Consider the following 55,269-nt stretch of genomic DNA (forward strand, 5'->3'; position numbering starts at 1 on the left):
TCCTCAGCGGCTTTCCGCCATTACTGGCAAACCCCGCTGTGGCGGCACTGCGCGGCGCCATCGACGAGTTCGTCGAAAGCGTGGCCGCGCGCACCACGCGTGGCGCCTTCGCAGGCGGCGGCAACACGATCGGCAACTTCGGCCATGTGCAATCGGCCATCGCCGAGGCCGAAGCCGCGGTCGATGCCGCCCAGCTGATCCTTCAGCGCGACCTGCGTGTGGTGACTGACATGGCAGCGTGCGGCAGCAAGGCCACGACCGGGCAGCGCATCGAGTTTCGCCGCGGCCATGCCTACGCGGTCAAGCTGTGCGTGAACGCCATCAACGGCCTGTTCGACGCCGTCGGCGGCACCGGCATCAACCTGGACAACGGCGTGCAGCGCGCATGGCGCGACATCCATGCGGTGGCGCATCACATCAGCGTCAACTGGAATGCCGTCTCCACGATGGTGGGCCAGATGCGCCTGGGCCTGCCGCCGCGCGGCCAGTACTGAACGCAAAGGACTGCCCAGTGATCCGCTATCAAAAATTCGGCCGCGTCGAGATCAACGTCACCGACCTGGCGCGCTCGCGCCGCTACTACGAGGAAGTCGTGGGCCTGCAGTTTGTCGGCACCGGTGCCGACGGCGAAGTGCTGATGCGCTGCGACCAGGACCACCACAACTTCGTGCTCCATGCGGCGCAAAGCGCAGGCCTGCGTTGCGCCGGTTTCATGCTCGAGAACGTGGCGCAGTTCGAGCCACTGCTGGAGCGGTTGCGAGAGGCTGGCATCGAGCCACACGAGAGCTCGGCACAGGCCTGCCGCGAACGCATGCAAAAGCGCGCGATCCGCTTCTTCGAACCTGCCGTTGGCGCCACCATCGAGTTCTACGTTCCGGCGGACGATTCGGCGCGCCCGTTCAAGCCCACGGTCACCCGCATCCAGCGGCTCGGGCACGTCGTGTTCAACACGCCGCAGCCCGAAGCGGCGCTGCGCTTCTGGCGTGACGTGCTGAACTTCAAGGTCTCCGACTCGGTCGGCGACATGATCACTTTCCTGCGCTGCTGGCCCAACCCGTTCCACCATGGCATCGGTATCGCCAAGTTTCCCAGGCACAGTCTCCACCACGTCAATTTCATGGTGACCGAGATCGACGATGTCGGCCGCGCGCTGAGTCGACTGCGTCGCGCCGAGTCAGAGGTCGTCTTCGGCCCGGGCCGTCACCCGGCGTCCGAGAGCGTGTTCCTCTACTTCCTCGATCCGGACGGCCTGACCATGGAGTACAGCTTCGGCATGGAGGCCTTTCCCGAGACGTTTGCACGCGAACCCCGCCAGCTCCCGCTTGCCCCCAAGTGGCTGGACCAATGGGAGTCCACGCGTGATCCCCGCTGCTTCACAGGCGCGGGCCCGAATGCATCCCTTGAAACCCATGAGGTGAGCCATGAGCAACATTGAAACCGCGATCGTCGATCCGCGCGAACTGCGCAACGCATTGGGCCGCTTCGCCACTGGCGTGTGCGTGGTCACCACCGTCGGCCAGGACGGTCGTGCGGCGGGACTAACGGTGAACTCATTCAGCTCCGTGTCGCTGGACCCGCCGTTGGTGGCGTGGTGCCTGGGGCGCAAGGCGCCCAGCCTTGCCGCGTTCTCGGCATCGGCCTACTTTGCCGTGCACGTCCTGGCCGCGGACCAGCAGCACATCGCCATGCACTTCGCCCGGCCATCTGATAACAAGTTCGCCCTGCTCGAGGGCGAACTGCAGCAAGGCATCGGCAATGTGCCGGTGCTGGCCAATGCACTGGCGCGCTTCGAATGCCGGACCGCAAAGATGACCGACTGCGGCGACCACGTGATGTTCTTCGGCCAGGTCGAGCGCTTCAGCTACGCCAGCAGCGAACCGCTGGTGTTTCATGCCGGCCGGTTCGTCGAAGACCGCCGCCAGCCTGCAGCGTGATTCCGTCCTTCAAGAAAAAACAAGGAGACAAGGTGTCCATTCAACTTCGCAATCCCTGGTGGATCGTGCTTGGCTCGGTACTGGGCCTCATCGTCGGCAACGTGACCGTGCTGCAGTTCTCTGCTTCGGTGCTGATGAAGCCGATCATGGCCGAGTTCGGCTGGAACCGCAGTGTGCTGTCGGCGGCCGTCATGCTCGGTTCCTTCTGCGCCGCCGCCGCGACGCCGTTCGTCGGACGGTTGATCGACAAGCACGGCGTCAAGCCCATCACGCTGTTTGCCATCACGTTCTTCGCGCTGTCGACCGCCGCCATGTCGCTGGCGCCCGCAGTGGCGCCGGTGTTCATCGGCATGTTCTGCGTTCTCGGCGTGTTCAGCGGCGGGCAGGCGCCGCTGCCTTATGCAAAGTCGATCGCGGGCGCCTTCGACCGGCGGCGCGGCCTCGCGATGGGCATCGCGATGACTGGCGTCGGTCTCGGCACGGCGCTCATCCCCAAGCTCGCGCAGGTCTATCTCGACAACCTCGGCTGGCGCGGCGCCTACGTTGCGCTGGGCGCCACGGTGTTCCTGATTGCCTTTCCGGCGGTGGCGCTCTTTCTCAGCGAGCCGGCGGCGCGGCGCGGTGGCTCGACCCCGGGAGCGCTGCCCGGGTTGGAAGCTCGTCAGGTCGTGCGGACAAAGGAGTTCTGGATCTTGTCCTTCGTTTTTTTCTGCATTCCTGTCGTGGCGAACGGCATCATCGTGCACCTTGTTCCGCTGCTCACGGACCGTGGCATTCCGTCGCAGCAGGCGGTGGCGATCTTCTCCAGCATCGGGGCTTCGCTGATCGTGGGGCGGCTTGCGTGCGGCTACTTGCTGGATCGCTTCTTCGCGCCCCATGTGGCGATTGCCTTCATCGTGATTCCCGCGCTCGGTGTCCTCACGCTGCTTGCGAGTACGGACCCGATGCTGACCACCGTCGGCGCCGTCCTGGTGGGCATCGGCCTTGGTGCCGAGGTCGATCTGATCGGCTACCTGCAAAGCCGCTACTTCGGCCTGCGCGCTTTCGGTCAGGTCTATGGCTACCTGTTTGCCATCTTCACCGTTGGCACCGGACTCGGCCCATTCGTGATGGGTGCAACCTTCGATGCCACGGGCTCCTACCACCCGGCCTTGGTCGGCTTCGTCGTGACGCTGGTGTGCGCAGGCGCGGCGTTGCTGCGCATGCCGGGCAAATACCCCTTCCCGGTTCATCACACCGGCAACGGTGCTGCGTCGGCCAGCCCCAACGCGGCCTCGCGAATCCACCCCGCCTGAGTCACTTCTTCCTCCTTTCCCATTCCTGCTTCACCCATGAAACTCGTCACCTATCTCCACGACCACCAGACCTCTATCGGCAAGGTCGAAGGCGATCGCGTCATCGACCTGCCTGCCAATGATCCGTCGTTGCCCGCAACGATGCGAGAACTGCTTCAGGCGGGACCGGATGCCATGGCCAAGGCCAAGGCGATCCCGTTAAGCGCCGCCCACGCACTGCCGCTGGCCGACGTGAAGTTGCTGGCACCGGTTCCGAACTCTTCCAAGTTCCTGGCCATCGGCATGAACTACAGGAAGCACGTCGAAGAGGCGAGCAAGGTCGGGGTCAAGACGCCGCCCACCCAGGTCTGGTTCAACAAGCAAGTCTCCTGCGTCAATGGCCCCGACGGCGACGTGCATCTTCCCAGGGTGTCCGACAAGCTCGACTACGAAGTTGAACTGTGCGCGGTCATCGGCAAGCGCTGCCGGCATGTCAGCCGCGAGGACGCGCGTTCGGTGATCGCGGGCTACATGGTGTGTAACGACGTCTCGGTGCGCGACTGGCAGCTTGCCACGCCGACCATGACTGTCGGCAAGTCCTTCGACACCACCGGACCCACCGGGCCGTGGATCGTGACGAGCGATGAGATCGGTGACCTCGGTGCGTTCAGGTTGCGCATGTGGGTCAACGGTGATCTTCGCCAGGACGACTTCGCCAACCAGATGATCCATGACATCGATGCGCAGATCGCCTACCTGTCGGCGGCCTTCACCCTGGAGCCGGGCGACCTGCTCGCCACCGGCACGCCTTCGGGCGTCGGTGTGGCGATGGAGCCGCCCCGGTATCTGAAGGCCGGCGACGTCATGCGGGCCGAGATCGAAGGCATCGGGGCCATCGAAAATCGCGTGGTGCCCGAGCCAGTCTGACCTGGCGCCAGGCGCGCTCGGACGGCTGCGGCAGTGCGCGGCGATGAGTGGGGTTTTTCATGGTTTAAGCTATCAAAACGAAGTCGCGCCAGCCCGGCGCCGCCGCTTCGAGTTCCAAACTGCCATGCCGCGAAGCAAGCCTGAAACACCCCCTCCCGCCACGCCTGCCAAGCCCGTCGCCAAACGCGCGCGTGCGCCCGCATCAAGGTCTGCGAATCGAAACCTCCCTGCGCCAGCAGGCGGAGCGCTATTCGATGTCGAGCATTCCATCGGCTATCTCCTCAATCGAGCGGCCAATATCATCGCGGCGCGTTTCAGTGACGAACTGAAGACGCATGGCGTCAATCTGCAGACGTGGCGCGTGCTCGCTGCGCTGAGCTACCAGGACCAGCAGTCGCTGAGCGACCTGGCCAACCACACCGGCTCCGAGCTCTCGTACCTTTCGCGCTCTGTTGCCAGCGCCGAGACTCGCGGGCTGGTGGCGCGTGTCGTCTCTCCTGCCGACAAACGCGCGGTACTTCTCACACTGACGCCAGCCGGACGCGCCATGGTGAAGGAGTTGGCACCGCGCGGTGTGCGCATCGAGAAGACCTCGGTCACTGGCGTTCCGAGGGCTGACGTAGAGACCACCTTGCGCACCTTGCATGCGATCTATCACAACATGGTCGACGGCTCAGGCGATCTGACCGGCGTGAACCGCAAACTGACCATCGCACGACGGGTTCAGAAAAAACGTGCACTGGAGGAGAGCCAATAGGTTGCCTCGGAGCTACGTAGCCTGCCCATTACTTCGCGCGTGAACGCACGGCCTTTTTGACCACTGGCGCCTTGATCGGCGAGCCGCTGCCCGCGCCCAAGGGCTCGGTGTCGCCATTGCCGTGGACCTCGATGAAGCGCCGAAGGAGCCGCATCAGGTCAACCCGCTCCTGCGGCTCGAGCTTCGCGAGCAAGCCGGCATTCAGCTTCTCGACACCGCGCTGCAGGCTGCCGATGGCGCCCTGGCCTTCATCGGTCAGGTAGAGCAGGCGCTGCCGACGCAGCACCACCTGCAATTCGCGCCGCAGCAGTCCCTTGCGCTCCAGTCGCGTCGCGATCTCGGCGGTGGTCGCGTTGTCGAGGTCGAGCAGCCGGGCCAGCGTGACCTGGTCCAGGCCCGGGTGCTTGTCGACCACGCGCAGGATGCCGTATTGCAGCGGCGTGATGTCGGGACCGAGCGCGCTGTAGAAGGCCGAGATGCAGATCTGTTGCCCGCGCCGGAACAGGTGGCCGGGCGCGTCGCGCAACTCCTGCTGCAAGTGTTCGGACATCGCGACGTTCGCCGGCGGCGGACTGGTCTTCTTGACACTCTTGGCAGGGGGCATCTCGGTTCTGGGAAGTAAAAAGCCAGTCTAGCGGTCTCAGGGAAAACGCGGTCCTCGGACCGCTTGCAATTCCACTGATGCAATCTACCATTCTGTGTACTGAATGGCATCCCGCCAAACCCCTCGAAAGGGCCAGACATGGAACACCCCACCGCCGACTCACACCCCATGAATGCCGCGCGATTCCCCTCCAACCGCTGGTGGGTCGCGGGCTTCGCGTGGGAGCTCAAGGACAAGCCGCTCGCCCGCACCTTGCTCGGCCATCCGATGGTGCTGTTCCGCGGGCCGCAGGGTGTCGCGGCACTGGAAGACCGCTGCTGCCACAAGAACCTGCCCCTGTCATGCGGCAGCGTCGAAGGGCCGGGGCTGCGCTGCGGCTATCACGGGCTGCTGTTCGATGAACGCGGCGTCTGCGTCGAGATCCCCGGGCAGGCCTACATCCCCGAGCGCGCCCGTGTCGTGAGCTACCCCTTGCGCGAAGTGGACCAGATCCTCTGGGTGTGGATCGGCCAGGGCGAGCCGGCCGATGAGCCGCCACACTACCCGGTGCATGTCGACCCGCGCTTCAAGTTCGGCGGCGACAGCTTCCACTACAAGGCGCCCTACCAGCTCATCCACGACAACCTGCTGGACCTGAGCCATGTCGGCTATGTGCACCAGAAAACCATCGGCGGCAATCCGAAGCTGCACATGAGCGCGAAGTTCGACGTGACGTCAGACGCCGAGGTCGTGCGTGTCACGCGCCCCATGCCCGACAGCGTGCCGCCGCCCACCTACACGGCGGCCTGGCCCTTCGCGGGCCGGGTGGACCGCTGGCAGGAGGTCGAGTTCCACGTCTCGCACCTCGTGATCTGGACCGGCGCGATGGACGCGGGCAGCGGCGACCTGGCCGATGCCAACCGCGCCGGCTTCCACATCCACGGCTTCCACGGCGTCACGCCAGAGACCGCGACCACCTCGCACTACTTCTGGACCGTCGCCACCAATGAGCATCCGACGCGGCCCGGCGCGGCCGACGTGCTGGTGAAGCAGGTGGTCGACACCTTCCACGAGGACAAGGACATCATCGAGGCGCAGTGGGCCAACCAGGTGCGCTTCGCGGCCGACTGGCGGCAGGTCGCGATCCACGTCGACGGCGGCCCGAACCGCGCGCGGCGGATCATGACGGCACTGACCGCGCAGCAGTAGCCGTACGCTGAGGCCGAACGTTGTCGGCCACGATAAACACCTTCTGGAGATGACATGAGCGTCACCACGCGCCGACAACTTCTCGCGGCCTCGGCCGCATCGCTTTCCATCGCGGCGCTGCCACGTCTCGCGCTGGCACAGTCGACCAAGCTGTCGCGGCTGATCGTTCCCTTCCCGGCCGGCGGCGGCACCGATGCCGTCGCGCGCATGACCGCCGACAAGTTGCACTCCGACTTCCCTGCAGGCCTGGTCGTCGAGAACCGAGCCGGTGCCTCCGGCCGCATCGGTGTCGAATACGTGAAGGACGCGCAGCCTGACGGCAGCACGATGCTCTTCACGACCGACTTCGTGATGACCATCTTTCCGTACAGCTTCCGCAAACTCAACTACAACCCGCTGCAGGACTTCGCCCCGGTGGCGCTTTGTTCGAAGACGGGCTACGCACTGGCCGTCGGCCCGGGCATGCCGGCGGAGGTCACCAACCTGCAGCAGCTCGTCGCATGGTGCAAGGCGAACCCTTCACGCGCTTCGTTCGCATCGACCTCGGCCGGCGCCGCATCGCACTTCGCGGGCCTGATGCTCTCGCGCGCCATCGGCGTGGACTTGCTCCACGTGGCCTACAAGGGCGGTGCGCCGGCCCTGCAGGACTTGATGGGTGGCCAGATCCCGATGAGCATCAACCCGATCGGCGAGGTGCTGCCGCAGATGGCCAGCGGCAAGGTGCGCGTGATCGCGACCACGGGCGCGCAGCGCAGCCGCTTCCTGCCCAACGCACCCACGCTGGTCGAGTTGGGCCTGCAGGACATGGTGGTCGAGTCATGGCTTGGCTTGTTCATGCCGGCGAAGACACCGGCCGATGTCGTGACCCGCACCGCCGCGGCCTTCAACGCCGCGCTGCAGCGCAAGGACCTGCACGACGGCTATGCCGGCATCGCGATGGAAACGGTGCAGGGCACGCCGGCCAGCTTCGCCGCGGTCATCAAGGCCGACATGGAACGCTGGGAGCCCATCATCAAGGCCTCCGGTTTCACCGCGGAAGAGTGACCGCGCGTCGCGCGGGGGACTCCCCGAGCGCGCAATGGTTGCGATGTGAGGGCAGGTACGGAGTTACAAGCGGCGCGCTTGCGCCTACGCTCGGTGCACTGCTCCTGAACACACAAGACAACCAACGAAGTCGATCTCCCGATGAAGCTCAACTCCCTCCGTGATTTCATGGCCGTGGCCGAACGCGGCAGCCTGCGCGCCGCCGCGCGCCAGCTCGGCGTGACGCAACCGGCCATCACGCGCAGCATCCAGGAACTCGAGAAGGAACTGGGCGTGGTGCTGTTCGAGCGCCGCGCCAAGGGCGTCTCGCTCACGCGCATGGGCGAGGTGTTCCTGCGCCGCTCCAAGGCGGTGCGCTGCGAACTCGACCGCGCCCGCGACGAGCTCGATCAGTTGCGCGGGCAGATGAACGGCCATATCTGCGTGTGCCTCTCCGGCGTGGCACACATGGCCATGCTGCCGAGTGCGATGGCCGCCTTCCGCCAGCGCTTTCCGGACGTGCAGCTCGACATCATCGACGGCCTGCTGCCGAGCGTGGAAGCCGAGCTGAAGGACGGCATCGTCGACTGCTACATCGGACCGACGCTGGAGGAAGTGTCGAGCGAACTCAGCGCCGAGAAGCTGCTCGACAGCTACCGCGTGATCGTCGGCCGGCACGGGCATCCGTTGGCCAATGCGCGCTCGCTGCGGGAACTGGTCGATGCCGAATGGGTCACCACCTCGGTCACCTATCGCGCGGAAGAAGAACTCGCGCCGCTGTTCGCAAGCCACGGCCTGCCGCCACCACGCCTCATCGTGCAGGCACGCTCGGCCCTGACCTTCCTCTTCACCGTGGCCTACTCCGACCTGCTCATGCTGCTGCCGATCCAGTGGACGCAGACGCCGCTCTTCAGCAACGCACTGCAGCCGATCCACGTCGCCGAGCGCCTGCCCTCCCCGCCCATCTGCATCGTGCAGCGCAACAGCATGCCGCTGACGCCCGCGGCCGAATACTTCTGCGACATGATCCGCCGCGCCAGCCGCCACGTGGACACCACCATCTGCAATCCGTTCCCGGGCCAGGTCGCATCGACGCCGCGCAGGGCGGTAGCCGCGTCGCTCAACTGAGCTGAATCAAAAAACGGGCGCAGATCCATCGCAAGAAGATCTGGCCCGCGAAGACCACGGCGCATCCCCAGCGATGCGCAATGGCCGTGTTCTGGCGCACCTTCCCGCGCGCCACCTTGGATGCTTTTAAAAGGAGTGGCTCATACCCGCTTCGTAGCCCCTGGCCGAGCGCGGCGCGTAGCCGGCGAAGGCCGCGAAGGCGCCGCTCGGCTGTGGCGGCACGCCCATCACGGTGGGGTTGTTCTTGCCGTTGTGGATGCTGGTGAAGGCCGTGGTGGCATACAGCAGCGTGCGGCGTGAGAAGTTGTAGGTCAGGCCCAACGAGAACTTGGAGATCGCCGCATCGGGATTGACCAGCGACGGCACCGCCGCGTTGTCCGGCTTGTACTTCACATAGCCGTAGCTGCTCTTGATGCGCACCGGGCCGACCGGCACCGTCACGCCGACCATCGCGCCGTCGTAGTCGGCCGAGGTGGATGCGGCCGCGCCGGGCAACGTGAACTTCGAGTCGTTGGTGGCACGCGAGAGTTCGCCCGCGAGCTTCATGAAGCCGAAGTCGTAGGTGGCCGCCAGGTTGGCGGTCTTGACCTGGGTGTCGGTCAGAGGCGTCGCAGCGGGTGGCAGCGCATCGATCGCCGTGCTGACGCCGTAGCTTGCCGAGACGTCGAGCCCGCCGTTGGCATAGCCGACGCGCATGCCGAAGAACTGCCCGCGCTTGCTCGGGCTGTCGAACTGGGACGAGCTTTTCACGTTCTCGTGGAAGCTTCCCATCGCCTGAGCGAAGAAGCCGCCCAGCGTGTTAGGCGTGAAGTAGCCGATCGTGTTGTTGACGAAGATGTAGTTCGCCGGGCCGCCGGTCGGACCGGCCAGCAGGCCGCCGCCGGGCAGCGCGGTGAAGACCGCCAGGCGCGCGTTCACCATGCCGATCAGGTTGGCGCCGACACCGGTGTTGAGGAAGGGGTCGGTCACCGTGTCCGCCACGAAGGTCGGCGACACGTCGCGTCCCAGCCGGATCTCGCCGAAGCCGCCGCTGAGGCTCACCGTCGACCGGCGCGAAGACAGCGGCTGCGTGCCGTCATCGACGTTCAGCGATTGCTCCAGCCAGAAGCTCGCCGCCAGCCCGCCGCCCAGGTCTTCAGTGCCGCGAAAGCCCCACCGGCTGGGCACGTAATTGCCGCTGGTCAGCGCGGTCTGGCTGAGCGTGACGGACGCGGGCCGGGCCGCATTGATCACGCCGACGTTGTCGCTCTTCATGCTGTAGTAGCTGACGCCCGCATCGACGATGCCGAACACGGTGAGCGAGGATTGGGCCGAGGCGGCGCCTGCGAGTGCGAGGAGTGCCAGCGATACCGAGGTTTTTTTCATGGATGGTTTCTTGTCTCTGTTTCTTGTGATTCGTCGCGATCGAGGAAGGCAGGCATTCAGCCCGGGCCGACCTCGAAGTCGATGTGGCTGAACTGCCCCTCGAAGAGCGCGATCGCCTCCAGCACCTTTGGCCGGAACGCGGCACGCTCGGGCGAGGCCAGCATCGCGTCGATGTCGGCACGGCTCGCGAAGTCGACGACGATCTGGCAGCAGATGCCGGGCGGGTTGTCCTCGCGCTTGCGCGGCCACCAGGCCTTCACGCCGCGCACGCCGGGCAAGGTGCGCAGGCCGGGCACCACCGACTCGTTCATCAGCGACTCGAACTTTTCTTCCATGCCGGGCTTGGCATTGCCAACCCAGAAGGCGGAGCGTACCCACATGCCGCTTACTCCACCGCGGCCGGCTGCTTAGCCGGCACGAAAGGCGTCATGCGCAAGGCGACGCGCTTGCGCCAGTTGCCGTAGGGCTCGTAGCCTTCACTGGTCTCGCAGAGGGACTTCGTCAGCGCGACGATTTCCTCGTTGGTCTTGCTGAAGTCCAGGGGGATCAGGAAGGGCTGCGTGATGTACCAGTCGGAGTCGACGAAGAACTCGAGGTTGTTGCCCTCGGGGTCGTGCGCATAGATGCTCCAGGCGATGCCATGGTTGGCCGGGAACAGGTTGCCGCCGCCCTCGGCCTCGAGGCGCCTCTGGATGTCGCGCAGGTCATCGAGCGAACCGACCTTGAACGAGATCTGGTTGATGCTCGGGCCGAATTGCGGGTTGGCCGTGTTGGCGGGCAGTTCCTGCGGGCGACCGGTGGCCAGCACGATCTGGTGATGGTCTTCCGGGCTGCGCGAGAGGAACACCAGTTCCATGCCGCCGGCATTGCCGCGGTCGGTCACGGTGAAGCCGAGCACGTTCGTGTAGAACGCCTCCATCGGCGCGATGCGCTTCACGCTCAGGCCCATGTGGCTGAACATCAGGTTGGGGGCGGGCTTCGCCGTGGTCGTCATGGTGATCTCCTGCTTCTTGAAAGGATTGCCCGGTGCACTTTTGCATCGAGTTCGGGCGGATGCTATGGCTGCCCCTTCGTGCGGACGAGATTGAAATATTTCGTCGTTGATCAGGTTCTGGCATCGCAGGCGATGCCAGACGATCGTCGGCCCACGCGAGGCTTGCCCCACGCAGGACCGGTCGCTACTCAGCCGCGCACTGCAGCGCAAAGGCCAGCTGCTGCAACTGCAGCGCGCGCCCGATGTGGTGGAAGTCCATGCAATGCCCGGTGCCGTGCACCATAGCCGCGTCGACGCGGGACGACTTCGACAGCGCCTGCGCGAAGCTGTCGACCTCGCCTTGCCCGCAGATCCACAGACGATCGACCTCGGCCTGCCGGTAGTGCACCGGCACCGTGATGCTGCCCAGCGTGGCCGGTGCATTGGCGCTCCAGGTGCTGACGATGTCGACGAGTTCCGCCTTCGGCGCGCCGGCGCCGGCAAAGCCGGTCGAGGTGCCGGGCATGGCCGGGTCGTAGCTGCCTTCGGGGCCGAACATGAACTGGGCCTTGCCTTCGTCGGGCAACGCGATGATGGGAATGTCGGGCAGGCTTTCCCACATCGGCTTGTGCTCGGGCGGCGTGTGCATGCAGACGCCGGAGATGGCCAGGCCGATCAGCGGCAGGCCGTCGGGCTCGCTGGCGATCATTTCCGCCATCGTGCAGGCGATCGCGCCGCCGATGGAGTGGCCGATCAGCACGATGCCGCGCGTGCCGGCGCCGTAGCGTTGCCACGCATCCCTCAATGCCGCTGTGAGCGCCCTGGCCTGACCGCGCACTGTCCCTTCCGCGGGCGGCAGGATCGGGCTGTCGACATAGCCGGGACGGTCGGGCGCGATGATCGGGATGCCATTGGCTGCCGCCTGGTCGAACAGAGAAGCGCCGGGCACGTCGAAGTAGGCCGAGGTGTAGGTGCCGCCGTGAATGGCGATGACCAGCGGCGTGTTCGAAGGTAGCGTGCCGGCGGGGATGTTGTGGCGGCCCGAGAGGCCGCCGAACAGCGAGGCGGTGTGTTGTGTTGCGCTCAAGTCTTTGTCTCCTCGTTGTTGTGTGTCGATCCGCTCACGGAAGCGCTTCGGCCTGCAGCTTGTGCAGCGCAGCCGGCGAGTACCAGCCACCCGCGCGCACCACGCCCGCGATCCTGTGCAGGTTCGCCACGTCCGCGACCGGGTTCGCATCGAGCAGCACGAGGTCGGCATTCTTGCCAGCCTCCACCGTGCCCATCGTGCTTTCGCGGCCGAGATACTTCGCGCCGTTGATCGTCGCGATCTGCAGCACCTGCAGCGGCGAGAGGCCGGCCTGCGCGAACAGGTCGAAGTCCTGGTGCAGCGAGAAGCCCGGCACCACCCAGATCGAGCCGCCCGTGTCGGAGCCCGCGAGCATCGGCACGCCGGCGTCTTGCAGAAGCTTGGTGAACCGGAGTTGCAGCGTGAAGAAGCGCTTGAAGATCTCGCGGTTGCCGGCGGAGACGCGCTGCGGGAACTGCGCGCCCAGCTCGCTCCACATCTGGCGCACGGGCGGGGGCATGAAGCGGTTGTTCGGGTCGGCCTTGTAGGCCGGGTCGTCCGCGATCTCCATCGTGCGCAGGCGGATCAACGTCGGCACCTGCCACGAGTTGTCCTTGATGAGTTCGCCTGCCAACTCCTTGCACTTGCCTTCGTCGTAGCTGTCGAGCACGCGCTGCATGCTCTCGAACTGCGGCGGCTTGGTCATCATCATCGGGTTGGCGATGATGCGCACAAGCATGGCTTGCATGGCCGGCGTGGTGGGGCCGACCTGCGGCGGCTCGCCGTGCGTGTGCTGGACAAAATCGCGGATCGGCGCCTCGTCGCGCGAGCAGCCGAGCAACATCACTTCGAGCGGGCCGAGGTGCTCGATGGAACGCATCGTCTTTGCGCCCTCGCGCACATTGATGTCCATGTTCATGTGACCCGAGTACGGCAGCCCCTGCGCCTTGGCTTCCGCGCCCGCGGCGTAGAAGTTCTTCGCGGAGAGGCCGACGGTCTTGATGAAGTCTGCCCCTTGCTGCTTCTGTTTGCGCACCTCCGCGACTGCGGCATCGGGTGTGGGCGTGAGCGAATCGGTCAGGATGGTGCCGGGGAGCGCCAGCAGCTCCGGCGCCTGCGGATAGGCAAGCTTGCCGTCGCGGCGCGCCTGCAGCAGCTCGGGCGAGCTCGACATCTGGCGGTAACCGGTGACGCCGTTGGACAGCATGAGCTTGAGCGCAGGCCGCGGGTCCGGTGCGTTGAGCGGATGGGCATGCATGTCGAGGTAGCCGGGCACGATGAACTTGCCGCGCGCGTCCACCGCATGGGCCTCGCCGCGCGCGACGATGGCGGATGCACGGGCGATCCTGGCGATCTTTCCGTTCTCGATGACCACGCTCATCTCGGGCGACAGGCTGCCGTCCTTCACGTTGACCACGGTCACGCCCTCGATGACAAGGCCCTTGTCGACCACGGTCTTCAGCGCTGTCGCGGCGGTGGCTTGCAGGCCGAGGGTGGCCATGAGCAGCGCCAGCAAGGCGTGAGGCAGGCGGGCGCCCGACCGGATGTCATGATGTTTCTCGCAATGCAATGCGGGTCTCCTGATGGTTTTGCCGCGCGATACTACGGAGCCGGCTGCCAGCCGGACAGATAGGAAAAGCGCGCTGGCGATGCCTATCCGCTATCGGCTCGTGTCAGCCCGGGAGGCAGGCGGACCAGCCGGTCATGACCTGACGCGCCTATTCCGTTGCCCGCGTCACCGCTCCCCGCATCAACGTACAAAAGTACTCCCCCACCGGCGTCAACGGCAACGCCACCCTGCGCACGATGCAGATCGGCAGCGCGCTCAGTTCCTCCTTCACCTCGATCCGCTGCAAGCTGTCGCTGAACAGCGGCGCGCGCGCCCACTGCACCGGCAGCATCGCGAGCATGTCCGACTGCACGATCGAAAAGAAGAAGGTGAAGGCCGAGTGGCCGCGCACCACCAGGCGGGGCAGCGGCAATCCGTGGCGCAGGAAGACGGGGCACAGTTCGTCCTCGGCGCGGTAGGTGGCCGAGGTGGTCACCCACTCGGTGCCGACGAGTTCGGCCAGCGACATCGCATCCGACAGCGGATGCCCGATGCGCCCGAATATGGCGCGATGGTTGTCGAACAGCTTCTCGACCTCGAGCCGCGGCGACAGGTCCAGCGGCGCGGGTCCGATGTAAAGGTCCATCGCGCCGTCGAGCAGTTCCGCCTCCACGCTCGGCACGACGCCGTCGATGATCTCCAGCCGCACGTCGGGATAGCGTTCGTGGAACGGGCGCAGCGCGCCGGGCAGCAGCGCCATGTGCGCGACGCTGCTGAGACACATGCGGATCTGGCCGTGCATCGCGCCACGCGCCTGGGCAATTTCGTCCTGCGCCCGCCGCAGTTCGCTTCGCACGGCACGCGTGCGTCGCAAGAACAGTTCACCCATCGACGTGAGCGAGACACCCTTGGCACGGCGCTCGAACAGCGTCACGCCAAGCTCCTTCTCCAGCTCCTGGATGCTGCGGCTCATCGCCGGCTGTGCGACACCCAGTTGACGCGCCGCCGCGCGCAGGCTGCCGCGCTCGGCGACGGCCTGGAAATCGCGCAGGGCGTTGAGCTTCATCTAAGCCTTGCTTCTCGCTTCCGCATCTTCCATGAACTGGGCCAGCACCTGGTTGAACTCGTCCGACACCAGTTGCGGAAAGTGGTGCGGCGACGCGATGTTCAACCGTCGGCCGTTGCCGATCTCCGCCACGGTGTCGCACACCGCGTCGAAGGCCGGGCTCCATCCGCCGGAGATCACCAGCAACGGAATGCCGGCGCGCTTCACCGCTTCGAGCTCGCTCTGCAGCGCATCCTTCGATGGCAGCCGCAGCTTGCGGATGGCCACGCCCATGCGCTTCAATTCGGCAGGGTCCGCGCCGCCGCGCAGTTCGGGCGGGATGTTGACGAGCTTGATGAAGCGCAGGATGCGCGTGGTTGGCGAGAAGCTCAGGAACAGGGCCTTGACCATGCCGAAGACGAAGCGCTTCACCACAGGCTTGTGGATCGCCAGCGCGGCCATGGCGGGCTCGATGATGGTGAGCGAACGGACGGCGCCAGGTCGCTTCGCGGCGGCGGCGAGCGCCACGCATCCGCCGAAGGAATGACCCACCAGGTGCGCGCCGTCGCCCAGCAGGTCGGCCACCAGGGCGCCATCCAGATCGGCATCGTCGGGACGACCCGGATCGGGGGTGCGGCCGTGGCCGGGGCGGTCAGGCACGATGAGCTGCCAGCCACGACCCGCCAGGCTTTGCTGCGTGGAGAAGTGCGTCGAGCCACCCACGACGCTGCCTTGCGCGCTGCCATGCACCAGCACGACCTTCGGACCGGCGTCACCCCATCGCGTGATGTGCATTGCGTCCTTCCCGCTCATGACAGCTTGCCTTGATTGCCAATGGCAGCGGTGACCAGGATCATCTTGATTTCCTTCTTTGATTTACTTTGCCTACATGCCGACGTATTCGCGCAGCAACTCGGGCTGTGCGCGCAGTTCTTCGGAGCGCCCTTGCCAGACGACGCGCCCCTTCTCGACGATGAAGTGCCGGTCGGCCAGCCGCAGCAGCGGGGCGATGTTCTTGTCGATGACGATGAGCGACAGGCCCTCGGCCTTGAGGCGGGCGAGGCAGTTCCAGATCTCGCTGCGCACCAGCGGCGCGAGGCCCTCGGTGGCTTCGTCGAGGATCAGCAGCGTGGGGTTGGTCATCAGCGCGCGGCCGATGGCCAGCATCTGCTGCTCGCCGCCGGAGAGGTTGCAGCCCAGGTTGCGCTCGCGCTCCTCGAGGCGCGGGAACATGTCGTAGACGCGCTGCAGGGTCCACGGGGGCTGGCGGCCGCGGCGGTTCTCCGCGGTGGCGACGAGGTTCTCGCGCACCGTGAGGTTCGGAAAGATGCGACGGCCTTCGGGCACCAGGCCGATGCCGGTGCGTGCGACGCGGTGCGCGGGCTGCCCGGTGATGTCTGCGCCGCCGATGTGCACGGAGCCCTTGCGCGGCGCGAGCATGCCCATCACCGTCTTCACAGTCGTCGACTTGCCCATGCCGTTGCGGCCGATCAGCGTCACGACCTCGCTGGAGCGCACGTCGAAGGACAGGCCGAACAGCGCCTGGCTGGCGCCGTAGTGGGTCTCGATGCCGTCGACTTCAAGCAATGCGCTCATGGCGAATCTCCCACGCCCGGCACTTCGTGTCGCGGCGCTGCGCTCATATCACCTCCAGGGGATCACCAAGGTACGCGAGCCGCACCTCGGCATCGTTGCGAATGTCCTCGGCCGTGCCGCACGCGATCGGCCGGCCGTAGACCATCACCGTGATGCGATCCGCCAGTGCGAACACCGCGTCCATGTCGTGCTCGACCAGCACGATGCTGTAGCGGCCCTTGAGCCTTTCCAGCAGCGCGACCATGTCCTGCGATTCCTGGTGGCTCATGCCAGCCATCGGTTCATCGAGTAGCATCACCTGCGGCTTCAGCGCCATCGTCATCGCGAGCTCAAGCTGCCGTCGCGCGCCATGCGCCATCTCCGACACGCGCGTCTTCGACTGGCTGCCCAGTCCCACTTGATGCAGCAGGAGCTGCGCAGGCCGCACCAGCGTCAGGTCTTTCGCCACCGCCTTCCAGAACGCGAAGCTGCCGCCGCTCGCGCCCTGCACCGCCAGCATCACGTTCTGCAGCGCGGTGAACTCCGGGAACACGGAAGTGATCTGGTAGCTGCGCGCGATGCCCATGCGCGCACGGCGCTGGACCGACTCGTGCGCCAGCTCCCTGCCATGCAGCTGGATGCTGCCCTCATCGGGCAGCAACTCGCCGGAGAGCTGGTTGATCAGCGTGGTCTTGCCCGCGCCGTTCGGGCCGATCACGGCGTGGATCTCGCCCGGGTTGACATCGAGGTCGAGGCGGTCGGTCGCGACCAATCCGCCGAAGCGCTTGACCAGCCCGCGCACACGCAGTACCGGCGTCACGGTGTTCATCATCATTCGCGCCCCTTGTCGCGCGCAGCGATGGCGCCGTAAATGCCGTCCTTGAGCTTCAGCGCGACCAGCACCGCCAGCACGCCGAGCACACCGAGCCAGTGGTTGCGCACCAGTTCATCGAGCGCGCCCCAACCACTGTGAAACGAGGCAAAGGCTTCCTCCAGCCACAGCCACAGCACGGCGCCTAGCAGCGGCCCGATCAGCGTGCCCAGCCCGCCCAGCACCACGATGACGACGAGGTCACCCGACACCGTCCACTGCATGTACGAGGGCGAGACGAAGCGCGTCATGTTGGCCAGCAGCACCCCGGCCAAGACGCACACCAGGGCGGAGAGCACGTAGGCCGCGAGCTTGACCTGCAGCGTCGGAAAGCCCAGCGCCAGCATGCGCCGCTCGTTCGACTTGCAGCCGCGCAGCACCATGCCGAAGCGCGCATGCACCAGCCGATGAAAGCAGAAAAGCACGGCCATCAGCAGCCCGAAGATCAGGTAGTACAGCACCACGTTGTCGTTCAGGTCGACAAAGCCGAAGTCGCTGCGCGCAGCGAGGCTGAAGCCATCGTCGCCGCCGTACTGCTTGAGGCTGATCGCGAGAAAGTAGTACATCTGGGCGAAGGCCAGCGTGATCATGATGAAGCCCACGCCCTTCGCCCGCAGGCAGACGAGGCCGATGACCGCTGCCAGCAACGCACCCGCGCCGAGCGCTACGCCCAGATGCACCCAGCCGTTGCCGATGCCATGGAACGAAAGCATGCCGACCGCGTAGGCTCCGATGCCGATGTAGAGCGCATGACCGAAGCTCACCATCGCGCCATAACCCATGACGAGGTTGAGGCCCGTCGCGGCCAGCGCGAAGATCATCATTCGCGAGACCAGCGTGACGTAGAAGCTTTGACCCATGAAGTGCGAGAGCACAGGCACCACCGCGAGCAACGCGATGAGCGCGCCCGCGATAGAGAGGCGCAGGCTTGTTCGGGGGACACCGTGGAACCGGCTTCGCCGGGCCACCGGTGTCGCCCCCGGCGAGGGGGTTGGCGGAGCGACACGCAGTGCGCGAAGCCTGGGGGAGAGCTTTGAGCTATCCATGCTTCACCGGGAACAGCCCCGCCGGTTTGACCGCAAGCACGATCGCCATCAGCAGGTAGATCAGCATCGACGCGATCGCCGGCCCGGCCGCCTGCGCCAGCGAGCGCTCCACGATCTCGCGCATCAGCCCCGGGAGAAACGCTCGCCCGATCGTGTCGACGATGCCCACGATCAGCGCGCCATAGAACGCGCCGCGAATCGACCCGATGCCACCCGTCACCAGCACCACCAGCGCCAGGATCAGGATCGGCTCACCCATGCCCGGCTGCACCGAGAGGATCGGCCCCGCCATGAGCCCCGCCAGGCCGGCCAGCCCGGCGCCCGCAGCGAACACCAGCGCATTGAGCTGCCCGATGTTCACACCCAGCGCCGCCACCATGCCCGCGTCCGACGCACCCGCGCGGATCAGCATGCCGATGCGCGTGGCGTGCACCACCCAGTACATGCCCGCGCCGACCACCAGCCCCACGCCGATGATCGCGAGCCGATACGCCGGGTACGAGAAGCCGGCCACATCGACCGTGCCTGCCAGGAACTCCGGCACCGGAATGAAGATCGGCGACGGCCCCCAGCCGAAGCGCGCGACCTCGTTGAGGAACAGGATCACGCCGAAGGTCGCCAGCACCTGGTAGAGATGGTCGCGCTCGTACAGCTTCGACACCACGATCCGCTCCAGCACCAGCCCCAGCACCAAGCTGCCCGCGACAGCAGCCACGGCCGCGAGCAGGAACGACCCGCTCCATCCATGCACGGTGGCCGCGATGTACGCCCCCATCATGAACAGCGAGCCATGTGCGAGGTTGATCACATGCATGATGCCCAGCACCAACGTCAGCCCGGCCGAGAGCAGGAACAGCAGCACGCCGAGCTGAAACCCGTTGAGCAACTGCGTGAACAGCAGCGAGGCCGTCATGCCGCTCGCCTCACTTCATCGCGCACTGCGCGTGGTATGAATCCTGGTAGTCCTTCAGCGGCGTCGCGATGGTCTTCAGGCTGATGCGGCCCTTTCCATCCTTCGCCACTTCGAGCGCGTACCAGTCGTTGATCGGGAAGTTGTTGTTGCCGAACTTCAGCTCGCCGCGCGTCGACTTCGGGATGCCGGCCTTCAACGCGGCCTGCAGCGCCGGCTTGTCGGCCACGTTGCCCTTGACCTTGCCGATCGCCGTGTCGAGCAGCAGTGCCGCGTCATAGCCCTGCGCCGCGAACAACGAGGGGATGCGGTTGTACTTCTTCTCGAAGGCGTCGACGAACTCGCGGTTCACCGGGTTGGGCAGGTCGGGGCCCCAATAGTGTGTGGTGACGAGACCCAGCGCGGCATCCTTCAGGGCCGGCAGCGTGGTCGCATCCAGCATCGCCGAGGACTGCAGCGGAATCGTCTTGTTCAACCCTGCCTGCTGGTACTGCCGCACGAAGTTGACGGCCAGCGCGCCGGGGAAGAAGGCATACACCGCATCGGGCTTGGCCGCGGCGATCTGCGCGATCTCGGCAGAGAAGTCCGGCTGCGACATGCCGGGCAACAGCTCGTCGAGCACCGTGCCCTTGAACTGCCGCTTGAAACCTTGCAGCGCGTCCTTGCCCGCCTGGTAGTTCGGCGCGATCAACACCATGCGCTTGAAGCCCTTGTCGTTGGCGTACTTGCCCGCGGCCTCGGCATGCAGGTCGTTCTGCCAGGAGACGATGAACTGGTAGGGCGAGCACTGCGCACCCGCCATCGCAGACGGGCCGGCATTGGTGCCGATCAGGAACACCTGCTTCTCGGTGATGGGCCGCTGTATCGCCATCATCACGTTGGAGCCGATCACGCCGACGATGATCGGCGTCTGCTCCTTCTCGATGAACTTCTGCGCGATCTGCAGGCCGACGTCGGGCTTGAACTGGTCGTCTTCCTTCAGCACCTGCACCGGCACGTTGCCGAGCTTGCCGCCGCGCTGCTCGATGCCGAGCATGAAGCCGTCGTAGTTGTCCTGGCCGATCGCGCCGATCGGGCCGGAGAAGGTGCCGAGGTAGCCGATCTTGATGGGTGCCTGCGCATGCGCGGGCATGAGCGTCGCGGCGCAGATAGCCATGACGGCGGCGACGACGGTGGTCTTGAAATTCAGCATGCGCTTGTCTCCGTTTTCTTGTGTTCGATTCAGTGCGTCAGGGCCTGCGCCGTGGCTTGGCCGGTCACCTGCCGCATCACGCCGGCGCCGTCCTGCGGCCATGTGTCGCCACGCCATGCGACGTGCTGGTCGGGGCGGATCAGGGTGAGGCGCGAGCGATAGAGGCCCGGCAGTCCTGGCTCGCTCGGTTGGATCACCTGCAACGGCACGCCAGCCGCCTGCGCCGCCTTGCGCGCGGCCGCGATCTCGTCCGGGTTGGCCTTGCCGCTGTCGAGCAGGGTGAAGCCCTGGCCGAAGTGGTCGTAGAGCGAGGTGCCGTCATGCAGCCACGCATGCGGCGCCAGATGGCCGGGCCGCGACGAAGGCACGTAGTTGAGGAAGTCCGGCGGCGGCGCCTCGGTGCCGTCGCCCGCGATCACCGGCGAGTTCTCGTAGCGGTAACCCAGCACCACGCCCAGCGTGTTGAACTCGCGCAGCTTGGCGGATGCCACGCGCGCACCGACGGCGGCACGCAACTTCTCGCCGCATGCGTTGTCGTCCTCCAGGCCGTCCTGCCAGAGCTGATGACCCAGCGTGCCGTGGTTGGCAACAGCTTCATTGATGACGTAGCGGTGCAAGGGCGCGCGTTCGGCCGCGTAGCTGTCGAGCAGCCTGGGGCCACCCCAGCCTTGCACCATCGCCGCCAGCTTCCAGCCGAGGTCCACCCCGTCCGCCACGCCCATGTTCATGCCGTAGCCACCCATCGGCGGATGCAGGTGGCAGGCATCGCCGGCGAGGAACACGCGACGGTCGCGGTAGGTGTCGGCCACCAGGCTGCTGGCCACCCATTCGTCGGAGCTCAGCACTTCATAGGGCAGGTCGATGCCGGTCGCCTTCCGGATCAGGTCGGGCGCGGCATTGACGTCGAAGTTCGCGTCCTTCGGCACCGCGGTGGGCATGAAGAACCACTTCTCGCCGCGGTCCATCGGGCCGATGATGCTGGGCACATCGGCATTCACCTGCCAGTACATGATCGCCGGGCCATGCCTGTGCGCCTGCGCGAGGCCCGGTGCATGGAACACCACGTTGTAGTTGCGCGAGAGGCCGTAGTTGCCTTCCATCTTCGCGCCGATGGCGTCGCGCACGAAACTGCGTGCGCCGTCCGCGCCCACCATGTAGTCGCTGCGCACAGTGAAGTCCTTGCCGGCCGCCGTGTCACGTATCCGTGAGATGACTCGCGAGCCGTCCTGCTCGAAGCCCTGCAGTTCGCAGTTGAAGCGGATCTCGACGCCCGGCAGCGTCTGCGCGTGCGCGCGCATCACTTCTTCCAAGGTGTACTGCGGGATCCATTGCGAATGCTCGGAATAGAGCGGGTTCTTGCCCGGTGCGCAGTAGAGCGCGTTCTCGAAGCGGGCCAGCTCGTGGCCCGCCAGCCGCGTCACGAACAGCACGTTGGACGGGTAGTCGATGCCCAGCGGCGATTGCGCCTTGAGCTTGTCGGCGATGCCCCAGCGGCGCATGTGCTCGCGGGTGCGCAGGTTCGTGGTCTTGGCGCGCGGCGCAAAGCCCACGCGCGGATTGCGCTCGACCAGCAGGCAAGGAATGGAACGGTGCCCCAGCTCGATGGCCAGAGCCAACCCGGTCGGCCCCGCGCCGACGATCAATACCCGCCTGTCGACTGCATCGCTCACGTTGTCCCCATCTCTCGGTTTTTGAGTGTGGGGCGATCGTAGGGACACCGGAGTGAGGCCAGAAGATACAAAAAGCCGGGGACTGATCAGCGGATGGCATCGCTGGCAGCATGGATCAAGATTCGGCGCCATGCACAAAAGGCCCGCAGGAGCGCAAGTGGCATACCACTTGAACAACATCGGTACTTTCCTGCCGCGCGTCACGCGCGTGCGCATGCGGGAAGGCATCGAGACCTACATGGCGCGCAAGCAGCCACTCATCATCATTGCCGGTGCCGACTACGGGCAAGGGTCGTCGCGCGACTGGGCTGCCAAGGGTGTTCGGCTCGCGGGCGTCGAGGGGAAAGCGTTCACATCACGCGCTTGCCGGCGGCTGCGCGCCGGTCGTCCTTGCAATGCAATGCGCGAAGAACGCAGCCGCTGGCGTGAGTGGCGTGTCGGCGCGCGTGAGCATCGCGAGTTCGAGGTCGAAGGGGTCGATCCTGCAGTCCTCGATCGCGACGATGTCGCGCGTCTCGGCATTGCCCAACAGCGGCTCCGGCATGAGGCTGACCGCGTCGGAATTGCGTTGCAGCGCGAAGGCCTGCAGCGCATCGCAGATCAGGTGGCGCTTCGGCGGCTCGACGCCGCTGCGGCCGAACATCTCCGTCATGCGCGATTGCCGGGCTTCGTCGAGCCGCCGTGTGTAGATCCACTCGCACTCGACGAGCGCCTGCGGCGTTGGCGCCGCCAGCGCCGGGTGGCCCCGGCGTACCACCACGCGCTGGCGAATGCGCCGAAGGTGCTCGATGCGAAACTCGTCGCCCTGCAGCTCGCCCGCGTCGGCTGCGACCAATGCCAGGTCGAGCGTTCCGTCGCGCAGGCGGGGCAGGACCCGCTGTATGAGGCCGTCGCTGAACTCGATGTCCACCTTCTGATAGCGCTGCCGGAACCACCTGAACGCGTCGCCCAGAGCCGTCAGCGTGACGATCGGATTCAGCGCAACCTGCAGCGTGCCGGCGTCGTCCCCGCCCGCTTGCCGCAGTTCCTCATAGGCCAGATCGACCTGCCGGGTGACCAGCCGCGCACGCGCGAGCAGGCGTTCGCCGGCCTCGGTCAGGTGAATCCCGCGCGAGCCCCGGATCAGCAGCGGCACACCGGCATCCTCCTCCAGCAGATGCATCGCCTTCGTGACCGCCGACTGCGACAGGTGCAGGCGGCGCGCGGCGGCGCGGATGCTGCCGTGCGTCACCACGGCGACCAGCGCCCTGAGCTGCTGCATGGTCATGGGTTCAGCGACCTCCAAAGGTGTTCACGAAGCCGATTTTGACTCTTCCGGAGGTCAGTCGTGGTGCATAGCATCCTCCGAATCACATCCCATTGCCCCAAGGAGTACACATGCTGACCCGACGCCATCTGATTGCCGCCAGCGGCACATTGCCTATTGCGATGTTTGCGCCCGCCTGGGCCGCCACCGCCTGGCCCGCCAAGCCGATCCGCATCGTCGTGCCTTCGCCGGCCGGTTCGCCGGTGGACGCAATTGCTCGCAAGCTCGGCGAGTTGTTGGGCAAGAGTCTGGGTACCCCGGTCGTTGTCGACAACAAGCCGGGCGCGATCGGAACCATCGGCGCGGGCGAGGTTGCACGCTCTGCGGCGGACGGCTACGCCTTCCTGTTCACCACCAGCGATCCACTGGTGGCGGCGAGCGTGATGGTCAAGAAGCTGCCCTACGATCCTCGCAGCGGCTTCCTGCCGATCAGCAAGGTAGCCAACAGTGCGCCCGCACTGGTCGCGCACCCGCGGGTCAAGGCCAACAGCGTTTCAGAACTCATCGCCGAGATGAAGGCACAGGGCAACAGCCCAAGCTACGGATCGTGGGGGCCGGGCACGATCCCTGTGCAGGTGATGGAATCGGTGGCCCGCCAAGCCGGCGTGCGCTTTGGCGAAGTTCCGTACCGCGGTTCGCCACCGGCCTTGCAGGACCTGCTCGGCGGGACGGTGGACCTGACCTTTGCGGCACCGTTCGTGGCCGCGCCGATGATCGCGGAAGGCAAGATGAAGGCGCTCGCCCTGGTCGGCGCAAAGCGTTCGGCCGTGCTCCCCAATGTGCAGACCTTTGCCGAGGCCGGCTTCAGCTCATACGTCTTCACCAACGAGATATGGGTCGGACTTCTGGCACCGGCCGGACTGGATGCAGCGATCCAGCAAAAGGTCGCCTTGGCAGTGCGCGCCGCCGTGCAAGGCGCCGACTTGAGCGGCTTCCTGGCCAACATCGGCTTCACTCCCGTGGGCAATGCGCCAGCGGAGTTCGAACGGGAGCTGCTCGCCGAGGCCGCAGCCATTCCTGCGTTGCTTCGGGACCTGGGCATCCAGCCGCTGTAGTTTCATTCACCAACCGAAAGACGAGCATGCCGACCATCCATCTTCCAGACACCAGCCTGTACTACGAGAAGCAAGGCGAGGGCCACCCCGTTTTCTTCATTCACGGCGGCGGAGGCAACTCCATGGCCTTCTACCAGCAGGTGCCCTTCTTCCGCGATCGCTATCAGGTGATCACGGTCGACCTGCGCGGATTCAAGCATTCGCGTTGCGCGCCCGAAGCGGTCCATCCGCGGCACTTCCCCGATGACATTCGCGCGATCATGGATGCCGAGGGCATAGCACGCGCAGCCTTCGTCTGCCAGTCGCTCGGCGCCTGGGCGGGCCTTCCCATTGCAGTGCGAACGCCCGAGCGCGTGTCGTGTCTGTTCATCAACGGCTCGCCGACGCCAGCCTATTCGACGCAGAACTGGAAGGTGATCCAGCGTGCCAACGGGATCTTCCTCGGGCCGGATTTCTCCCGCGGCGCCGGGGTCGGTTGGAACCGCGAGACGCTGAAGGCGCGGCCCGACCTGATCTTCCTGTATTCGCAGATCAAGGCGCTGAACCCTCCGTTCGATTCATCGACCATGATGGACGACAGCATCAAGCTTTACCCCGCCGATTTCGACAACTACAGCGTGCCGACCGTCGTCGCCGGCGGATCGCACGACGACTTTCTCAATTCCGAGAGTCACTTCCATGCCGCGAGCCTGATCCCAGGTGCAGAACCCTATACCTTCGAGGATTCGGGCCACTCGGCGTACTTCGAACATGCGACCGAATTCAACACGGTGGTCGACCGGTTCCTGCAGCTGCACGCGCCGTCACGCGCGGGCAACTGATGCGCGGCCGACCGGTTGGACGCGCGGCCGGCAAACCGATCATTGAAAATGATCGATCGCTAAGGAATGCTTATTTGTTCAAATCGATGAGAAGGCGCATGCTGTGCATTGCATCGAATCAACAACTTGCCTTCTTAACGCAGGGAAATCAAACATGTCATCCAAGGCACTCGGCGAAGCCAATCCCTCATTGCTGGCGCAATGCCCCGTTCATCCAGTTCCCGCCAATGCGGCGGACTTGCCCGTTCACATCACAGAGTGCGGAGTCAAGGGCCCGCCGGTATTGTTTGTCCATGGGGGCGTACAAGGGGGTATTGGCGGCGGTCCGGTCAACTGGAAAGGGCAGCTTCCACTGGCCGACATGGGCTGGAAGCTCAGGCTGATCGATCGCCCGGGGTTCGGCGAAAGCCCGTCCCGGGGACCCGATGACATGCACGCGGATGCGGCGTTGATTGCCGAACGGCTGGGCCAGAGCAGTCACCTGATCGGGCATTCCTTTGGTGGCGCCGAATCACTGCTGGCAGCGGCGCTGCGGCCGGAAGCGGTGCGTTCGCTCATCCTCGTAGAACCGGCATTGCAGATGATGTTGTCCACCGATCCGCAAAGCGCGGCGGACCCTGCGACGAAAGGAGCGGCCGAGATCATCATGAAGTACCTGCTGTCTGGAAAGACACCCGCAGACTACGCCATTGGATTCGTCGGCTCGCTGGGTTCAAGCGACGGCGCCGACAACGTGGCTGTGGCAGGACTCAAGGCAGATCCGGATCGCGCCACGGCCATGGGCTGCTCATTGCTGCGTGCCCACATGGCTTCGGCAACAGAGCAGCGCGCAGCCGCCGACAAGGTCGCCGCCGCCGGCATTCCGGTGCTGATCATTTCCGGCGGATACAGCGCGTCCCAGGGCGCCACCGGCGAGGCTCTCGCGCGTTTGACTGGCGGACGGCATACCGTCCTTCAGGAAGCTCCGAGCCATTTCCTGCAACAGGATTGTCCGGATGCCTTTAACAGGGTGGTCGACGCTTTCCTGCGCGACGCAGAAGCCAAGCACAGTCAGGCAGCCTGAATCGAACTGGCCCGACCATCCCTTCAAAAGGATGTCGGGCCATTCCCAGAAAGTGACTGACGACAGAAATCAAGCGGACAGCCACGCCTGGCCGTCGGCCTTCATGGACTGCTCGAGCTTGCTGCCTCGCGTGGCGAACACTCGCCCGAGCGGAAAGCCGCTCTTCTCCAGCACATAGGCCAGCGCCGCGTATTCGCGCGGGTAGCGCGCAACCATCGCGGGGTCTATGTCCCTTGGCCCTGCCGGAAAGGTGAAGCTGCCCATGTCGTACACGCTCTGGCGGCGCAACAGCTTCCACACGCCATCGCGTCTTTCGGCCATGTCGTAGAAGCGGTTGTGCACGGCGCAACCAAGCTGCAGCTTGACGTTCTCGCCGACGATCACGGCATTGGTCTCGACGATGGCCTTGCCGCCGTTGAGCGTGGCAACGGGCGTGCCGATGAGGTGCTTGGTCTGCAGGTCGGATGCGCCCATGCGGATCGAGCCGTCGACGAACTCGCCGAACGAGCCTTCGAACCAGGTCACTTCGATGGTGCCGTCAGGGTGGAAAAGTTCGCGCAGTGCATCCCAATCACCCAGATCACGATGGATCCAGCCGGTGATTAGGTCATTGAGCGCGAGTCGGTCTTCGAGGTAGGTGTTCATGATGCCGTGAAGCATCGCTCTTTCCGGCGATCAAATCCAATACGTTGTTCTCACTGATTGATCAATAGAATTGATTCATTCAAATCGAGCCGCTGTCAGGAATACGAGGATCCCATGACCCAATCTGGGTGAATTGGACAACATGCGCATGCATCGATTCACCTGAACCAGGAAGGCTTAAATCGTGGAACTGCGTCACCTCCGGTATTTCATGGCGGTCGCTGAAGAAGCCCATTTCGGCCGCGCCGCCGAGCGCCTGCACATCGTCCAGCCCGCGCTGAGCATGCAGATCCGGGCGCTGGAAGAAGAGTTGGGCGGGCCCTTGTTCATTCGCACCAGTCGCCGTGTGACGCTGACGGAGGCCGGCACCCTGTTCATGGCAGAGGCCCGGCGCACGCTGGACCAGGCCGAGCACGCCCGCGAGACTGTGCGACGCGCCCTGCGCGGCGAAACCGGGCGCGTGCGCGTCGGCTTTGCCGGCAACGCGGTCTTCAGCGGCAAGCTCATGAGCGACTTGCGGGAGTTTCGCAAAGTGCATCCCGGTGCCGAACTCGTCGTGCAGGAAATGGCGCCCGATCTGCAGGCCGATGCAATCCGTACAGGTCAGCTCGACATCGGCTATGCGCCCGTAGAAGGCCTGGCCTGCGACGGCGTCGAATCGGTGCGAATCGGCTCGTGGCCCTTCGTCGTGGCCATGCCTGCGGACCATTCCTTGGCAACGCGCAAGCGACTCACGCCAAAGTCCATCGCGACGCAGCCTCTCATCGTCTACGCCATGGGAAAGGCCGACGAAGACCTGCTGACTGCCCTCCAGGTCTTGATAGGCCGGCCGCCCGAGGTCGCCTATCGCGTCGGCAGCACGCTGACGGTGCTCGCGCTGGTGGCAGCCGGTCTCGGCATTGCCGTCGTGCCGGCGCCGGTGGCCGACGTGCCCGTACCTACGCTGGTCTATCGGCCGATCGATGCGTTGGGACAAGTGGCCGGGCTGTTGCTGCTGAGTCGCGTGGAAGAAACGACGGGCGCAGTCATCGCGTTCCGGGAATTGGCGCGACGCAAAGTGAAACCTTGAAGGGCTTCGCGATTCAGGCCATCAGTACAGATGATCAATTGATTGAAATCTAATATTAGTGTTGATCGTTGAATGGGAACATCCTTGCGGGCATCCATTCACCGAGAAGCACATCATGAAGATCATCTGCATTGAAGAGCACACCGTCGATGCCGACCTCGCCAGGGCCGGCATGGCCAACCTGAAAGCCGAAGCACCCTACATGGCCGATTGGGGCAGCCGCGTCGAAGACCGGCCCGAAAGCTTCAACGACCACCGCCCGCACTTGGTCGCACCGCCGGTGTCGCTGGAGCGGGCCGGCGACGTCGGGTCCAAACGCATCGCCGACATGGATGCGCACGGCATCGACATGCAGATCGTGTCTTACAGCAATTCGGTGCAGATGGTGCCGGCTGCGCAGGCCACCGACCTCGCCCGTGCCGCCAACGACCGACTGGCCAAGGCCGTTCAGGCCCATCCGACGCGATTCGGCGGCTTTGCCGCCTTGCCGTGGCAGCACCCGGAGGCCGCGGCGGCGGAGTTGGAGCGTGCGGTGAAGCAATTGGGCTTCAAGGGCACCCTGCTGGTGGGCCGCCCCGGCGAGACCTTCCTGGACGACCCGCGCTACGAGCCGGTGCTGGCCAAGCTGGACGAACTGCAGGTACCGGTCTACGTCCACCCCGGCGTGCCGTTGCCTCAGGTGCGGGAGCCCTACTACGGTGGGCTGGACAAGGAAGTCAGCGCGCGTCTCTCGATCTTCGGCTGGGGCTGGCACCACGACGCCGGCACCCAGGTCATCCGGATGATGCTGGCCGGCGTGTTCGACAAGTTTCCCAAGCTGCAGGTCATCAGCGGGCATTGGGGCGAGATGGTGCCTTTCTACCTGCACCGGATGGACGACACGCTGCCGCGCGAAGTGACCGGCCTGTCACGCACGATCTCTGACACCTACCGCCAGCACGTCTACGTGACGCCCAGTGGCATGCTGAACCTGCCGCACTTCGAGTTCGTCCACAAGGTGGTCGGTGCAGACCGGCTGATCTACGCGGTGGACTATCCCTACCTCACGAACACCGGTGCACGGGAGTTTCTGGAAGCTTTGCCCATCAGCCAGGACGACAAGGAAAAGTTCGCGCACAGGAATGCGGAAGCGTTGTTTCGCCTGTAAGGCTTGGAGACACGGGGGGCCGTTCCTGCCGAGTTGGGCGGTCTTCGATGCATGACTCCAAAGTATTGGGGGCTTTGCATCTTGAGGAGCGCTTCCCGTGCAGGTCAAGCCCGCAAACTCCGAAGTGGCGCTAACGGATCTGCAGGTCCCGCGGCGAACCGGCGAAGGTCGATCCATCCCCTCACCACCGCCGGACGCCAGATGCAAAGCCATCTTGTCGAACAGGAGTTTGACTCGCGTCAGCTTCAACCGGGCTGAGGGCACCATGATCTTCACCCACCGTTCCACCAACGGGAATTGCTCCAGCACAGGGACGAGTTGCCCGGCCTGCAGGGCGTCGGCAACACTCGGCCGCGCAAGCTGGACGATCCCTTGCCCGCCGCATGCGGCGGCGCACAGGTAGTCGGCGTCATTGGTGATGAGGACGGGCCGCACGTCCACTTCCACGCGCCCTTCCGCCGAGCTGAATCCCCAGATCGTCCGGCAATCGAAAACGCGAGGCACGGGTGATCGATCAGGTCGCGGGGATGCAGAGGCGCCTCGCGCCGGGCGAGATAGGAAGGGGCTGCGCAAAGGAGTCGGGGAAAGGCGCGGATGACCTGCTCGATGACGTCTGGAAAGGACATCTGGTGCATCCCGACCGCGATGTCGAAGCCCTCCGTCGCCGGATTGCCACCCCTGTCGGACGCGATGATCTCGAGCTGGACGAGCGGGTTCTCTGCGCGGTAGGCGGCGAACAGATCACCCAGGCCGCGCCTGACAAAAACCGCTGGGGCCTTGATCCTGATCGGACCCTCGATGCTGCCGGGGTTCAGGATCGCGCCGCTGACCATGTCGTTGTACGACCGGATCATCTGGCGCGCATGTGTGAGGTAGCTTTGCCCTGTGTCCGTCAGCGTCAACCGCCGGGTCGATCGTTCGAAGAGCGTCGTCTTCAGATCCCACTCGAGCGCGTCGACCCGCTTCATGATGACCGAAGGCGAGACGTACGAGTTGCGCGCGGCTTCGGAGAAATTGCCGGCGTCCGCAGTCGCGATGAAAGCCTTCAGCTTCGACAACAGATCCATCGTGGAATGTTCAGGATGAAGTCAGGGCCTCGGATTCGATGGCACGACGGATTTCGGCTTTCGACCACAGGCGATCGTGGTGCGCCTGGCAACTCGGACCCAATGATCCGATGCCGTTGACGACAGACCAGTGCTCGAGATAGAAGAGCGCGAAATCAGCGATGGTCATTTTGTCGAAGAGCCAGTCCTTGCCGTTGATCTGCCGTTCTGCCCGATCGAGCCCGGCCTGGAATATCCCGAGACCGAATGCCTTGACCGCTGCGTGATCGGACTCGCTCGGCGCAAATTTCTCGGGCCGGCGAACACGAGTGTAGCCCTGCATGTGCACGGTGAAGACGAGATGCTCGGTCATCTCCATCACGCGGATCTCGCCTTCGATGTCTGTCGGGATCAAGCCCCGTGCGGCATGGGTGCGGGCCAGATAGAGCGCGATCACAGGGAACTCGGTGAGCAGCGATCCGTCATCACGAATCAGTGCAGGCACCTTCCCTTTGGGATTGATCTGCTTGTACGCCTCGAACTCGGGCGTTCCGGAACGCGCCGCCTTCTCGATCTCGAACGGCTGGCCGAGCTCGGCGAGCAAGGCATGTATTCCGATAGAGCAGGCACCGGGCAAAAAATAAAGCTTCATTCAGCACTCCAATGTGAGGGGGAAGGTGGCGGCGACTTGCGTTGAGGCGGCACGGCGGTGTGCCGATTGGGTGACCCCGCGGCCTATCGCAAGCGCCTGCATTCTTGTCGTCTATACGATGAACGTTTCCAGCACGCCGATGCTGTCCACACCCGCCTCGACCCGGTCACCGGGCTTCAGGTACCAGGCGCGCGAATCCGGCTTGTGATGCAAGGCCACGCCTTCGGGCGTACCGGTGCTGATCATGTCCCCGGGGACGAGGCCGAAGCGCGACCAGAACGCGACCATCTGCTCGAAGCCGAAGATCAGGTCGCGGCAGTCCGAATGCTGGCGCAGCTCGCTGTTGACCTTCAGCCAAAGGACCAGGCCGTTGGGGTCGGGGACTTCATCCGCGGTGAGGATGTAAGGGCCGATGGGTCCGAAGCCTGGGAAATTCTTGCCCAGCATGATCATGCCGTTGTCCATCTCGCGGAGCTGCCATTCGCGTGCCGACAAGTCGTTGAAGATGGTGTAACCGAAGATGGCGCTGGCTGGGTCGACGTCGCTGTCCGCATCGATGGCCTTGCCCAGTACCAGCACGATCTCCACTTCGTAGTCTAAATCGAGAACGTCCTTCGGTCGCTTCACCTGGCTCTTGTGCGGGACCATCGTGCGCCCCAGTTTCACGAAGCCCGTGGGGAAGTCACTGTGCAGCTTGCTGGCGCTGGCAGCACTGCCCTTCATCGACTCCATCTTGTGGCGCCCGAAGTTGCGGCCGGCGCTGAACATGGACTTGGGCGGCACTGGGGTCAGCCACTGCACCTGGTCCGGGTCGTCCATCCAGAAGGGATCGTTGCGATGCGTGGCCCAGGTAAGCAACTCGCGCGTGGCATCCATCGCCGGCGCACGCCCACGATCAACTCCATCACCGAGGCTGGCGCGCTGGGTCCACCGCGGGCAGCAGCAGCTTTCGCGACATCGACCAGCAGTTCACTGCCCGATGACGACGTGACAACACCGAGCCGCTCGGTACCGGCAGCAGATTGGTAGCGTGCAATTCTCATGTGGTTCAGTCGGCGCTGGCACCGGTGCGCTTGACGATGGCCTCATAGGTCACTGTGTCGCGATCGATCAACTTCGCGAGCGCGGCAGGCGTCATCGGATCCGGCACGTAACCGAAGGTCGCGAATTTCTCGGCGACTTCAGCCTGTTTGAGCGCCTCGTTCAAGCTCTGGTTCAGCGTGGCGATCACGGCAGCCGGCGTGCCCTTGGGCGCCATCAACGCAACCCAACTGCGCGCCTGCACGCCCTTGGGACCACCCGCCTCCTCCAGCGTCGGGACACTTGGCAAACTGGCCGACCGGGTGTCATCCGCAATGGCGAGGAAGCGAACCTTGCCGCCCTTGAGCAGCGCGCCGGAACTGGCCAGGCTGCCCATGGTCCAGTCGACCTCGCCGTTCGACACCGCAATGTTGAGCTGCGAGATCTCCTTGTAAGGCACATGCGTCATCCGGGTTCCACTGGCCGCTTCGACTTCCGCCGCGCCCAGGTGCGGCGGGCCACCGACCGAGGTGGAGCCGTAGGTGATCTTGCCCGGCGCGGCGGCGGCTGCGGCCAGCAGATCCTTGACGGTGCGATAGGGGCTGTTGGCCCCCACCACGATAAAGAACGATGTGTGAAGCAAGCCACCCACCGGCACGAAGTCGTTCTTCGGGTCGTAGGGCAGCTTCTTGAACAAGGAGGGGTTGATGGCCAGATGGCCCACGTCGGCCAGGAAAAGGTCGTAGCCCGTCGGCGGCGCCTGCTTCGCCACGTTGGCAGCAAGGAAGCCACTGCCGCCTGGCCGGGGATCGATGACGACGCCCTGCTTCCAGTTGGCGCCGAGTTTTTCCGCAACGACCCTGATCGCCGCATCGGGTCCGCTGCCCGAGGAAAAAGGGGAAATGATACGCACCGGCTTCGTCGGGAAGGACTGCGCATCGGACTGTGCCGAGGCAAGCGGGGCGACCAGGCCGAGGCCAATGCCTGCGGCCAGAAAAGCGAAGGACCGTCGTTTCATTTCTTGTCTCCAGACTTATTTTGATATGCGGCGCGATGAGCCCGCGTCGCGGTGGGACCGCTCAATTCGATGTCACTGCATGGGCGGGGTGTTCGAGCCGAGCCAGAAGGTGCTTGAGCAATTGAACTTCGCTCGGGTCCAGGTTGCCCTGCACATCGGCCTCGCTCGACTTTCGTATCGCGATGAGCTTCATGACCGCAAGGCGGCCTTCGGTGGTCAACCTGACCCTCGCCTCACCGTCTGCCGAGTCGACCTTGTGAAGCAAGCCAAGCCCGATGAGCTTCTGGACGATCGCGGTTGAGATCGCCTGCCCGCGAACCTTCTCGCTGCGCGCCACGATCTCCGGCACGCACAGCCCGTCTTCCCGGCCAATGATGCTGAGGACGGCGTACTCCTCCGATGTCCATCCATGGTGCTCGAGTTCGTTGATCACGGCCTGCCGTGTCCGGAAGTAGGCGTTCGAGACCTGGTACAGCAGATCGTCCGCCGACAGGTTGCTGAGCTCGTCCACCGGTTGCGCCGATGCATTGCCTTGCTTGGGCAGCAACATGCCATAGCGCCCACCATGGAAGACCAGCGGCTTGCGCGCGGAATGGCTGAAATCAAGAATCTCGCCGACGAAGATGACGTGATCGCCGCCCTCGTACTGGTAGGCCACCTTGCAGGCGAAGCGGGCCATGCAGTCCGGCAAAAGCGGGATGCCGGCCGGCCCGCGTTCGATGGCAACGCCCTCGAAGCGGTCTGCGATCTTGCTCGCGAAGCGCGAGGAAAGCGCCTCCTGATCGGCAGACAGGATGTGCACGGCGAAATGCGTGCCGTTGCGGAAAGCGTCGAGATTGGCGGACGTTCGCGCGAGGCTCCACAGCACCATCGGTGGGTCGAGCGACACGGAGGAGAAGCTGTTGGCCGTCAAGCCGATGTCCGAGCCGGCCGGGCCCGACGTGGTGACGATCGTCACACCCGTTGCGAAGGAGCCGAAGGCGTTGCGCAAGGTGCGCGGATCTGGTGGGGTCAATACCGGGCTGTTCATCCTGAGTCTCCAATCTTGGGGGCGATGCCTGAGCAAGGGCGGGGCTACGGATGCAGCCCCGCTCAGGATCAAGCGCCAGCCTTGGCGGCGCGTGTTTTTGCCTTGTCCGCCAGGTAACGCTCGAGCGTTGCCAGAGGCGGCCGGCTCCCGTCCAGTTCCGCGACCGGCACGCCCGAGAAGTGAGTCGCTTCGGTGAACCAGCACTCCTGCGGCGGCAGGCCCCAGCGCAAGGTCAGGCCGGGCACTTTCACATCCCAGCGCACCGGCTCGACCTCGCTGTCGATCAGCAGGTAGTGATCGCAGAACAGTTCCACCCGGTGGCCATCGGGGTCGCGCAAGTAGACGAACAACACGCCCGCCGGACCATGTCGTCCGGGGCCGCGTTCCACCACGTCGCCCATGCCCATGTTGCCGGCGACGTCACAAGCACGCAGGATGCTGTGCGAATCCGACACCGTGTAGGCGAAGTGATGCAGGCGCGGGCCGGGATTCTCGAGAAACACGATGTCCTGCGTGCCGGGCTTGCGGAACATGAAGGTCAACCCGATCCGGCCTTGTGGGACGTTGCTGTGCGCAGTTGCGGCTACATCCAGTCGCGACAGGCAGTCAGCAATGCGCTGACGACAATGATCGCTTGATGGCTTGACGCTGCACCGCCGAGATGAAAGGGCCAGCGCCGTGACACTGCCGATACTGACGCTGGATGAACACGCGTTGGACCCGCGGCTTGGGTACGTGTTTCAGCGCACCTGGCTCCAGCCTTATGAATCGTTGGTCGGCATGCTCTGGAAATTCGCTCACATGAATCGATTGCCAGGACACCTCGTGATGTCGCAGTTGTGTAGCCATCCGATCGATCCCTATGAGGGTGCCGTGCCCGCAAGCATCGATGTCGCACGAGTCGCGCGGATGCTCGGCATCTCGCGGCGCATCGTGCGCGAGGGCATCTGTCACGCCACGAACGACACGAGCCCCTTCTTACGGTTTTGTCCAAGCTGCATCAGCGCTGCCTATCACAGCCGGCTATTCCAGCTCGAGCGCCATGCGCGGTGCCCGATCCACGGTGACGCGCTGCGCGATGTCTGTCGGCGCTGCGGTCGATCTTCCGCCTTCAGGCTCGACTCACAGTTGCTGGATGCACCTTTTCGCTGCAAGCACTGCCGCAGGTGCTATTCCTCACTCGGCTATGCGCCGCCAACAGTCTACAGGTGCCTTGCGCCAAAAGCGCGCGCGGCTGTGACACGCGCCGCTATCGGTTGAATACCCTTGCCGCGCAGTTGCCACGTGCGTCGCTGGCGAGGTGCCGGGTCAGCGATATCACACTTAGAGCTTATCCGTAAATTATGTTGACGTCGGCAGGTACCTTGCGGAAGGCGATGATGGCGGCAGCAAGGTGGTTGAGGGCGACGAAGCTGCGCTCGAGTTTCTCGTAGCGTACGAGCAGCTTGCGGAAGCGGTTGAACCAGCTATGGCAGACCTCGACGACCCAGCGTCGTGCCTTCTTGGTCGGATCGCGCCGCTTGATGTCGGCTTCGGTGCCTCGACCAACGACGTGAGGGATGTAGCCGTTGCGCTCGATGGTGCGAAGGTGCTCGGCTCCACGGTAGCCCGCGTCGGCGCACAGATGTTTGTGTCGCCGATATGGCGGATCCTTGCGCCTGACGACGATGGCTGCGAGCACGTCGTCAAGCCTCTTGCAGTCATGGACGTTGGCCCCTGTCACGACGAGCGACAACGGGACGCCACGGCCGTCCACCAACAGGTGGCGCTTGCTTCCTTTTTTTTTCCCCCGATCCGTCGGGTTGGGGCCCGCGGCTTCCTGTGCCAGTGGCGCCTTCATCATCGCGCCGTCGATGCTCTGCCAGCGCCAGGCAATGCCCTGCATCTGGTCGTATTCGGCCAAGCCCGCCTTCCAAAGAGCCTCGAAGAATCCCGCGGCCTCCCACTCAAGAAATCGCTTGTGGATGGCGCTTGCGCTGCCGAAGCGCTCCTTGGGCAGCGCCTTCCACTGGCAGCCCGTACGCAGCACGTAGACGATCGCCTCGAACACCAGTCGAGCCGGCTTTGGTGGTCGCCCGGCCCCTGGCTTGCGCATGTAGATTTTCTCTGCCGCCAAGCGCGCGGGAATCAGCGGCTCCACCCGCTGCCAGAACTCATCGCTTACCACCCACGACTCGATACGTTTCGCCAAGATCTTGATCCATCGCCGCGCCCAATGCGGCTCGGATCGACAGTTTATCTATTTACGGATAAGTTCTTAGGTTGCCGCATAGTCATGGAGTCCGGGCCTGCAGTGGCGGAGCGCGGATCGGCTGCCCGCGAGCCAACGTCAGCAAGATGATCATCGGAGCGCCGCAGTGCGTGCAGACGAAGGTCGGTTGAGCATGGCAGGGCTCGGTATCAAGGCTTGCGCTTTGCGCGCGCGAGTCAGCCTCTTGACCCAGCAGATCGCGGACGCGCGCCAGGCTGGCAGCGCGATTGCCGTTGGCCAGGAGCCCGTAGTGTCGGATGCGATGGAAGCCGCTCGGCAGCACGTGCAGCAGAAAGCGGCGCATGAACTCATCGGCATCGAGCGTCATCGTCTTGCGCCGGGTGCGGCCCTTGGCCCGATAGTCCTTCCAACGGAAGGTGACGCCTTGTTCGTCCATGGCAACAAGCCGGCTGTTGGAGATGGCGACGCGGTGCGTGTAGCGAGACAAGTAGGCCAGAACCGCTGCGGGACCCGCGAACGGTCGCTTGGCGTAGACGACCCATTCGCACTTGCGCAGCGGCGCGAGCCAGGCCGCAAAGGCGTTCGCGCCGGTCAACGCAGCAAACTCGCCAAAGAACCGCAGGCGGCCCGCACGGTGCAGCTGTGCGAGCGCTTCGAGGAAGCGCCTTCTGGGGTGATCGTCCTTTCCGTGTAATTTGATACGGTTTGCCCCGAGAGCCTTGTCTGGCGCGGGTTTCAGGCGCTGGCGCAGGATCCTGAACGCTGCGCCTCGGTGGCCGCCGGTCCCCATGTACAGTGCGCCGACAGCCTGAATTGGTCGGTCATGTCCACCTATGTCTATCGCTTCGTCGGTCTGGAAGCGCTGCCCGGTCGCCTGACGGACTTCGACCTCCAGCAGTTCTTCCAGCTTGGAACTCATGATGTCGAGGCGATCCGCCTGCGGTTCAGATCCGACCGGCGAGTCGCAGCCGCGCTACAACTCCTGTTCCTGCGCGCGTGCGGTCGCCCGATGGATCGCTTTTCGGTGTTGCCACGCAATCTGCTGCGGTACGTGTCCGAAACGCTGGCGCATTGCGCCGCCGCTCACCGTGAGCCACGCGGAGATCGACCGCGCCATCGCCATCCTCGACCGCGCACTGCGCGAGAGCCTGGACGAGATTGCCAGCCCGGCCCCCGTCGCGCTGGCGGCTTGACAGGCACGGTTTGCATCATCATGAACCACCGATCGATCTTCATCGGCGCGGCACTGGTGCTCGCCGTGGCGGGTGCCAGCGCGCAGGACAGCGGGGGCACGCTGGCCAAGGCCAGGGCGGCGGGCACCATCACCATGGGCGTGCGCGAAGCCTCGCCGCCCCTGTCGTATTCGCTGGGCGGCAGCTATGTCGGCTACCACGTCGAACTGTGCGAGCAGATGCTCGGCAAGCTGCTGCCCGGTTTGGCGATCCGGCAGATGGCCGTGACTTCGCAGAACCGGGTGCCGCTGCTGCAGAACGGCACCATCGACATCGAGTGCGGCTCCACCACCAACAGCGCGCGCCAGCAGCAGGCGGCGTTCGCCAACACCACCTACATCACCGAGGCGCGGTTCGCGGTGCGGGCAAGCAGCGGCGTCCAGTCGGCGGAGCAGCTCAAGGGCAAAACCATCGTGACCACCACCGGCACGACGCTGGTGCAGCGGCTGCGCAAGCTGGAGCAGGAAAACAAGGGTTTCGGCCTGAGCATCGTGTTGGCCAAGGATCATGCGGAAAGCTTTCTGCTGCTGGAAACCGGACGCGCCGACGCATTCGCCATGGACGACAACACGCTGGCCGGAAACATCGCCAATGCGCGCAACCCTGGCGATTTCAGGATCGTCGGCAAACCGCTGGGCATCGAGCCGATCGCGATCATGTTGCGCAAGGACGACGTGGCGTTCAAGAGCGCGGTGAATGCTTATCTGGGCGACGTGATGGCTTCGGGTGCGCTCGAGAAGCTCTATGCGAAGTGGTTCATGGCACCGATTCCGCCTCGCAACGCCATCATCAACATTCCATTGAGCGATTCTCTGAAAGCGGCGTTCCAGTCTCCGAACGACCGACCGGCCGAGGCCTACGAAGAGAAGCCCTGAGTACGGCAAGCCCGGCCTGCCGCACTGCGCTCAGCGACCCGTGCCCCAAGCGCGTGTCGAGGAGCCCGCTCTTCTCGGGAATTAAACCGAAGAAGCTTGCGTCGCTCAGAGCGTGCCCGGGCGGCATCGCCAACAGGTCCGAATACGCTTGAGTTGAACAGGCGTCGGCGCCCGATGCCTTGCGGTACGCTTGTGCCACGTGGATGCAGAGCCACTCATCGCGCCGGCAATGTTTTCGACGATGACGGTCTGATTGAGCTCCTCGCCAACCCGGGCGGCGAGCACGTGCGCGCCGATGTAAGAGGCCTGCCCCGGCGGGAAGCCGACGATGATCTGGATCGGCCGATCCGGATAGGCGTCACCCTTGGACGAAGGACTTCGTGGCCGGGGTTGCCGCACCGGCCGCCGCGATGAAGGTGCCGCACGGCGCGGTCGGATGGAAGCCGCGGTTGTGGAAGTCGGGCGCCCCCACGGTTGCGAGCCCGCAGCCGATCTCCAGCGCGGCGATGAAGGCCAGCAGCACCTCCGCGCCCAAGGCGCCGTTGCCGTAGATATGCGCGCGCCCTGCTTCATGTGACGCGGGAGAACACGCGGCCGATCGGTTAGGCTGCCGCCGAGAAACAGGCGCGGCGCGGAAGCCTGTCGAGACTGCTCGCGCGGGCGGGGGCAGCGCCACGCGGTCCAGCGCCGCAATGGCATCGCGGGGCCAGGTCTATCTTGTCGCAGCCAGGCTCTCGTGTAGGTGACTGATCGACGAGGTGCCAGATCAGAGAAGCAGTCTTTTCAGCGCCAATATTCGCAGGTGTTGCGAAGCCGTAAAAGATCGATTCCTAGCCGCTGTAGACCAATGCTCAACTTGCCGTCTTTGGCTGGCGCTTCGCGGAAGATCCCGAACGCTTAACGCTGGCCTTCAGCCCTGAAATGATCGGCCCTTCCACCGCGCCCGGAATCTCGAGCGGCATGAAGGCAATGCGATCAGCTTCCTGAGGCGTCAGGCCGAAGCCGACCAGCACGCTTTGCAGGATGAGTTCCGGGTGGTTCGCGCGCGTGGGTTCAGTCAGCATGGTCTCAATGCCGTAGAAGATGGAGCCGAGCACGATGTCACGTGCCACGCGCACGCTGTCGACCGTCAAGCGGTTCTGGCTTTTGGCAAGTTCAAGATCTCGCGTGAGATAGATGTCGATCATCTGGCCACGGGTGGCGATGCGCGTTCCAACCTGCGTGATGAAGCTGCCCCATACCGGATAGCGCAAGGCCATCTGCATGTAAAGGCGCGTGCCGGCCGCGAAGCGTTCAACCGGATCGTCAAGGTGAAGCACCAGCGGATCGACGATCTGGAGCACTTCGTCGCTCATCGCGGTAGCGAGCGCGAGCAGCAGCTCGTTGGTGGTCTTGAAATGGTTATAAAAGGTGCCGCGCGACACGCCCGCGGCCGCGATGAAGTCGTCAATCACGGCGACATCAGGCCCCTTCTCGCTAAACACCGCCAGTGCACTTTCGAGCAGGCGCAAACGCGTCTTCTCGCGGCGCTGCACACCCACCCTCACGCGGTGGTCTTCGACCTTCAGCTCACTCTCTACGTTTGCCATCGGCGTGGAGCGTACACGAGATGCCCGGCCGGAATGAGCGTGCCTGTCACCTAGGGAAATCCCTGTCATTTTGCCCTCCATGTCATATTGACGAAATCGTCATATCGGATAGAGTTCGTTCTAGACAAACAGTCTAAATCAACCCAGAAGGCAAACACCATGAAGCTGCTACGCCATGGCCCCGTTGGGGCAGAAAAACCTGGAGCGCTCGACTCAGACGGACAAGCGCGCGATCTTTCCCTCCTCGTCCCGGACTTCACGCCCGACTGGATGGCTCCCGCGAAGCTCGAAGCATTGAAGGCGATCGATTTGGCCCGGATGCCGCTGGTGCCCGCTGGTGCCCGGCTCGGCACCCCGGTGGCCGGTACGCGGCAGTTCGTCGCCATCGGTCTCAACTACCGCAAGCACGCCGCGGAATCGGGCCTCGAGATCCCCAAGGAGCCGGTCGTCTTTACCAAGGCGCTGACCTCACTGGCAGGCCCGAATGACGACGTGGAACTGCCCGAAGGCTCGGAAGCTGGAGATTGGGAGATCGAGCTTGGCTTCGTGATCGGCACCCAAGCGAAGAAGGTTTCGGTGGCCGACGCGCTTTCACACGTCGCGGGCTACTGCCTGGCCAACGACGTGTCAGAGCGGGACTGGCAGATCAAGCGCAACGGTCAATGGGGCAAAGGCAAGAGCTTCGACGGTTTCGGCCCGATCGGCCCGTGGCTCGTGACCAGCGACGAACTGCCCGACCCGCAAGGAATACCCCTCGAACTGGCAGTCAACGGCGAGATCCGGCAGCGCAGCAACACGGCCGACATGATCTTCCCGGTGGCCGAGATCGTCTCGTACCTCAGCCAGTTCATGACCCTTCTGCCTGGCGACGTGGTGATCACCGGCACACCGGAAGGCGTCGGGCTCGGCGTCAAGCCCAATCCCGTCTTCCTGCGCCGTGGCGACGTCATGACCCTCAGTGCCGGTCCGCTCGGCACACAGCGCCAGCAAGTGATCTGACCCGCCGCGGTCGGACGCAAATCCCAACGAGAGACAAGACCGTGCACCGCACGGTCGCGGGCGCAGCTTTGCCCGAATCCAAGGAGACCACGATGACTCAGAACCAGGGCAAGCACGAACCGCTGTTGGCTGTGCACTCCGTCGACGAATTCGTCTTCGGCGTGCCCGACCTTGAAGTGGCGCGGCACTTCTATTCAAGCTTTGGCTTGGACGCACGAGATGAGCGCGGCGCGCTCGCTCTTTATACCTTCGGCCATCCGCATCGTTGGGCGCGCATTGTGCGAGCCGACACCAAGCGCTTGCTTTGGCTCAGTCTCGGCATCTACGCAGATGATCTGGCTCGCTACGAGGAGCACCTGGCTGCACAGGGCGCTGAACGTATCGCGCCACCTTCCGGCGCAGGCACGGATGGGCTTTGGATCCAGGGGCCCGATGGGTTGGCAGTGCAATTGCGCGTCGCCGAGAAATCCTCTCCCTCGCAGCCGTCCCCGCGCGAATTTCCGCCCGAGAGCGCCAACGTCGGCCGCTCGCCGAGCCGCAGCAAAGCGCAGGCGGCGCGCCCGCTCTATCTATCGCACATCCTGCTGTTCAGCGCGGACGTGGATAGTGCTCGCCGGTTCTACGAGGACGTGATGGGTCTGCGACTTTCGGACAAGTCCGGATCCGTGATCGCCTTCATGCACAGCCCACACGGCAGCGACCACCATCTCATCGCCTTGGCGAAGTCCGAAGGCCTGGGGTTGCACCACAGCAGTGGTGCGTGCCTTCCATCGACGCCGTAGGTATCGGCACGCAGCAGATGGCCCAAGCTGGCTATGCGCGAGGCTGGGGCATCGGTCGACATGTGCTGGGCTCCAACTACTTCCGCTATGTGCGGGACCCGTGGGGCAGCTACGCCGAGTACTCCTACGACATCGACTTCGTTTCGCCCGACAACGCGTGGCCTTCGGCAGACCATCCGGGCGAGGACTCCCTTTATGTCTGGGGGCCCGCGTTGCCCGAGGACTTCATTTCCAACCACGAACTCGCGAACCGCTGACCCACGGATCCACCGACTTGCACTAACACCAGGAGCACACCACCATGAGCCAACATATTCCCCTCTACGACGTTGTCCAGATCGGCTACGGCCCGGTCAGCGAAATCATGGCCCTTGCGCTGGCGCGCCAAGGTCGCAGCGTGGCCGTGTTCGAACGCTGGAAGATTCGCTTCGCGCTGCCGCGTGCGGTCTGCATCGACCACGAGTTGTACCGCGTGCTGTCGGCCCTTGGCATGAGCAAGGATCTCCCGGCGGTCAGCCATAAGGGACCGATGTATCGCTGGTTCAACGCCGACTGGAAGGAACTCCTGGCCATCGATTGGGAGTCGGAGTCGATCTCCGGCGGGCCGGAAGTCAACTTCGTACATCAGCCCACGCTGGAGAAGATGTTCGAGGACGTCGTTCAAGCCTGCCCCAACGTCGAGCTCAACCTCGGCTGGGAAGCGATCGAAGCGACCCAGACACCAGACTACGTCGAGTTGGTGGTGCGCGACTTCGAGACCGACGAACGCCGCACCGTGCGCGCCAAATACCTGATCGGCGCGGATGGCGCCAACAGCCTGGTGCGCGAGGCGATCGGGTCGACCCAAGAGGACCGCGGGTTCGAGGCTGACTGGCTCGTGATCGACGTGCTGCCGAACGAGGGCGTGACGCTCGACATTCCGCCAGCGGCGCAGTGGTGCAACCCGACGCGTCCGACGACGATCGTGCCTGCCGGCGTCAAGGACGGCCGCTACTTCCGGCGCTGGGAGTTCATGCGCCTGCCGCACGAGACGCGCGAGGAACTCGAGCACGAGAATGTCGCATGGGATCTGCTTGCACCCTGGGTCAAGCCGGACCAGGCCACCATCGTGCGGCACAAGGTGTACACCTTCCGCTCGCTGCTCGCCAACACCTGGCGCAGGGGCCGGATGCTGATCGCCGGTGACGCGGCGCACGTGATGCCTCCCTTCATGGGGCAGGGCATGTGCGCCGGCTTGCGCGACGACTGGAACCTGGCGTGGAAGCTGAACCTGGTGCTTGACGGCAAGGCCGACGACAGCCTGCTCGACACCTACCAGCCGGAGCGGCGGCCGCATGTGAGCGACGTCATCGACCTGTCGATGTATCTGGGCAAGATCATCTGCATCCCGGATGCCACCAAGGCAGCTGAACGCGACCAGGCCTTCTTCAGCGGCGAGGCGCCGCCGCCGCCCGCCTTTCCCTGCCTGACGGACGGCATCCTGCGCCGCGGAGCCGATGGTGCCGTGCAAGCGCCGGCCGGGTTGCTCAGCCCGCACGGCAGGATGGTGGCCGGTGACCGCGAGGGGCGTTTCGACGACCTGGCCGGACTGGGCTTCGTGCTGGTATCGCGCAGCGCCGCCGTCGAGGCGTCGCTCGGTGAAAAACAGCGCGCCTTTCTCGACAAGCTCGGTGCAAAGCGCGTGCAGATCGCTGCGCGCGGGACAGAACCCGACGCGGGCGTGCTGGTCGACCTTGACGACAAGTTCATCCCGTACATGACGCAGCACGGCATCGACGTCATGCTCGTTCGGCCCGACTTCTACCTCTACGGCGCGACCGACAAGGTCGACGGCGTCAATGCACTGGTCGACGACCTTGCCGCTGACCTGCAGCGCAACGGGGTGCGGCTGGATCGCGCGTGGACTGCGTCGCCGACGCAAGTCGACGAGCGGCTGGCCAAGCACGCCTGAAAACTCCCATTACCGAAGGAAGCAAGCCATGACCACGCACATCGCCATCCAGCCGAGCCCGGCTGCGCACAGGGGCTCTAGCTACGAATGGAAGACCGTCACCCTGTTGTGCCTCGGATTCGGCCTGGTCGGCATCGACCGCTTCATGATCCTGCCGCTGTTCCCGGTGATCTCGAAGGAGCTGAACCTCGACTACCAGGACCTCGGCCAGATCACCGGCGTGCTGGCCATCGCCTGGGGCGTCGCTGCGCTCTTCATGGGCAACCTCTCTGACCGCCTCGGGCATCGCAAGGTGATCATTCCTGCGATCATCGTCTTCTCGCTGCTGGCAGGCCTCAGCGGACTTGCCACCGGCGTCGGGAGCCTGATGATCATTCGCGCGCTGATGGGCGTGGCGGAGGGCGCCTACACGCCGGCCAGCATCGTCGCCACCATCGACGCGTCCAAGCCGAGCCGTCAGGGCATGAACGTCGGGATCCAGCAGGCGGCCCTGCCGCTGTTCGGCCTGGGCATCGCACCGATCCTGGTCACGCAGTTGCTGAAGGTCGTGGAGTGGCACTGGATCTTCGCGATGGTGTCCATCCCAGGCTTGGTGATTGCCTATCTGCTTTACCGCGGACTTCGCAATCCCGATCCGAAATCAGCTGCGGCGCACACCGCGACGCACGACGCAGCGGCCCACCCGTGGAGCGACGTCTTCAAGTACCGCAACATCCCGCTCAACATGATCGGCATGTTGTGCTGGCTGACCAACCTGGTGGTGCTGAGCGCCTTGCTGCCCAGCTACCTGATCGACTATCTGCACCTGACGCTGGAGCAGATGGGTTACGTGCTGTCGGCCATCGGCTTCGGCGGCACGCTGGGCACGCCGGTGATGCCGGCAGTGTCGGACCGGATCGGACGCAAGCCCGTGATGATCATTTCAGTCTGCGGAGCGGCCATCGGCCTGTACTTCCTGATGCACGCCGGGGCCGAGCCCTTCGCGCTCTTCGCGAGCCTGGCCGCGACGCTCTTTTTCATCTTCAGCATGATCTGCCTGACCGTCGGTCCGATCAGCGCGGAGTCGGTCCCGGCCACGCTCATGTCGACGGCCTCTGGCATCGTGATCGGCACCGGCGAAATCTTCGGCGGCGGCATTGCACCGGTCATTGCGGGTTACGTGGCCCACCACTATGGCATCCAGTACATCATGCATCTGGCTGCGATCGCGCTCGTGGTCGGATTGGTGGTGACGCTGTTGCTCAAAGAGACCGCGCCCGCCCGGCGCGGCTGATACCGCCGCCACGCGCGACGACAAATTCTTGGGCGTATCCGGGCCGCGACTTCACCGTGCGTCTTGGGCGATTTCTAGCTTGTTTTTTCGCCGCGCCACGGCTCTCTCATTTCGTCTCAACCTACTTTGCGAGCATTGTCCATGACTGAACTTTCCACCTGCTTTTCCCACAACAAACCGAGCGACACATCCTTTGTCTGTGGAGGTCTGCGCGACTTCTTCACCTATCGAGATCTGGGCGTCGACGAAGCGACGGGTGGTCGCGTCGTGGCGCAGTTGGTGCGCGCCAATCAAGAGCCCGAGAAGGGCACTGGCTGGCATGTACACGAGGCACAGTTTCACATCGTCTACATGCTGAAGGGCTGGGCGCGCTTCATGTACGAGGATCGCAACACGCTGGTGGAGGCCGGGGATTGCGTGCATCAGGCACCGGGCATCCGACACTTCCTGTTCGACTATTCACCCGACATGGAATATCTCGAAGTCGTTGGGCCTGCCGCGTTCGGGAGCATCGAGGCAGATGGGCCGTGCGCGGTGCCAGCGCCAACGCCGTGGGGCTCGCGGGTCATAGCGTGAGCGCCGAACCACGAGATCCTGCGCGTCGCGCTGCGCTCGGCAAGGCAGTGTCGGTTGCGGTGGCCCTCGCTGCTGGAGGCGGCTCCGTCGCCGCCGCTGAACCGCCATCGGAAGTGGCGGCGAATGTCCCGCTCGTTGCCGCCAAGGGCAATGGTGCAAGCAACGCTGGCCTCCGGTGCACCTGCGGACTGATTGACGCGCACTCGCACTATCTGCCTCCGACGTATGCACAGGCGTTGGCTGACGAAGGGTTGGTGACGCTTGATGGAGGTTTTCCCGTGCCGCAGTGGTCAGAAGAAAAGGCACTCGCGCACATGGATCGACATGACATCGAGGCGTCGATGTTGTCGGTCTCCTCCCCGACGGTCGGATTCCTCAAGGATCCGCTGGCGCGACGGCGACTGGCACGGGAGGTCAACGAATTCGCGGCCACCTTGGTAAAGAGCAAACCCAACCGGTTTGGAGCCTTTGCAACCTTGCCGCTGCCGGACATCCAGGCCTCACTGGACGAAATTGGATACGCACTGGAGGTGCTTCACCTCGACGGCGTCGTCATGGAAACGAATGTCCATGGGATCTATTTGGGCGACGCGCGGCTAGATCCGATCTTTGCGGACCTCAACCGACGGCGCGCCACTTTGTTCCTGCATCCGACCTCGCCCCCATGCCTGGAAGCGGTGGGACTGGGAAGACCCGCGCCCATCCTGGAATTCCCGATGGACACCGCACGCACCGTCACCGACCTGATCTTTGCCGGCACACTGGCCCGCTATCCGGACATCCGCATGATCATTCCGCACGCGGGCGGCGCATTGTCCGCGGTGGCCGAGCGAATCGCGGCGTTCTCGTCGCTCCCATTCCTGAACCAGCGGCCAGCCGGCGGCGCAGCGGAGGTCAACCGTGTGCTCGCTTCGCTCTACTACGACCTGGCTGGATCGGCGAGCGATGCTGCTATTGAGCGGCTGCGCCGGCTGACATCGACGACCCACATCCTGTTCGGCAGCGATTTCCCGTTCACCCCGGCGGCAGGCATCGAAGCCAATGTCGAGAGCTTTCGCACGCTCACGGGCTTGACGATTTCCGAGCACGAGGCCATCGCAAAGGGCAACGCGATCCGGCTGTTTCCTCGATTCGCTATCAGCGGCGGAGCTGAGCGTCGAAGCTGATCACGCGTGGCAACGAGGTCGAGGACCGAAGTGTCGGCCTAAACCCACTTGCACGCCTCCCGCTCGAAGCTTCCTGACGAAGACCTTACCGAACGTGCGAACCGAAATGAGTTTGCAGGTTCTTGCGTACAACCTGCGGCGGGCGATCAAGATCCTTGGCGCTATGCGCTGACGCGCTGGAAATCGCTAACCGCTATCGCGACGACGATCGCATCGAGGTGGACAACAACGCAGCCGAGCGCGCCCTGCGCGGCATAGCTCTTGGAAGATCCAACTACCTCTTCATGGGCTCGTCACCAGGTGATCGGGCCGCACCAAGTCGGACGCACGCGAGTGGATGCTCAAGGTCAGCATCATCGGCGTCGGCCGGGGGGCACTGATACACCATTTCAAAACCAACGCGTAGTTGCTTGCTCGCCCTTTGTTGCTTCGCTAGGCCACACCACCAGTGCGTGCAGCTTTCGCTTGCTCATCACCGTACTTAGAAGTCGAAACAGACCCGGTGCGTCCCTTTTCCCTGCGGCATTCGCAAGCCCTCAGGTCGCGGTGGTCGCCGGAAGCAACCGGTCGTACTCGGACTTGACGACCGCATAGCACTCGCAGGTGCGCTTCTCCAACCCCGCGCGATCCAGCACCGAGATGTGACCTCGCGCATAGCGGATCAGACCCGCCTGCTGCAGCTTGAGCGCCCCCTCCGTCACGCCCTCGCGCCGGACGCCGAGCATATTGGCGATCAACTCCTGCGTCATCACGAGGTCGCTGCCCTGCAGGCGGTCGAGGCTCAGCAGGAGCCAGCGGCACAACTGTTGGTCCAGCGAATGGTGCCGGTTGCACGCGGCCGTCTGCGCCATCTGCGTGATCAATGCCTGGGTATAGCGCAGCAGCAGGTGCAGCACCGGGCCGGCCCGGTTGAACTCCTTTTTCATGAGATTTGCCTTCAATCGGAACCCATGGCCGGCGCTCTGGACCACGGCGCGACTGGGCGTAGATTCGCCGCCCATGAAGAGCGAGATACCGACGATGCCCTCGTTGCCCACCACCGCGATCTCGGCCGAGGCACCGCTTTCCATCACGTACAGCAACGATACGATCGAGGTGGTCGGAAAGTACACGTGGCTCAGCGCCCTGCCCGATTCGTAGAGCACCTGTCCCAATGGCATGTCGACCGATTCGAGTTCCGGGAACCACCGCTTCCGCTCGGCGTCGGGCAATGTGCACAGCAAGTGGTTATCCAGGGGGTCGGGGGACTTGGGCATAACGCAACTCCGCAATAAGACAGGCACCAAGATCCAGTCGGAGCCGCGTCCACCGCATTGCTCACGATGAAATCCAGTATAGGCATCGCGGAGCGACTGTGTGCGGTGTCGCACAGTGACTGCGGCCGGAGTGTTCCATATCAGGCGGGTGTGAGTGGACCTGACCAGTTCGGGCAGCTCGCCGGGGGACCGCGCGATGAGAATGCCAATGAGCACCCTCGCGCGCTCGCCAGCGACGTTGAGCGGTCGCGCAGACTAGATGCGGCGGAGCAGCGCACGGCCCTCCCGCACGCAACGGGCACCCCCGTGACATAGCCAGCGCGCCGGCAATGTTGCAAGCGAATTCGCGTGTGCGGCACCGTGTATGTTCGACACCGCACAGACTGGTCTTCCTCAAACAGTTACAGAAGAAGTCGTACGCCTTTGAAGAACAAATGGGCGGCATCCGATAAATGAACCGGCAAAAGCCAAGGACTGGAGCATGCGTAACTTTCTCGCCAACAATCGGGAGGAGGTGGTTTCACGCTGCAAGTCGAAGGTTGCGCTGAGGCCTCAGCGCTCCGCCACTGAAAAACAGTTGGCAAACGGCATTCCGTTGTTCCTCGACCAGCTGATCAAAACCCTTGAAGCGGAAGATGCTGACAAGCCCGCGGAAAGCATCAGGATCTCGGGGCCCTCAGGCGGAGATTCGATAGACTTGTCGGAAATGGGGGTGGGCGCCGCTGCCCATGGCAAGGAACTGCTGAAGCTAGGCTACACGGTGGATCAGGTCGTTCATGACTATGGCGACCTTTGCCAAGCGATCACGGATCTTGCCTTTGAACGCGACGCCCCCTTCGCCATCGGGGAATTCCGCACTCTGAATCGCTGCCTGGACAATGCCATTGCGGACGCTTGTCGGCGCCGGTTGAATTTTGACCCACCCTGCCGGTTGAACTTTGACCCGGGGACGGATGCCGGCATCGTGGATGCCGACTGTGGATAACTGTAGCTCGTTCCCCCTTTCTTGCCTTGCTTGTTGAAGCCGGTTGTTCGGTCTCAGAAGGCGCGGAGGGCGAAGCCCGTAGCGCCTTGTCCCTGCCTGCGGTCGATCAGGCGAGGTTCGCTGGTGGCGCTTTGGCTTCCTTGCGTTCTTGCTCCCGAGCGCGGATGCGCTTCTTCGAGTTGGCCGTGGCGTGAGTGATGCGGTAGCTCTCGTTTCCCGTCTCCACGATGTGGCAGTGGTGCGTGAGCCGGTCCAGCAGCGCGGTGGTCATCTTCGGATCCACGAACACGCTGGACCATTCGGCGAAGTCCAGGTTGGTCGTCACCACCACGCTCGTGTGCTCGTAGAGCTTGGAGAGCAAGTGGAACAGCAACGCTCCTCCAGCCTGGCTGAAGGGCAGGTATCCCATCTCGTCGAGCACCACCGCGTCCAGGCGCAGCATGCTCGCGGCAATGCGCCCGGCCTTGCCTTGGGCCTTCTCCTGCTCCAGCGCGTTTACCAGATCGACCGTCGAGTAGAAGCGCACGCGCTTGCCGTGCTGCGTGATGCCCGCCACGCCGATGGCGGTCGCAAGATGGCTTTTTCCGCTACCTGGCCCGCCGACCAGGACAACGTTGTGCGCCTCGTCGGTGAAGGCCATTTCCGCCAACTGCATCACCAGCTTGCGGTCCACCGGCGAGACCTCGAAGTCGAAGCCCGCCAAGTCCCGATGCACCGGGAACTTTGCTGCGTTCATCTGGTGGCTCACCGAGCGCGTGGCACGTTCGGTCGTCTCGGCACGCAGCATCTGCTCGACCAGCCAGCGCGATCGCTCCAGCTCGGCCTTGTTCTGCTCCAGCAGATCCGCCCAAGTCCCGGCCATGCCGTGCAGGCGCAGCGCCTTGAATTCGGCAATCACGTCACGCGTCATGGCCGGCCTCCTGGATGTCGCGCAGCCGGTCGTAGCGGGCGGTGTCGGCGCTCGGCGGCGTCAGCACCTGCAGCGACGTCACCACGTTGGCCGGCCGCGGCGCAGCGTTCAGACGCCCCAGCACGTTGATGACGTGCTCGACGCTCACCCGCCCGGACGGGGGCGCTCCGTCGAGCGCCAACTCCACGGCCACCAGCACCGCCTCCAGTCCCGCCGTCGGCACCAGGTCCAGCACCTTGGCCATGACGCGATCGCCACCGTTCTCGCGCAGCAACCCGCGGCGCAGCCGTTGCAATGCCGGCGGCAGGTCGGCGAACGGCGCCCCGTTGCGCAGCGCCCCCGGCTTCCTCTGCACCAGCGGTATGTAGTGCTGCCAGTCGTAGCGCGTCTTGCCTTTGTCGCTCAGGCGCTCGTGCTCGGCCACGACGGCATCGCCGGCCACCACCGTCACGCGCGTCGGATACAGATGGGTGCTGACCATCTGCCCGGCCAGCTCGCACGGCACCGAGTAGCGGTTGCGCGCCACCGACACCAGGCAGGTGCTGCTGACCCGCGCCACCTCCTCGACGTAGCCATCGCGGCCTGCTGCCGCCCGCGCGCGGCGAAGTCCATTGGCAAGGCCGCGCGATCGCGGCGCAGGGCGCGGACTTCACCGGGCAACTGGCCTACCTCGGCCACGCAGACGGACTGCGCGGCGAACTCACGCTGCGCGAGAACCTCGTCTTCTCGCTGCACATCGCCGGCCGCCGGCCCGACGCCGTTGCCAGCCGCATGGTGCTGGAACGGCTGCAACTGGCCGGGCGCGAGAACGACCTCGTGCGGCTGCTGTCGCAAGGCCAGCGCCGCCGCCTCGCGCTGGCGCGCGTGCTGTTGAGCCAGCGCCCCCTGTGGCTGCTGGACGAACCGCATGCCGGCCTGGATGCGGACGGCGAGCAGGTGCTCGAAGCCTGCCTGGCCGAGCATGCCCAAGGCGGTGGCCTGGCGGTGCTGGCGACGCACCGAGCGGGCGGCGGCGATGCCCTGGACATGGACGGACTTCACGATGGCTCCCGCCATGATTCCGATCATCGGCCGTGAGTTGCGCACGGCGGCGCGGCGGCCGATGGACGCGCTCGGCGCACTGCTGTTCTTCGTGGTGGTGGGCACGCTGTTCGCGCTGGCCATCGGGCCCGACCCGGCCCTGCTGCGTGCCATCGGCCCGGGCGTGGTCTGGGTGGCGGCGCTGCTCGCGCTGCCGGTCTCGCTGCACCGGCTCTTCCTGCCGGAACTGGAGGACGGCGTGCTGGAGCAACTGCTGCTGTCTCCCCGCTCCCTGCTCGGCCTAGTCTGGGCCAAGGTCGCGGCGCACTGGCTCGTGACCTGCCTGCCGCTGTTGCTGGTAGCGCCGCTGCTGGGCCTGCAGTTCGAACTGTCGACGCCGGCGATCGTGGTGCTGCTGGCCTCACTGCTGCTGGGCACGCCGACCTTGTCGTTGCTGGGTGCGCTCGGTGCCGCCCTGACCCTGGGCCTGCGCGGCAACGCCTTGCTGGCGCTGATCATGCTGCCGCTGTGCGTGCCGGTGCGGTCTTCGGCAGTGGCGCGGTCAGCGCCAGCCAGCAGGGCATGCCGGCCGGCCCGCACCTGTCGATCTTGGCGGCCTGGCTGCTGCTGGCGGCCTTGCTGTGTCCCTGGGCCGTGGCATCCGCGCTGCGCCTGGCGCTCGAATGAAGGGCCGAGCGATGGACGGCCTGCGCCCCCTCGAACCCACGTTGCGGCGCGAGGCGCACGGCGCGCCTCGCGGCCGCTGGCGGCGCTTGGCCTCGCCACCGGTCTTCCATCACTGGGCCGGGCGCGCCTTGCCGTGGTTCGCCGCGCTCGCGGCCCTGCTCGCGGTTGCCGGGCTGTTCGTCGGCTTCGTCGTGGCGCCCACCGACCACCAGCAGGGCGAGGTCTACCGCATCATCTTCATTCACGTGCCTGCGGCCTGGATGTCGATGTTCATCTACCTGGTCGCGGCCTTCCATGCGGCCCTGGGCCTGGTCTTCCACACCCGCCTGTCGCCGCTGATGGCGCGCGCCCTGGCACCGACCGGCGCATTGTTCACCATCATCGCTCTGTGGACCGGCATGGCCTGGGGCAAGCCGACCTGGGGGCACTTGGTGGGTCTGGGACGCGCGCCTGACCTCCGAGCTGATCCTGCTCTTCCTGTACCTGGGCTACCTGGGCCTGGTCTCGGCCATCGACGATCCGCGGCGCGCCGACCGGGCCGGGGCCATCCTGCTCTTGGCCGGCGTCGTCAACGTGCCGATCATCTACTTCTCGGTGCAATGGTGGAGCACGCTGCACCAAAGGGCCTCGATCAGTTTCACTGCCGCGCCGACGATGGCGCATACCATGGTGCTCGGCCTGCTGCTGATGGCGCTCGCCTGCTGGGCCTATTCGGTGGCGGTCGCGCTGGCGCGGGTGCGCTGCCTGATCGCCGAACGCGATGCACTGGCGAGGCGCGCATGACGCAAGCCGGCGCCCATCTCCTGTTCATCGTCGTGGCGTACGCCCTGCCTTTGCTGCTGCTGGCCTGCGAGGTCTGGCACGTGGCGCGGCGCGGCCGCGGGCAGACACCGCCACGGGAGGCAGAGGATGAAACCTAGGAACCGGCGCCTGGCCTTCGTCGCTGCCGGCCTGCTGGTGCTGGGCGCGGCGACCTGGCTGGTTCTCGATTCGCTGCAGTCCAACGTGGTGTTCTTCTTCACGCCGAGCCAGGTGGCGGCCCACGCCGCGCCGCGCAATGGCGCCTTCCGGCTCGGCGGGTTGGTGGAGGAAGGATCGCTGCAAAAGGCCGCGGATGGCCTGGCGCTGAGCTTTGTGGTGACTGACCGGGCACAGCGGGTGCCGGTGCGCTACCGCGGCCTGCTGCCCGACCTGTTCCGCGAGGGCAAGGGTGTCGTGGTGTCCGGCCGCCTGCAGGGCGACGGCAGTTTCGCTGCCACCCAGGTGCTCGCCAAGCATGACGAGAACTACATGCCGCCCGAAGCCGCGACGGCACTCAAGCAGGCGCGTCCGGCGGAAGCACGCGCCGCCACGGAGGCAGCGCAGTGATCCCCGAACTCGGTGTGTTCGCACTGGTGCTGGCGCTGCTGCTGGCGCTGGTCCAGGGCAGCCTGCCGCTGGCCGGCGCGCATTGGGGCGTGGCCGGCTGGATGGCGGTGGCGCGGCCGGCCGCGGTGGGCCAGTTCGCCATGGCCATGCTGGCCTTCGCGTGCCTGGCGACTTCGTTCCTGCAGAACGACTTCTCGGTGCTGTACGTCGCTTCCAACTCGTACACGGACCTGCCCGCCGCCTACCGCTTCTCCGCGGTGTGGGGCGGGCACGAAGGCTCCATGCTGCTGTGGCTGTGCATACTGGCGGCATGGACGCTGGCGGTGGCGCGCTTCAGCCGGCAACTGCCGCCGGCCTTCGTGGCACGCGTGCTAGCGGTGATGGGCTGGCTGAGCGTGGGCTTCCTGCTTTTCATCCTGTTCCTGTCGAACCCCTTCACGCGCCTGATGCCGCCAGCGCTGGAAGGACGCGACCTGAATCCGCTGCTTCAGGACCCGGGCATGGTGATCCATCCGCCGATGCTCTACATGGGCTACGTGGGCTTCTCGGTGGCCTTTGCCTTTGCCATCGCGGCCCTGCTCTCGGGTGAGCTGAATGCCGCCTGGGCGCGCTGGTCGCGCCCCTGGACGGCAGCCGCGTGGATGTTCCTGACCCTGGGCATCCTGCTGGGCAGCGCCTGGGCCTACTACGTCCTCGGCTGGGGCGGCTGGTGGTTCTGGGACCCGGTGGAGAACGCCTCCTTCATGCCCTGGCTGGCCGGCACCGCGCTGCTGCATTCGCTGGCCGTCACGGAGAAGCGCGGGGCCTTTCGCAGTTGGTCGGTGCTGCTGGCCATCCTGACGTTTTCGCTCAGCCTGCTGGGCACCTTCCTGGTCCGCTCGGGCGTGCTGACCTCGGTACATGCCTTTGCCGTCGATCCGGGCCGGGGCCTGTACATCCTGGCCTTCATGGTGGCGGTGGTGGGTGGCTCGCTGCTGCTCTTCGGCTGGCGCGCGCCGCGCATCGGCATGGGCGGCAGCTTCGCTCTGCTGTCGCGCGAATCGATGCTGCTGGCCAACAACGTGGTGCTGACGGCGGCCGCCATGTCGGTGCTGCTCGGCACCCTCTACCCACTGGCGCTGGACGTGCTGCGCGGCGAAAAGATCTCGGTCGGGCCGCCCTACTTCGAAGCGGTGTTCATACCGCTGATGGCACCGGCCATCTTCCTGATGGGCGTCGGGCCGGTAGCCCGCTGGAAGAACGCCCACGTGCCCGAACTGGCGCGGCGCCTGCGCTGGGCGCTGGCTGTCGCGGGGGCGGTTGCACTGCTGTGGCCGTTCGCGCTTCCGGCTGAGCAGCGCGCCTGGGCGCCGGTCTCCACCTTCGCCTTGCTACTGGCCGGCTGGGCACTGGGCAGCGCCGGCATTCATGCCTGGCAGCGCCTGCATGAAGGCGCGGGGGACTGGCGCACGCGCGCGCGTCGCCAGCCGCGTGGCTGGTGGGGCATGCTGCTGGCTCACGCCGGCATCGGCGTCTTCATTTTCAGAGTGACGCTGGCCGACGGATTCGAGAGCAAGCGCGAACTGAGCTTGCGGGTGGGCGAGACGGTGTCGCTGGCCGACTACGACTTCCGCTTCGCCGGCGTCGCGCCGGTGCGCGGCCCCAACTACGACGCACAGCGCGCCAGCGTAGTGGTGAGCCGGGCCGGCCACGAGTTGATGACGTTGCATCCGGAGAAGCGAAGCTACCGGGCGCAGCAGATGCCGCTGACGCAAGCGGCCATCGACGTCGGGCCGACGCGCGATCTATTCGTCGCGCTGGGCGATCCCGCCGGGAACGACGCCTGGACCATGCGCCTGCATGTGAAGCCGTACATGACCTGGATCTGGGCCGGCTGCCTGCTGATGGCGCTGGGCGCGCTGCTGGCGGCCACCGACCGCCGCTACCGGCTGGCGCGCGCCACGCGCGCTGCGCCCGGGCCGGTGGCTCTGCCATCGCTGCCGCGGGAGGGCATCTGATGCGCTTCAAGCTGCCGCTGGCGATCTTCCTGGTGTTGGCGCTTCTGCTGGCCGTGGGACTGAGCCGCGATCCCCGCCGCCTGCCCTCGGCACTGGTCGGCAAGCCGGCCCCGGCCATTGACCTGCCATTGCTGGAGGACCCGCAAGCACGCCTGCAGACCGACACGCTGCGCGGTCAGGTCTGGCTGCTCAACGTGTGGGCCTCCTGGTGCGCGCCCTGCCGCGAGGAACTGCCGGTGCTGCAGGAGGCAGCGCGCCGCGATGGCGTCGCCCTCTACGGCCTGAACTACAAGGACCAGGTCGATGCCGCACGCGCGATGCTGAGCCGCAATGGCAATCCCTATCGCGCCTCGGCGGTCGATGGCGATGGCCGCATCGGCATCGACTATGGGGTCTATGGCGTGCCCGAGACCTTCGTGATC

The 55,269-nt window shown here is 65.1% G+C and carries 55 protein-coding genes and 8 pseudogenes (2 of these 63 running past the window's edge); 34 read left to right on the forward strand and 29 right to left on the reverse strand.

Annotated features, from left to right (window positions below; genetic code table 11):
- The 6 genes in view from HCU76_RS23245 to HCU76_RS23270 are tightly spaced (at most 43 nt apart) and all read left to right on the forward strand, a layout consistent with a single transcriptional unit that may run on beyond the window.
- Window positions 1-494, forward strand: the 3' end of a protein-coding gene (locus tag HCU76_RS23245) for an acyl-CoA dehydrogenase family protein (RefSeq protein ID WP_213958761.1). It extends 751 nt beyond the left edge of the window; the window shows 494 of its 1,245 coding nt (coding positions 752-1,245); the start codon falls outside the window, past its left edge; its stop codon occupies window positions 492-494.
- Between the two features lie 17 nt (window positions 495-511).
- Entirely contained in the window at window positions 512-1,435 is a 924-nt protein-coding gene (locus HCU76_RS23250) for a VOC family protein (protein WP_213958760.1), read from the forward strand.
- Window positions 1,422-1,934: a flavin reductase family protein gene (locus tag HCU76_RS23255; protein ID WP_213958759.1), complete on the forward strand. Its 513-nt coding sequence runs from the start codon at window positions 1,422-1,424 to the stop codon at window positions 1,932-1,934. Before HCU76_RS23250 ends, HCU76_RS23255 begins: the two co-directional genes overlap by 14 nt.
- Before the next feature lie 32 nt (window positions 1,935-1,966).
- The gene (locus tag HCU76_RS23260; RefSeq protein ID WP_213958833.1) at window positions 1,967-3,229 is read left to right on the forward strand and encodes an MFS transporter; all 1,263 of its coding nucleotides are present in this window, start codon (window positions 1,967-1,969) and stop codon (window positions 3,227-3,229) included.
- A gap of 36 nt (window positions 3,230-3,265) precedes the next feature.
- Window positions 3,266-4,135 carry a fumarylacetoacetate hydrolase family protein gene (locus HCU76_RS23265; protein WP_213958758.1) on the forward strand — a complete coding sequence of 290 codons (870 nt, stop codon included), beginning with the start codon at window positions 3,266-3,268 and terminating at the stop codon, window positions 4,133-4,135.
- Between the two features lie 43 nt (window positions 4,136-4,178).
- A complete protein-coding gene (locus tag HCU76_RS23270) occupies window positions 4,179-4,892 on the forward strand; it encodes a MarR family winged helix-turn-helix transcriptional regulator (protein WP_213958757.1) in 714 nt (237 codons plus the stop codon).
- Window positions 4,893-4,920: 28 nt separating this feature from the next.
- Here the strand turns inward: HCU76_RS23270 and HCU76_RS23275 are convergent, their stop codons facing one another.
- Window positions 4,921-5,496 carry a MarR family winged helix-turn-helix transcriptional regulator gene (locus HCU76_RS23275; protein WP_256354369.1) on the reverse strand — a complete coding sequence of 192 codons (576 nt, stop codon included), beginning with the start codon at window positions 5,494-5,496 and terminating at the stop codon, window positions 4,921-4,923.
- Between the two features lie 138 nt (window positions 5,497-5,634).
- Here HCU76_RS23275 and HCU76_RS23280 point away from each other — a divergent pair, with 138 nt between their 5' ends.
- The 3 genes from HCU76_RS23280 to HCU76_RS23290 all read left to right on the forward strand — a co-directional run bounded on the left by HCU76_RS23280 (window position 5,635) and on the right by HCU76_RS23290 (window position 8,835).
- Window positions 5,635-6,684, forward strand: a complete 1,050-nt coding sequence (locus HCU76_RS23280; RefSeq protein WP_213958756.1) for an aromatic ring-hydroxylating dioxygenase subunit alpha — start codon at window positions 5,635-5,637, stop codon at window positions 6,682-6,684.
- A 54-nt stretch (window positions 6,685-6,738) separates the two neighbouring features.
- Window positions 6,739-7,728 carry a Bug family tripartite tricarboxylate transporter substrate binding protein gene (locus tag HCU76_RS23285; RefSeq protein ID WP_213958755.1) on the forward strand — a complete coding sequence of 330 codons (990 nt, stop codon included), beginning with the start codon at window positions 6,739-6,741 and terminating at the stop codon, window positions 7,726-7,728.
- Window positions 7,729-7,869: 141 nt separating this feature from the next.
- A complete protein-coding gene (locus tag HCU76_RS23290) occupies window positions 7,870-8,835 on the forward strand; it encodes a LysR substrate-binding domain-containing protein (RefSeq protein ID WP_213958754.1) in 966 nt (321 codons plus the stop codon).
- A gap of 126 nt (window positions 8,836-8,961) precedes the next feature.
- Here the strand turns inward: HCU76_RS23290 and HCU76_RS23295 are convergent, their stop codons facing one another.
- From HCU76_RS23295 to HCU76_RS23355, 13 genes are all read right to left on the reverse strand, one after another.
- Entirely contained in the window at window positions 8,962-10,200 is a 1,239-nt protein-coding gene (locus HCU76_RS23295) for a porin (RefSeq protein ID WP_213958753.1), read from the reverse strand.
- A 56-nt stretch (window positions 10,201-10,256) separates the two neighbouring features.
- Window positions 10,257-10,580 carry a putative quinol monooxygenase gene (locus tag HCU76_RS23300; RefSeq protein WP_213958752.1) on the reverse strand — a complete coding sequence of 108 codons (324 nt, stop codon included), beginning with the start codon at window positions 10,578-10,580 and terminating at the stop codon, window positions 10,257-10,259.
- A gap of 5 nt (window positions 10,581-10,585) precedes the next feature.
- Complete coding sequence (locus HCU76_RS23305) at window positions 10,586-11,194, reverse strand: VOC family protein (protein ID WP_213958751.1); 609 nt, start codon at window positions 11,192-11,194, stop codon at window positions 10,586-10,588.
- 184 nt (window positions 11,195-11,378) lie between these two features.
- Window positions 11,379-12,260 (reverse strand): alpha/beta fold hydrolase, encoded by an 882-nt coding sequence (locus HCU76_RS23310; RefSeq protein ID WP_256354370.1) that lies wholly within the window; start codon window positions 12,258-12,260, stop codon window positions 11,379-11,381.
- Window positions 12,261-12,294: 34 nt separating this feature from the next.
- Window positions 12,295-13,740, reverse strand: a complete 1,446-nt coding sequence (locus HCU76_RS23315) for an amidohydrolase family protein (RefSeq protein WP_213958749.1) — start codon at window positions 13,738-13,740, stop codon at window positions 12,295-12,297.
- 217 nt (window positions 13,741-13,957) lie between these two features.
- Complete coding sequence (locus HCU76_RS23320; protein WP_213958748.1) at window positions 13,958-14,854, reverse strand: LysR substrate-binding domain-containing protein; 897 nt, start codon at window positions 14,852-14,854, stop codon at window positions 13,958-13,960.
- Window positions 14,855-15,646: an alpha/beta fold hydrolase gene (locus HCU76_RS23325; RefSeq protein WP_213958747.1), complete on the reverse strand. Its 792-nt coding sequence runs from the start codon at window positions 15,644-15,646 to the stop codon at window positions 14,855-14,857. It lies immediately after the preceding gene.
- A 72-nt stretch (window positions 15,647-15,718) separates the two neighbouring features.
- Window positions 15,719-16,429 (reverse strand): ABC transporter ATP-binding protein, encoded by a 711-nt coding sequence (locus HCU76_RS23330; protein WP_213958746.1) that lies wholly within the window; start codon window positions 16,427-16,429, stop codon window positions 15,719-15,721.
- A gap of 43 nt (window positions 16,430-16,472) precedes the next feature.
- Entirely contained in the window at window positions 16,473-17,243 is a 771-nt protein-coding gene (locus tag HCU76_RS23335; RefSeq protein WP_256354371.1) for an ABC transporter ATP-binding protein, read from the reverse strand.
- Window positions 17,240-18,139: a branched-chain amino acid ABC transporter permease gene (locus tag HCU76_RS23340; RefSeq protein ID WP_256354372.1), complete on the reverse strand. Its 900-nt coding sequence runs from the start codon at window positions 18,137-18,139 to the stop codon at window positions 17,240-17,242. The genes HCU76_RS23335 and HCU76_RS23340 overlap by 4 nt, the downstream gene beginning before the upstream one ends.
- A 178-nt stretch (window positions 18,140-18,317) precedes the next feature.
- The gene (locus HCU76_RS23345) at window positions 18,318-19,238 is read right to left on the reverse strand and encodes a branched-chain amino acid ABC transporter permease (protein ID WP_213958744.1); all 921 of its coding nucleotides are present in this window, start codon (window positions 19,236-19,238) and stop codon (window positions 18,318-18,320) included.
- Between the two features lie 10 nt (window positions 19,239-19,248).
- Entirely contained in the window at window positions 19,249-20,427 is a 1,179-nt protein-coding gene (locus tag HCU76_RS23350) for an ABC transporter substrate-binding protein (protein WP_213958743.1), read from the reverse strand.
- A 29-nt stretch (window positions 20,428-20,456) separates the two neighbouring features.
- Window positions 20,457-22,097, reverse strand: a complete 1,641-nt coding sequence (locus HCU76_RS23355; protein ID WP_345944785.1) for an FAD-dependent monooxygenase — start codon at window positions 22,095-22,097, stop codon at window positions 20,457-20,459.
- Window positions 22,098-22,299: 202 nt separating this feature from the next.
- On the opposite strand from HCU76_RS23355, the pseudogene HCU76_RS23360 reads away from it, so the two are divergent.
- Window positions 22,300-22,437: pseudogene (locus HCU76_RS23360) on the forward strand (hypothetical protein); the annotation flags it as partial.
- Window positions 22,438-22,452: 15 nt separating this feature from the next.
- Here the strand turns inward: HCU76_RS23360 and HCU76_RS23365 are convergent.
- Window positions 22,453-23,364 (reverse strand): LysR family transcriptional regulator, encoded by a 912-nt coding sequence (locus tag HCU76_RS23365; RefSeq protein WP_213958741.1) that lies wholly within the window; start codon window positions 23,362-23,364, stop codon window positions 22,453-22,455.
- Between the two features lie 110 nt (window positions 23,365-23,474).
- On the opposite strand from HCU76_RS23365, the gene HCU76_RS23370 reads away from it, so the two are divergent.
- The 3 genes from HCU76_RS23370 (at window position 23,475) to HCU76_RS23380 (ending at window position 26,342) form a co-directional block, all read left to right on the forward strand.
- Entirely contained in the window at window positions 23,475-24,458 is a 984-nt protein-coding gene (locus tag HCU76_RS23370) for a tripartite tricarboxylate transporter substrate binding protein (protein WP_213958740.1), read from the forward strand.
- A gap of 26 nt (window positions 24,459-24,484) precedes the next feature.
- Window positions 24,485-25,279 carry an alpha/beta fold hydrolase gene (locus HCU76_RS23375; protein WP_213958739.1) on the forward strand — a complete coding sequence of 265 codons (795 nt, stop codon included), beginning with the start codon at window positions 24,485-24,487 and terminating at the stop codon, window positions 25,277-25,279.
- Between the two features lie 154 nt (window positions 25,280-25,433).
- Window positions 25,434-26,342 (forward strand): alpha/beta fold hydrolase, encoded by a 909-nt coding sequence (locus HCU76_RS23380; protein ID WP_213958738.1) that lies wholly within the window; start codon window positions 25,434-25,436, stop codon window positions 26,340-26,342.
- A 69-nt stretch (window positions 26,343-26,411) separates the two neighbouring features.
- On the opposite strand, the gene HCU76_RS23385 is transcribed toward HCU76_RS23380, so the two are convergent.
- Complete coding sequence (locus HCU76_RS23385) at window positions 26,412-27,002, reverse strand: nuclear transport factor 2 family protein (RefSeq protein ID WP_256354374.1); 591 nt, start codon at window positions 27,000-27,002, stop codon at window positions 26,412-26,414.
- Between the two features lie 169 nt (window positions 27,003-27,171).
- Between HCU76_RS23385 and HCU76_RS23390 the strand changes: the two genes are divergently transcribed.
- Both HCU76_RS23390 and HCU76_RS23395 read left to right on the forward strand, forming a co-directional pair.
- Window positions 27,172-28,056 (forward strand): LysR substrate-binding domain-containing protein, encoded by an 885-nt coding sequence (locus tag HCU76_RS23390; RefSeq protein WP_213958737.1) that lies wholly within the window; start codon window positions 27,172-27,174, stop codon window positions 28,054-28,056.
- A gap of 115 nt (window positions 28,057-28,171) precedes the next feature.
- Window positions 28,172-29,203: an amidohydrolase family protein gene (locus HCU76_RS23395; RefSeq protein WP_213958736.1), complete on the forward strand. Its 1,032-nt coding sequence runs from the start codon at window positions 28,172-28,174 to the stop codon at window positions 29,201-29,203.
- A gap of 272 nt (window positions 29,204-29,475) precedes the next feature.
- Here the strand turns inward: HCU76_RS23395 and HCU76_RS23400 are convergent, their stop codons facing one another.
- From HCU76_RS23400 to HCU76_RS23425, 6 genes are all read right to left on the reverse strand, one after another.
- Window positions 29,476-30,270, reverse strand: a complete 795-nt coding sequence (locus tag HCU76_RS23400) for a LysR family transcriptional regulator (RefSeq protein WP_213958735.1) — start codon at window positions 30,268-30,270, stop codon at window positions 29,476-29,478.
- 10 nt (window positions 30,271-30,280) lie between these two features.
- Window positions 30,281-30,901 carry a glutathione S-transferase family protein gene (locus HCU76_RS23405; protein WP_213958734.1) on the reverse strand — a complete coding sequence of 207 codons (621 nt, stop codon included), beginning with the start codon at window positions 30,899-30,901 and terminating at the stop codon, window positions 30,281-30,283.
- Window positions 30,902-31,012: 111 nt separating this feature from the next.
- Window positions 31,013-31,777 carry a fumarylacetoacetate hydrolase family protein gene (locus tag HCU76_RS23410; RefSeq protein WP_213958733.1) on the reverse strand — a complete coding sequence of 255 codons (765 nt, stop codon included), beginning with the start codon at window positions 31,775-31,777 and terminating at the stop codon, window positions 31,013-31,015.
- Between the two features lie 172 nt (window positions 31,778-31,949).
- On the reverse strand, window positions 31,950-32,939 hold the full coding sequence (locus HCU76_RS23415) for a tripartite tricarboxylate transporter substrate binding protein (protein WP_213958732.1): 990 nt from the start codon (window positions 32,937-32,939) through the stop codon (window positions 31,950-31,952).
- Window positions 32,940-33,000: 61 nt separating this feature from the next.
- Window positions 33,001-33,969 carry a flavin reductase gene (locus HCU76_RS23420; RefSeq protein WP_213958731.1) on the reverse strand — a complete coding sequence of 323 codons (969 nt, stop codon included), beginning with the start codon at window positions 33,967-33,969 and terminating at the stop codon, window positions 33,001-33,003.
- A gap of 68 nt (window positions 33,970-34,037) precedes the next feature.
- Entirely contained in the window at window positions 34,038-34,511 is a 474-nt protein-coding gene (locus HCU76_RS23425) for a VOC family protein (protein WP_218510740.1), read from the reverse strand.
- A 100-nt stretch (window positions 34,512-34,611) separates the two neighbouring features.
- On the opposite strand from HCU76_RS23425, the gene HCU76_RS23430 reads away from it, so the two are divergent.
- Window positions 34,612-35,229 carry a hypothetical protein gene (locus tag HCU76_RS23430; protein ID WP_218510741.1) on the forward strand — a complete coding sequence of 206 codons (618 nt, stop codon included), beginning with the start codon at window positions 34,612-34,614 and terminating at the stop codon, window positions 35,227-35,229.
- A 70-nt stretch (window positions 35,230-35,299) separates the two neighbouring features.
- Here HCU76_RS23430 and HCU76_RS23435 read toward each other — a convergent pair whose 3' ends face one another.
- Together HCU76_RS23435 and HCU76_RS23440 are read right to left on the reverse strand one after the other, a co-directional pair.
- A complete protein-coding gene (locus HCU76_RS23435; protein ID WP_213958994.1) occupies window positions 35,300-36,160 on the reverse strand; it encodes an IS5 family transposase in 861 nt (286 codons plus the stop codon).
- Window positions 36,161-36,242: 82 nt separating this feature from the next.
- Window positions 36,243-36,851, reverse strand: a pseudogene (locus HCU76_RS23440) (transposase); the annotation flags it as partial.
- A gap of 153 nt (window positions 36,852-37,004) precedes the next feature.
- Between HCU76_RS23440 and HCU76_RS36755 the strand changes: the two are divergent.
- Window positions 37,005-37,244: pseudogene (locus tag HCU76_RS36755) on the forward strand (DUF4158 domain-containing protein); the annotation flags it as partial.
- 150 nt (window positions 37,245-37,394) lie between these two features.
- Window positions 37,395-38,288 (forward strand): transporter substrate-binding domain-containing protein, encoded by an 894-nt coding sequence (locus HCU76_RS23445; protein WP_256354387.1) that lies wholly within the window; start codon window positions 37,395-37,397, stop codon window positions 38,286-38,288.
- Window positions 38,289-38,646: 358 nt separating this feature from the next.
- Here HCU76_RS23445 and HCU76_RS23450 read toward each other — a convergent pair whose 3' ends face one another.
- Together HCU76_RS23450 and HCU76_RS23455 are read right to left on the reverse strand one after the other, a co-directional pair.
- The gene (locus HCU76_RS23450; protein ID WP_213958992.1) at window positions 38,647-38,823 is read right to left on the reverse strand and encodes a hypothetical protein; all 177 of its coding nucleotides are present in this window, start codon (window positions 38,821-38,823) and stop codon (window positions 38,647-38,649) included.
- A gap of 316 nt (window positions 38,824-39,139) precedes the next feature.
- Entirely contained in the window at window positions 39,140-39,877 is a 738-nt protein-coding gene (locus tag HCU76_RS23455) for a TetR/AcrR family transcriptional regulator (protein ID WP_213958991.1), read from the reverse strand.
- 159 nt (window positions 39,878-40,036) lie between these two features.
- Between HCU76_RS23455 and HCU76_RS23460 the strand changes: the two genes are divergently transcribed.
- From HCU76_RS23460 to HCU76_RS23490, 8 genes and pseudogenes are all read left to right on the forward strand, one after another.
- On the forward strand, window positions 40,037-40,876 hold the full coding sequence (locus HCU76_RS23460; RefSeq protein ID WP_213958990.1) for a fumarylacetoacetate hydrolase family protein: 840 nt from the start codon (window positions 40,037-40,039) through the stop codon (window positions 40,874-40,876).
- 92 nt (window positions 40,877-40,968) lie between these two features.
- Window positions 40,969-41,658 carry a VOC family protein gene (locus tag HCU76_RS23465; protein ID WP_256354375.1) on the forward strand — a complete coding sequence of 230 codons (690 nt, stop codon included), beginning with the start codon at window positions 40,969-40,971 and terminating at the stop codon, window positions 41,656-41,658.
- Complete coding sequence (locus tag HCU76_RS36765) at window positions 41,637-41,915, forward strand: hypothetical protein (protein ID WP_256354376.1); 279 nt, start codon at window positions 41,637-41,639, stop codon at window positions 41,913-41,915. Before HCU76_RS23465 ends, HCU76_RS36765 begins: the two co-directional genes overlap by 22 nt.
- A gap of 44 nt (window positions 41,916-41,959) precedes the next feature.
- On the forward strand, window positions 41,960-43,609 hold the full coding sequence (locus HCU76_RS23470; protein ID WP_213958989.1) for a bifunctional 3-(3-hydroxy-phenyl)propionate/3-hydroxycinnamic acid hydroxylase: 1,650 nt from the start codon (window positions 41,960-41,962) through the stop codon (window positions 43,607-43,609).
- Window positions 43,610-43,637: 28 nt separating this feature from the next.
- On the forward strand, window positions 43,638-44,882 hold the full coding sequence (locus HCU76_RS23475) for an MFS transporter (protein ID WP_213958988.1): 1,245 nt from the start codon (window positions 43,638-43,640) through the stop codon (window positions 44,880-44,882).
- 141 nt (window positions 44,883-45,023) lie between these two features.
- Complete coding sequence (locus HCU76_RS23480) at window positions 45,024-45,458, forward strand: cupin domain-containing protein (RefSeq protein WP_213958987.1); 435 nt, start codon at window positions 45,024-45,026, stop codon at window positions 45,456-45,458.
- Window positions 45,455-46,624: an amidohydrolase family protein gene (locus HCU76_RS23485; protein WP_345944793.1), complete on the forward strand. Its 1,170-nt coding sequence runs from the start codon at window positions 45,455-45,457 to the stop codon at window positions 46,622-46,624. Before HCU76_RS23480 ends, HCU76_RS23485 begins: the two co-directional genes overlap by 4 nt.
- 162 nt (window positions 46,625-46,786) lie before the next feature.
- A pseudogene (locus HCU76_RS23490) lies at window positions 46,787-46,938 on the forward strand (transposase); the annotation flags it as partial.
- Window positions 46,939-47,160: 222 nt separating this feature from the next.
- Here HCU76_RS23490 and HCU76_RS23495 read toward each other — a convergent pair.
- Window positions 47,161-47,880 (reverse strand): Crp/Fnr family transcriptional regulator, encoded by a 720-nt coding sequence (locus tag HCU76_RS23495; RefSeq protein ID WP_213958986.1) that lies wholly within the window; start codon window positions 47,878-47,880, stop codon window positions 47,161-47,163.
- Between the two features lie 481 nt (window positions 47,881-48,361).
- Between HCU76_RS23495 and HCU76_RS23500 the strand changes: the two are divergent.
- Window positions 48,362-48,775, forward strand: a pseudogene (locus HCU76_RS23500) (sensor histidine kinase); the annotation flags it as partial.
- A 196-nt stretch (window positions 48,776-48,971) separates the two neighbouring features.
- Here the strand turns inward: HCU76_RS23500 and istB are convergent.
- Both istB and HCU76_RS23510 read right to left on the reverse strand, forming a co-directional pair.
- Window positions 48,972-49,775, reverse strand: a complete 804-nt coding sequence (istB, locus tag HCU76_RS23505; RefSeq protein ID WP_213958985.1) for an IS21-like element helper ATPase IstB — start codon at window positions 49,773-49,775, stop codon at window positions 48,972-48,974.
- A pseudogene (locus HCU76_RS23510) lies at window positions 49,765-50,352 on the reverse strand (IS21 family transposase); the annotation flags it as partial. The pseudogene HCU76_RS23510 and the gene istB, both read right to left, overlap by 11 nt.
- 50 nt (window positions 50,353-50,402) lie before the next feature.
- On the opposite strand from HCU76_RS23510, the gene HCU76_RS23515 reads away from it, so the two are divergent.
- From HCU76_RS23515 to HCU76_RS23545, 7 genes and pseudogenes are all read left to right on the forward strand, one after another.
- Window positions 50,403-50,852: an ATP-binding cassette domain-containing protein gene (locus tag HCU76_RS23515; protein ID WP_371319887.1), complete on the forward strand. Its 450-nt coding sequence runs from the start codon at window positions 50,403-50,405 to the stop codon at window positions 50,850-50,852.
- A 25-nt stretch (window positions 50,853-50,877) separates the two neighbouring features.
- Window positions 50,878-51,482, forward strand: a pseudogene (gene ccmB, locus HCU76_RS23520) (heme exporter protein CcmB).
- A gap of 11 nt (window positions 51,483-51,493) precedes the next feature.
- A pseudogene (gene ccmC / locus HCU76_RS23525) lies at window positions 51,494-52,265 on the forward strand (heme ABC transporter permease CcmC).
- A complete protein-coding gene (gene ccmD, locus HCU76_RS23530; protein ID WP_213958984.1) occupies window positions 52,262-52,402 on the forward strand; it encodes a heme exporter protein CcmD in 141 nt (46 codons plus the stop codon). Before ccmC ends, ccmD begins: the two are co-directional and overlap by 4 nt.
- Window positions 52,392-52,850 carry a cytochrome c maturation protein CcmE gene (ccmE, locus tag HCU76_RS23535; RefSeq protein WP_213958983.1) on the forward strand — a complete coding sequence of 153 codons (459 nt, stop codon included), beginning with the start codon at window positions 52,392-52,394 and terminating at the stop codon, window positions 52,848-52,850. Before ccmD ends, ccmE begins: the two co-directional genes overlap by 11 nt.
- Window positions 52,847-54,847: a heme lyase CcmF/NrfE family subunit gene (locus tag HCU76_RS23540; RefSeq protein WP_218510743.1), complete on the forward strand. Its 2,001-nt coding sequence runs from the start codon at window positions 52,847-52,849 to the stop codon at window positions 54,845-54,847. The genes ccmE and HCU76_RS23540 overlap by 4 nt, the downstream gene beginning before the upstream one ends.
- Window positions 54,844-55,269 carry the 5' portion of a DsbE family thiol:disulfide interchange protein gene (locus HCU76_RS23545; protein WP_256354389.1) on the forward strand. The gene runs 96 nt beyond the window's last position, so 426 of the gene's 522 nt are visible here — the first part of the coding sequence; the start codon lies at window positions 54,844-54,846; its stop codon lies off the right edge, out of view. The genes HCU76_RS23540 and HCU76_RS23545 overlap by 4 nt, the downstream gene beginning before the upstream one ends.

Source organism: Variovorax sp. dw_308, assembly GCF_019207085.1.
In the GTDB taxonomy this organism is placed as follows: Bacteria; Pseudomonadota; Gammaproteobacteria; order Burkholderiales; family Burkholderiaceae_C; genus Variovorax.

Coding starts and splice junctions, on each gene's coding strand:
- HCU76_RS23255 (WP_213958759.1), top strand. CDS start 1,422: ATGAGCAACATTGAAACCGCGATCGTCGATCCGCGCGAACTGCGCAAC.
- HCU76_RS23415 (WP_213958732.1), bottom strand. CDS start 32,939: ATGAAACGACGGTCCTTCGCTTTTCTGGCCGCAGGCATTGGCCTCGGC.
- HCU76_RS23465 (WP_256354375.1), top strand. CDS start 40,969: ATGACTCAGAACCAGGGCAAGCACGAACCGCTGTTGGCTGTGCACTCC.
- HCU76_RS23385 (WP_256354374.1), bottom strand. CDS start 27,002: ATGCTTCACGGCATCATGAACACCTACCTCGAAGACCGACTCGCGCTC.
- ccmE (WP_213958983.1), top strand. CDS start 52,392: ATGAAACCTAGGAACCGGCGCCTGGCCTTCGTCGCTGCCGGCCTGCTG.
- ccmD (WP_213958984.1), top strand. CDS start 52,262: ATGACGCAAGCCGGCGCCCATCTCCTGTTCATCGTCGTGGCGTACGCC.
- HCU76_RS23460 (WP_213958990.1), top strand. CDS start 40,037: ATGAAGCTGCTACGCCATGGCCCCGTTGGGGCAGAAAAACCTGGAGCG.
- HCU76_RS23495 (WP_213958986.1), bottom strand. CDS start 47,880: ATGCCCAAGTCCCCCGACCCCCTGGATAACCACTTGCTGTGCACATTG.
- HCU76_RS23315 (WP_213958749.1), bottom strand. CDS start 13,740: ATGGCCACCCTCGGCCTGCAAGCCACCGCCGCGACAGCGCTGAAGACC.
- HCU76_RS23480 (WP_213958987.1), top strand. CDS start 45,024: ATGACTGAACTTTCCACCTGCTTTTCCCACAACAAACCGAGCGACACA.
- HCU76_RS23320 (WP_213958748.1), bottom strand. CDS start 14,854: ATGAAGCTCAACGCCCTGCGCGATTTCCAGGCCGTCGCCGAGCGCGGC.
- HCU76_RS23400 (WP_213958735.1), bottom strand. CDS start 30,270: ATGGATCTGTTGTCGAAGCTGAAGGCTTTCATCGCGACTGCGGACGCC.
- HCU76_RS23305 (WP_213958751.1), bottom strand. CDS start 11,194: ATGACGACCACGGCGAAGCCCGCCCCCAACCTGATGTTCAGCCACATG.
- HCU76_RS23380 (WP_213958738.1), top strand. CDS start 25,434: ATGTCATCCAAGGCACTCGGCGAAGCCAATCCCTCATTGCTGGCGCAA.
- HCU76_RS23345 (WP_213958744.1), bottom strand. CDS start 19,238: ATGACGGCCTCGCTGCTGTTCACGCAGTTGCTCAACGGGTTTCAGCTC.
- HCU76_RS23375 (WP_213958739.1), top strand. CDS start 24,485: ATGCCGACCATCCATCTTCCAGACACCAGCCTGTACTACGAGAAGCAA.
- HCU76_RS23295 (WP_213958753.1), bottom strand. CDS start 10,200: ATGAAAAAAACCTCGGTATCGCTGGCACTCCTCGCACTCGCAGGCGCC.
- HCU76_RS23285 (WP_213958755.1), top strand. CDS start 6,739: ATGAGCGTCACCACGCGCCGACAACTTCTCGCGGCCTCGGCCGCATCG.
- HCU76_RS23280 (WP_213958756.1), top strand. CDS start 5,635: ATGGAACACCCCACCGCCGACTCACACCCCATGAATGCCGCGCGATTC.
- HCU76_RS23290 (WP_213958754.1), top strand. CDS start 7,870: ATGAAGCTCAACTCCCTCCGTGATTTCATGGCCGTGGCCGAACGCGGC.
- HCU76_RS23330 (WP_213958746.1), bottom strand. CDS start 16,429: ATGAGCGCATTGCTTGAAGTCGACGGCATCGAGACCCACTACGGCGCC.
- HCU76_RS23300 (WP_213958752.1), bottom strand. CDS start 10,580: ATGTGGGTACGCTCCGCCTTCTGGGTTGGCAATGCCAAGCCCGGCATG.
- HCU76_RS23405 (WP_213958734.1), bottom strand. CDS start 30,901: ATGAAGCTTTATTTTTTGCCCGGTGCCTGCTCTATCGGAATACATGCC.
- HCU76_RS23325 (WP_213958747.1), bottom strand. CDS start 15,646: ATGAGCGGGAAGGACGCAATGCACATCACGCGATGGGGTGACGCCGGT.
- HCU76_RS23445 (WP_256354387.1), top strand. CDS start 37,395: ATGAACCACCGATCGATCTTCATCGGCGCGGCACTGGTGCTCGCCGTG.
- istB (WP_213958985.1), bottom strand. CDS start 49,775: ATGACGCGTGACGTGATTGCCGAATTCAAGGCGCTGCGCCTGCACGGC.
- HCU76_RS23410 (WP_213958733.1), bottom strand. CDS start 31,777: ATGGATGCCACGCGCGAGTTGCTTACCTGGGCCACGCATCGCAACGAT.
- HCU76_RS23370 (WP_213958740.1), top strand. CDS start 23,475: ATGCTGACCCGACGCCATCTGATTGCCGCCAGCGGCACATTGCCTATT.
- HCU76_RS23420 (WP_213958731.1), bottom strand. CDS start 33,969: ATGAACAGCCCGGTATTGACCCCACCAGATCCGCGCACCTTGCGCAAC.
- HCU76_RS23365 (WP_213958741.1), bottom strand. CDS start 23,364: ATGACCATGCAGCAGCTCAGGGCGCTGGTCGCCGTGGTGACGCACGGC.
- HCU76_RS23270 (WP_213958757.1), top strand. CDS start 4,179: ATGAGTGGGGTTTTTCATGGTTTAAGCTATCAAAACGAAGTCGCGCCA.
- HCU76_RS23350 (WP_213958743.1), bottom strand. CDS start 20,427: ATGCTGAATTTCAAGACCACCGTCGTCGCCGCCGTCATGGCTATCTGC.
- HCU76_RS23275 (WP_256354369.1), bottom strand. CDS start 5,496: ATGCCCCCTGCCAAGAGTGTCAAGAAGACCAGTCCGCCGCCGGCGAAC.
- HCU76_RS23340 (WP_256354372.1), bottom strand. CDS start 18,139: ATGGGTCAAAGCTTCTACGTCACGCTGGTCTCGCGAATGATGATCTTC.
- HCU76_RS23470 (WP_213958989.1), top strand. CDS start 41,960: ATGAGCCAACATATTCCCCTCTACGACGTTGTCCAGATCGGCTACGGC.
- HCU76_RS23265 (WP_213958758.1), top strand. CDS start 3,266: ATGAAACTCGTCACCTATCTCCACGACCACCAGACCTCTATCGGCAAG.
- HCU76_RS23475 (WP_213958988.1), top strand. CDS start 43,638: ATGACCACGCACATCGCCATCCAGCCGAGCCCGGCTGCGCACAGGGGC.
- HCU76_RS23455 (WP_213958991.1), bottom strand. CDS start 39,877: ATGGCAAACGTAGAGAGTGAGCTGAAGGTCGAAGACCACCGCGTGAGG.
- HCU76_RS23335 (WP_256354371.1), bottom strand. CDS start 17,243: ATGATGATGAACACCGTGACGCCGGTACTGCGTGTGCGCGGGCTGGTC.
- HCU76_RS23395 (WP_213958736.1), top strand. CDS start 28,172: ATGAAGATCATCTGCATTGAAGAGCACACCGTCGATGCCGACCTCGCC.